The sequence below is a fragment of the Mycolicibacterium vulneris genome (assembly GCF_002104765.1).
GTDB lineage: Bacteria > Actinomycetota > Actinomycetes > Mycobacteriales > Mycobacteriaceae > Mycobacterium > Mycobacterium vulneris.
The window spans coordinates 1-50,622 of record NZ_NCXM01000036.1; the positions used below are offsets into that span (position 1 = coordinate 1).

Here is a 50,622-nt window from a genome sequence, read left to right on the forward strand (position 1 = left end):
CACTGGAACTCACACCCCGAAACTAGCCGCACCCACCGACAAAAATCGGCGGTCAGGGGCCACTGAAACACAAGTGACACAAGTGGTTTCGGGTGCCTCGGACTGAGTTGGCTGTGGCGCCGAGTCAGTTGCTGAGGACCAACTTCCAGTTGCCGTTGACGTTACGGTCTGGAACGCACCAGAAGTTGTTCCAGCTTCCCGGCGTCGTGGCCTTCACGCCCGGGCCGGCGTTCTGACACGCCTCCCGCGTCGGGTAATTGCCCTCCGTCTGAATCGTGTCGGCGCCGCTGACGCCCACGCCGATCGTCAATAGCCCAGCCATTGCCAGCAGACCTGCGGCGGCAAAACGCTTGATGTCCATCGGTCGACGGTATGCGGAATCGACGGGCCGAGGAGTGCTTTTCGCCGGAAACTCAACTTCGCTGGGCCGTGAGCGCGACCGCGGTGGCCACCGCTTCCAGCAGGCGGCCGAGTTGCTCGGCGTCCCCGACGTCGCTTTCACCGACGGCCAGCCGGGTGAAGACACCGGCGATGAACGTGGTGACGGCCGTGGTCTGCGCGGCCAGCAGAACCGGGTCGCGGGTGTCGGGCTGCAGGTGCGCGATGGCGTCGCGGGCCATGACGTTGATCCGGGCGACGAACACCTGCGACGTTTCGGCCAGACCGGGATCGCGGGCGGCGCCCAGCAGCAGCTCGTGCCGCGCTCTGTTGAGCATGAGGCCGGACCCGTCGGCCTGGATCATGGTGAGCCGCGCCAGTTGTGCGAAGGGGGAGCGCGGATCGACCGGCTCGTCGATCACCGACTGCAGGTTGGCCACATCGATCTCCGCGACCCGCTTGCCGACGCCGCGCAGCAGGGCGGCCCGGGTGCGGTAGTAATACGACGTGGTGCCCTCGGGCACGCCGGCGACGCGGTCGACCTGCCCGTGCGTCAGCCCGCGCGAGCCGTGCTCGGCCAGCACCCGGATCGCCGCATCGCACAGGTCGCGGCGGCGTTCGTCGCCGTTGCGTCTGCGGGATCTGTCGGTGGCCATGGTCCTCAGCGCAGCACCGTGCCGCCGTCGACGTTGACGACCTGACCGTTGATCCATTCGCCCTCGGCCGAGAGCAGGAAGGCGACCAGCGCGGCGACGTCGCCGGGATCGCCGACGCGGGGCCCCCGGATGCGCTTGAGCGCGGCGGCCTGAAGGTCCGGCCATTGCGGCACCGAACGGATGGTCTCGGTGGCGGTGAAGCCGGGCGCGACGGCGTTGCACCGGATGTTGTCCTTGCCCCACCGCGACGCGACGTGTCGGGTGAGCGCGCCGATGCCGGCCTTCGCGGTGGCATAGGCCGGACGCGCGGGCTCGCCCTGGAACGCCGCCGCCGAGGACATGTTGACGATCGCCCCGCCGCCGCGTTTGAGCATTTCCGGGATGGCGTATTTCATCGCCGCCACATACCCGCGCAGGTTCACCGCCATTACCCGGTCCCAGACGTCGAAGTCGATGTCGACCACGTCGGTGTCGGCGCGGATGGTGCTCATGTCGGCGCCCACGTTGAACAGCAGGTCCACCCCGCCGTAAGTGGTTGCGGCGGAATCGATCAGGCCGGCGACCGACGCCGGGTCGGACAGGTCGAAAGCCGCCTCGGTCGCGGTGCCGCCGGCCGCGACGATCCGCGCGACCGTCTGCCGCGCGGCGTCGACGGCGACGTCGCCGATGACCACCCGGCAGCCCTCCTCGCCCAGCCGGACGGCGGTCGCCGCACCGAGGCCGGTGGCGCCGCCGGCGACGATCGCCACCTTGTCGGCCAGACCGCGCAGTCCCATCGGGGCCCCTTCCCGCGTCGAAGATATTGACTTTACCTCTAGAACTGTAGAGGATCGCCAGTCATGGCAGGGATTCATCGGGAGCGCCCCGGGGCCGGCGACCTCTCGGCGGCGACGGACACCCCCGCGCGGTCCCTGGGCGACGGCGTCTGGATGTCGCCGGGCGTCTCCAACTCCTATGCGGTGGCCACCGGCGAGGGCCGGGTCATCGTCAACAGCGGGCTGGTCTTCGAAGGCCCGTTGCACCGCAAGGCTTTTTCCGACGTGGCGGGCCCGACGCGCGCCGTCATCGTCACCCAGGGGCACGCCGACCACTGGGGCGGAGTGAACTCGCTGCGCGACAAGAGCGACGAGGAAACCCAGGTGGTGATGCACCGCAACTACCGGTACTGGCGCGACGACAACACCCTGCTCATGGGCTACCGGGTGCCCAAGACGTCGTTCGCCTTCCAGAAGTTCTCCGACGCCGTGCTCGAGCACTTCAAGACCATCGACCCCGCAACCATCGACTTCTCGTTCCCCGAGCCGACCACGACGTTCGACCAGCGCATGAGCATCACGGTCGGCGGAATTTCTGGGAAAAGGCCTGGCTCACCAAGTCAAGCAACGAATTGAGGACCTTAGAAAGGGCAACGGAATGAACTCCGTCAACTTCGATTTCACCGGCGCACACGTGCTGGTGACCGGCGGCACCAGCGGGATCGGCAACGCGATCGCCGCCGCGTTCGCGGGCGCCGGGGCAGCCGTCACAGTGACCGGCACCCGCGGCTCGGCAGCCGACTATCCCGAGACGGAACTGGACGCGTTCACCTACCGCCAATGCCAGATCCAGGATCCCGAATCCGTTGACGCCCTTACTGATTCGCTGGGCGACCTGGACATCCTGGTCAACAACGCCGGCGGCCCCTATCCGGCCGGAGACGAATACGATCCCGACGGCTACGTCGCATCGGTGACGCAGAACATGCTGGGCCCGATGCGGCTGACCATGCGCTGCCACGAGCGCCTCAAGGCCAGCCGGGCCCCGGGCGGCGCGAGCGTCGTCAGCGTCGTCTCGATGTCCGCGTTCCGGTCGGCGGTGTTCGTCCCGGGCTACGCCTCGTCGAAGATGGGCCTGATCGCCCTGACGATGAACCTGTCCCGCCGGTGGGCCAACGACGGGATCCGGGTCAACGCCATCGCGCCCGGGTTCATCGACACGCGAATGACGCACCCGGCCATGGGGATTCCCGAGGTGATGGACGTCGAGATCGGCTTCCACACGCCGCTGGGCAGGCCCGGGACACCCCAGGACTGCGCCGGCGCGGCGCTGTTCTTGTGTACCGACGCCGCCTCGTACATCACCGGCAGTACCATCGCCGTCGATGGCGGATACCTGACGGTCTAGGCCATGAGCGACTTCGACAACATCGCGACCGCCGACGATGTCTTCGAGCTGGCGGCCCGGCTGCACGCCATGTACAGGATGCCGAGGCCGACAACGGCCACGGACATCAGCGCGATGATGTAGTCGTCATACCAGGGCTGGTGGGAGTCACGCGGCCAGGACAGATTGACGATGGCCGCGACTCCGTAGATCAGCGCGCCGATGTTCACGGGCACGCCCCACCGGCCGAGCCGGTACGGCGGTGCCGTGTTCGCCTGCCGCGGATGAAACGTCGCCCTGCAGCGCCGTCGGTCCGAGCTCGGGTCAACAGCTCAATTTCCGGACACCGAACCTAAGCGCGCAGATCTGCGGTGATCGCACCGGTGAGGCGGATCAGATCCTGCGGCGCCACCGCGACCTCCCAGCCCCGCCGGCCGGCGCTGCAGAACACCCGCTCCCAGGCCAGCGCACCGGAATCGACGACCGTCGGCAGCCTCCTGCGCTGACCGAACGGCGACACCGCACCGACGACGTAACCGGTGGTCTTTTCGGCGACCGAGGCTTCGGCCATGGACGCCCTGGCAACCCCCAGCGCCGCGGCGGCCGCCTTCAGCGAGAGCCGCGCGGTGGCCGGCACGATGGCGACCGCCAATCCGTTGGGCACCGCGATGATCAGCGTCTTGTAGATCTGCCCGGGTTCGATGCCGGCGGCCTCGGTGAGCGCCCTGACCGCCTCCGCACCGAACGATTGCTCGCGCCGATCGTGATCGAAGGTCAGGACTTCGTGGGGCACACCGGCTTTCGCCAACGCGGCAATGCCCGGTGTGGCCGCCACTGTAATGCCTTGGGGCGGTTAGGGACCCGTGTACCCCGGCGGGTTGACGCCGTCCACCCAGAAGTCGACGCCCAGCTTGGAGCCGGGGATGCAGTCGTAGGTCGACAGGTCGGTGACGCCGGAGTCCACCAGCACGTCCTCGCACAGCAGCATGTTGCCGGTGAACTCCTTGGCCGGCTTATTGAGGATGACGTAGGCGGCGTCGGAGTAGATCTCGGGCTTGCGGGCGCGTCCCATCGCCTCGTCACCGCCGAGCAGGTTCTGCACCGCGGCGGTGGCCACCAGCGTGCGCGGCCACAACGTGTTGGACGCTATGCCCTCCTCGCGCATCTCCTGGGCAATGCCCAACGCGCACAACGTCATACCGAACTTGGCCATCATGTACGCCGTCGGCTTCAGCCACTCCTGGCCCAGCAGCACCGGCGGGGACAGCGTCAGGACGTGGGGATTCTCCCGGCCCTTCATGTGCGGCAGACACGCCTGGGACACCGCGTACGTGCCGCGCACCTGAATGCCGTTCATCAAGTCGAAGCGCTTCATCGGCACCTCGGAGATGGACCCCAGGTTGATCGCCGACGCGTTGTTGACGCAGATGTCGATGCCGCCGAACTGCTCGACGGTCTTGGCCACGGCTGCCTCGACCGAATCCGGGTCGCGGACGTCCCCGACGATCGGCAGCGCCTGCCCACCGGCCTCCTCGAGCTCTTTGGCCGCGGTGAACACCGTGCCCGGCAGCTTCGGGTGCGGTTCGGCGGTCTTGGCTATCAAAGCGATGTTGGCCCCGTCCTGCGCGGCGCGCTTGGCGATCGCCAAGCCGATACCGCGGCTGGCGCCGGAGATGAACATGGTCTTGCCTTTAAGGGACATGGCGTCACACTAACGCCATGCCCGGATCGGCCGGATCGGGGTCCGATCGCGGCGGGCGGGGCCGGCATACGGGCGGATCGCGCGGCGGAAATAGCGCGGTCACCCGCGGTGTTGATCCAATCGGTTTCACATGCGGTGGAGCGGACCCGGACGAACGGTGTCGGGGTCAGCCTTTAGATTGGGAGGAGCAGCGTGGTGTCAACGGCGACGAGCCTGTTAGGCGAGGAGCGGTTGGCTGGCTTCCTTGCGAGTCCGGTGGCGCTTTCGATGCTCTCCGGTAACACCGCCGCAGAAGGGACCGGGTTGATCGACATGGCCGACTCTGAAGATGGCCGCCCTGGCGCGACGGGGCCCGAGATTCCGGAGCCCGCAGCGCACGAAGAGACGGACGCGGAATTAACGGCGCGATTTGAACGCGACGCGATTCCCCTGCTGGACCAGCTTTACGGCGGCGCGCTGCGCATGACGCGCAATCCCGCGGACGCCGAGGACCTGCTGCAAGAAACCATGGTGAAGGCCTACGCGGGATTCCGCTCGTTTCGGGCCGGTACCAATCTCAAGGCGTGGCTGTACCGGATCCTGACCAACACCTACATCAACAGCTACCGCAAGAAGCAGCGCCAACCCGCGGAGTATCCGACCGAGGAGATCACCGACTGGCAGCTGGCCGCCAACGCCGAGCATTCGTCCACCGGGCTGCGATCGGCCGAGGTGGAGGCCCTGGAGGCGCTGCCGGACTCGGAGATCAAAGAGGCGCTGGCGGCGTTGCCGGAGGAATTCCGGATGGCGGTCTATTACGCGGACGTCGAAGGCTTTCCGTACAAGGAAATCGCCGAGATCATGGATACGCCGATCGGAACGGTAATGTCACGGCTGCACCGCGGCCGACGGCAGCTGCGCGGCCTGCTGGCCGACGTTGCCAAGGAGCGCGGCTTCAACCGCGGTCAACAGACGCACGAGGAGGTGTCGTCATGAGCGAGCTCTCCGGCCAGGGCGGTGCCGCGCCCGGCGCCTGCCCCAACGACGAATCCCACGGCAGCGTCGGCTGCGCGGAGGTCATCCGCCAGGTCTGGCTGCTGCTCGACGGAGAATGCGGCCCGGACACCCGCGAGCAGCTGCGCCAGCACCTCGAGGCGTGCCCCGGCTGCTTCAAGCACTACGGGCTCGAAGAGCGGATCAAGGCGTTGATCGCCACCAAATGCCGGGGCGAGAAGGCCCCGGAGGGATTGCGCGAGCGGCTACGGCTCGAGATCCGGCGCACCACGATCATCCGGGGTACGCAGTAGCGTCCGTCAGGCGTTGGGGCGCTTGCCGTGGTTGGCCTTGCTGTGCTTGCGGTCGCGCTTCTTACGGCCTCGTTTGGCCATGATGTAAACCTCCGTGATTGCTTGTCGAACGAGGCGCCCAGCGCCCGTCGGCTTGACCGCCATTCTCTCACGAAACGTCCTATGCAGTGTCTTCGCCCTCGTGCGGACCACTCGGGGCACGTGCGCCGCGGCCCCGAGCGGTCCTGTGGTTCGATATATCCGAGCCTGATGGGCCTGATAGAACCGTGATGACCAGCAGCCAGCCTGCGCGAAGGCCGAGACGAGTGGGGTGAAGATGGCGGAGGATGTGCGTGCCGAGATCGTGGCCAGCGTGCTCGAAGTCGTTGTGAACGAGGGTGACCAGATCGGCAAAGGCGACATCGTGGTGCTGCTGGAGTCGATGAAGATGGAGATCCCCGTACTGGCCGAAGTCGGCGGCACCGTCAGCAAGGTCAGCGTGTCGGTGGGCGACGTCATTCAGGCGGGCGACCTCATCGCGGTGATCAGCTAGCCGTCGGGCCGTCTCGATCAGCCGCCGGGGAACGACCCGGGGAGTAAGCGATGTCAACTCTCGGTGATCTGCTCGCCGAACACACCATGCTGCCGGGCAACGCGGTGGACCACCTGCACGCCGTGGTCGGGGAGTGGCAGCTGCTGGCGGACCTGTCGTTCGCCGACTACCTGATGTGGGTGCGCCGTGACGACGGCGTGCTGGTCTGCGTGGCGCAGTGCCGGCCGAACACGGCGCCCACGGCGCTGCAGACCGACGCGGTGGGCACCGCCGTCGGGTCCGACCGGTTGGCGCTCGTCGCCGAGACGTTCGCGTCGGGCACCGCCAAGCGGAATAACGTTGCGGGACCTGAAGATTCGTGGTTGCCCGGGACCCACGTCGAGGCGTCTCCGGTTCGCTACGGCGGCAAGGTGGTGGCCGTGCTCACCCATCATCAGACCGCGTTGGCCGCCGACCGTGCGTCCGGTCAGCTGGAGATCGCCTACCGGGAGTGCGCCACCGATCTGGTCCACATGCTCGCCGAGGGCACCTTCCCTGACGTGGGCGACGTGGTCATGTCGCGCTCGACCCCGCGGGCCGGCGATGGCTTCATCCGCCTCGACGTGCACGGTGTGGTCGACTACGCCAGTCCCAACGCGCTGTCGGCCTACCACCGGATGGGCCTGACCACCGAGCTGGAGGGGCACAACCTGATCGAGGTCACCCGCCCGCTGATCTCCGACCCTTTCGAGGCGCAGGAAGTGGCCGAGCACGTGCGCGACCTGGTGGCCGGTGGGCGCAGCATGCGCATGGAGGTCGACGCCGGTGGAGCCACCGTGCTGCTGCGTACGCTGCCCCTGATGGTCGACGGCGTCAGCGCCGGCGCGGCGGTGCTGATCCGCGACGTCACCGAGGTCAAGCGCCGCGACCGGGCCCTGATCTCCAAGGACGCCACCATCCGGGAGATCCACCACCGGGTGAAGAACAACCTGCAAACCGTGGCGGCGCTGTTGCGCCTGCAGGCCCGCCGGACCGTCAACGCGGAGGGACGGGAGGCCCTCATCGAGTCGGTGCGCCGGGTGTCGTCGATCGCGCTGGTGCACGACGCGCTGTCGATGTCGGTGGACGAGCAGGTCAACCTCGACGAGGTGATCGACCGGATCCTGCCGATCATGAACGACGTGGCGTCGGTGGACCGGCCGATCCGCATCAACCGGGTCGGCGACCTGGGTGTGCTGGACTCCGACCGGGCCACCGCGCTGATCATGGTGATCACCGAACTGGTGCAGAACGCGATCGAACACGCCTTTGACCCGGCGGCCGCGGAAGGTTCGGTGACGATTCGCGCCGAACGCTCCGCGCGCTGGCTCGACGTGGTGGTGCACGACGACGGTCGCGGGCTGCCGGAAGGATTCAGCCTGGAGACCTCGGACAGCCTCGGTCTGCAGATCGTGCGGACCCTGGTGTCGGCCGAGTTGGACGGCACCCTGGGCATGCGTCAGGCGCCGGTCACCGGCACCGATGTGGTGCTACGGGTGCCGATCGGCCGGCGAACCCGTTTGCTGCTGTAGGCGCGCGTCGTGCTGAACCCCACACGCAAAAGTGCGACCTCGACTTTTGTCGAGGCCGCACCGTTTGCGCAATGTGGGTTAGACCCCGCTGCGGGCCTTCGTCCGGGCGTTGCGACGCTTCAGTGCACGCCGCTCGTCTTCGCTCATGCCGCCCCAGACGCCCGAGTCCTGGCCCGTGTTCAGCGCCCAACCGAGGCACTCTGTGGTCACCGGGCACCGATTACAGACCAGTTTCGCGTCAGCGATCTGCGCGAGAGCCGGGCCGCTGTTCCCTACCGGGAAGAACAGCTCCGGGTCTTCGTCACGACAGACCGCCTTGTGGCGCCAATCCATAAGTCTTTACTCCTCACTAAGTGCGCAGCAAAGCGCACGGCCATTTTCTCCGGCTGTTAAACGCGTGCAGAAGAAAAGGAGTCCGCACCCCTACGTAGTTTCTGCATGCAACCTTTTGATCGTTTCACAGGCTCAACAGATGTCAATAGCGTGAGTTCGCTCGTGGGCTATCTCACTTTGATCATCTCGTAGCCCAGCCCTTACTCCGTTGTACTACACTCCATGGGCCGTCTCCCGAAATATTTTCCCGGCACGCGCCCGTGGCGCATCATCGCCGCAGCTCAGCGCCATTTCTGCTGAGGGGGAGCGACCACAGCGAGCGCATCCGGGACCGCCCGGAACGTCATGGTTTCGCGCACGCCGAGGTAATCGCCGTCGAACTGGCAAGCGACGGCGCCTCCCGTGGAGGTAACTCGCAGGCATGGCAGGTCGTCCTCGGTGATGAGGTGCTTGAAGTCGAATGTTGGCCGTTTTGCGAACATCTGCCGCACGATTCGCAGGGTGGGGATCGGCTTCATGGTGGTGGGCGCGAACACCCCGAGGCCCGACTCGAAGCTGCAGCCGGGGTTGGTCCACACCGGTCGTTCGTTGGCGAACGTCCACGGGCTGGAGTTCGACACGAACACGAAGCTGACCCCGGTAACGGGTTCGCGGCCGGGAAGTTCGAGCGTCAGCATCGGCTCGCGGCGGGTGTAGGCCCAGACGGCGGGCACCGCCGCGCGGATGTAGCGCCACGCCGAAACTTTGCCGCCCTTGTCGCGTTCGGCCTCGACCGCGGCCACCACCTCGGCGTCGACGCCCATGCCGGTGTTGAACACGGCCCAGCGCTCGCCGCAGTCGATCAGCCCGATCCGCCGCCAGGTGCGGTGCCGCTGGTAGTCGTCGAGCAACTGGATGAGCTGATTGGTCGCCGCGACCGGGTCGGCGGAGATGCCCAGGGACCGCGCCAGCACGTTCGCCGAACCGCCGGGCACCACGGCCACCGCCGGTACCGGACCGTTCGGCAGCAGTCCCGGCCGGCCGAGCAGGCCGTTGACCACCCCGCTCACCGTGCCGTCGCCGCCGTGCACCACCACCAGATCGATACCGTCGGCGACGGCCTTCTCCGCCAGCTCGGTGCCATGACCGCGGTGGTTGGTGTGTTCGACAGTGAGCTGCAGGCGGCTCTTGAGCGCGTGAGCCAGCAGGTCGCGGCCGGCAGGGGTGGTGGAAGTAGCTGTGGGGTTGACGATCAGCACGGCCCGCATGAGGCACGAGCTTATGCGGGCCGCCTAAGCCCCCGCTGTGGGGGAACCGCCAGGGGACGGGCGGCCGCCGTGACTACGCTGACGCTGTGACACCGCCAGGCACCCCGACCCCCGTTCGCCGCGCCGGCCAGATCGTTGTGCTGCAGGGGATTGCGGCGCTGATCGTGGCGGTGGTGTTGGTGGTGCGGGGCGTCGCCGGGGCCGACCAGCAGGTGGTCAACGGCCTGGCGACAGCGGCCTGGTTCGTCCTGGTCGGTGCCGGGGTGATCGCCGCGGGGCGCGCGTTGATCCTTGGCAGGCGCTGGGGTCGCGGTCTGGCCGTCATCACCCAGCTGTTGTTGCTGCCGGTGGCCTGGTACCTCGCGGTCGGATCGCATCAGCCGGGCTTCGGGATTCCGGTGGGCGCGGTGGCGCTGATCGTGCTCGGATTGCTGTTCAGTCCCGCCGCGGTGCGCTGGGCCGCCGGCGATCAGGGCGATTCCGCCAGGCCCGCCAACGGCGCGCCGGACAACCGGTAGGTCGTCCATTCGTTCTGCGGCTCACCGCCGATGCTGTCGTAGAGAGTGATGGCGTCGGCGTTCCAGTTCAGCACCGCCCAGGACAGCCGGGTGTAGCCGCGCTGCAGGCACTCGGACGCCAGCGCGGCCAGCAGCGCCCGGGCCAGCCCGCGTCGGCGGAACTCCGGACGCACGAACAGGTCTTCCAGATAGATGCCCGCCACGCCGTCCCAGGTGGAGAAGTTGACGAACCACAGTGCCATCGCCGCGATCTCGCCGTCCACCTCGGCGACGTGCCCGTACACCGTCGGCGCCTCACCGAAAAGCGCTGCCGAGATCTGTGTTTCGGCCACCGTGCACTGATCGACGGCGTGCTCGAATTCGGCCAGCGCGTAGATCATTTCGGTGATCGCGGCGGCGTCCCGGGGCGCGGCGCGACGGATGTGCCGGCTCATTGCCCTACTCCCAGGGCGTTGAGGATCGTGCCGAATTTCGTTGTCGTTTCGGCGACTTCCTCGTCGGGGTCGGACTCGGCGACGATGCCGCCGCCGGCCCGCGCCAGCGCGCTGCGCCGGTCGGCCGACAGCTGGGCGCAGCGCAGCGACACCACCCAGCGGCCGTCGCCGCGGGCGTCGCACCAGCCGACCGCCCCGGCGTAGAACCCGCGGTCGCCTTCCAGTTCGGCGATCAGCCCCATCGCGGCCTTGGTCGGCACCCCGCCGACCGCCGGGGTGGGGTGCAGCGCCAGCGCCAAATCGATTGCGGTGCTTGATGTGTCACGCAGGCGGCCGGTGATCGGCGTGCACAGATGCCAGACGGTGGCGGTGCTGCTCAGCTGCGGTTCGGCGGCGATGGACAGGTCGTCGCACAGGGGCTCCAGAGCGGCCCTGATGGTCTCGATGACCAGCTGGTGCTCGTGCCGGTTCTTGGCCGAGGCGGCCAGCGTGGTGCCGTTGGTGGCGTCGGTCTCCGGGTCGGCGGCCCGCGGCGCCGAGCCGGCGAACGGCTGGCACTCCACGCGGTCGCCGCTGCGCGCCACCAGAAGCTCGGGGCTGGCGCCCACCAGCGCGGTACCGGCGTACTCGTCGCCGGCGGCGGTCAGATCGACGAGGTAGCCGTAGGCCGCCGGGTCCGCGGCGATGAGCCGGCGCAGGATCACACGCGCATCCAGCGGGACGTCGGCGACCAGCCGCAGCGCGCGGGCCAAAACCACCTTGTCCAGCGGGTTGTCGGCCGCGGCGAGCTGCGCGCACGCCCGGCGGATCCGGTCCCGGTAGTCCGCCGGAGGCGGCACGGCTTCGGCCACCCGCACCGACGGCAGCCCGTCGGCCGGCCAGTCCGGCGGCCCATCCGTGGTGTTCACCGCCTCCGGCGTCAGCAGCGCGGCCGGCCGGGTGATGTCAAAAGGCAACGCGCCCAACACAATCGGCGCCTCACCCGAGCGCAGTGCGGCCTGCGCGGCACCCACGTCGGCGTAGCGCTCCCGCACCCCGTCGGCGATGAGGGTTCCGGTCGGCCCGCACAGCGCGAACGGCGGTTCGCCGTTCACTGACCGGTCAATCCGAGCGCGCGCAGCTGCCGCACCCCGTGCTCGAACCCGCAGACCGCGATCGACGCGGTGATCATGGCGAACCGGCTGCCCTCGACCAGCGGCAGCTCGACCCAGCGCGTGATCACCGCGCGGGAAAAGTGGCCGTGGCTGACGAAGACCACGTCGCGCGACTCCATGTGCTGCAGTGCCGTCGCGACGGCCGCGTCCGCGCGCTCACTGACCTGGGCGACGGTCTCACCGCCCGGGCAGCCGTGCGTCCACACCAGCCAATCGGGCACTTTCTCCCGAATCTGCGCCGTGGTCAGACCCTCGTAGGAGCCGTAGTCCCACTCCGCCAGCAGCTCGGACACCTCGTCGACGGACAACCCGGCCAGCTCCGCCGTGGTCAGGGAACGCTGCCGCGGGCTGCTGATCACCAGCGGGTCAACGAGTTTGAGTTCACCGAGCACCCGGCCGGCCAGCTTGGCCTGCGTTCGGCCGGCGTCGGTCAGCTCGACCTCGGTGCGGCCGGTGTGCTGGCCCGACTTCGACCACTCGGTCTCGCCGTGGCGCAGCAGCACCAGACGGTGATTGTCCAAGCCCATATCGACTGATTCTGCCGGACGACTCGCGGTGGTTGCTCAGGCCGAAGCGCACGGCGGGCGAACATGCCAGGATGGCACTGTAAACCGCACGCGACGATGCAGTGGGGAGGCAGCGATGAGGTGGCGGCGCCGGTGAGTAAGACACGGGTATTGGCGGTGGCCAACCAAAAGGGTGGTGTCGCCAAGACGACCACGGTCGCGTCGCTGGGGGCGGCGTTGGTGGACGAGAAGAAACGGGTGCTGCTGGTCGACCTCGACCCGCAGGGCTGCCTGACCTTCTCGCTGGGCCAAGACCCCGACAAGCTACCGGTGTCCGTGCACGAGGTGCTGCTCGGCGAGGTCGAGCCCAACGCCGCGCTGGTCGAGACGGCGGAGGGAATGACGCTGCTGCCGGCCAACATTGACCTGGCCGGCGCCGAAGCGATGCTGTTGATGCGGGCCGGGCGCGAATACGCGCTCAAGCGCGCCCTGGCCAAGCTCGGCGACCAGTTCGACGTGGTGATCATCGACTGCCCGCCGTCGCTGGGCGTGCTCACCCTCAACGGGCTGACGGCCGCCGACGAGGTCATCGTGCCGCTGCAGTGCGAGACGCTTGCGCATCGCGGGGTCGGCCAGTTCCTGCGCACGGTCGCCGATGTCCAGCAGATCACCAACCCGGAGTTGCGCATGCTCGGCGCCCTGCCGACGCTGTACGACTCGCGCACCACGCACACGCGCGACGTCCTGCTCGACGTCGCCGACCGCTACAACCTGCCGGTGCTGGCCCCGCCGATCCCGCGAACCGTGCGATTCGCCGAGGCCAGCGCCTCGGGCTCGTCGGTGATGGCCGGTCGCAAGAACAAGGGCGCGGTGGCCTACGGCGATCTGGCGGCGGCGCTGCTCAAGCACTGGAAGAGCGGCAAGCCGCTGCCGACGTTCGCCGTCGAGGTCTAGTGGCGATCGCAAGCGCGGCGGAGCCGGGCGCGGCGGGTCGCCACCGTCAGGTTTAGTGGCGATCGCAAGCGCGGCGGAGCCGGGCGCAGCGGGTCGCCACCATCAGGTTTAGCCCAGCGCGACCAGGGTGTCGCCGCGCTGCTCGAGCACCCGCGACCCGATCACCGCGGGGAACACCGGTTTGCCGGCCGGCGGGGCGCTCGTCGAGCGGTCCACCGGAATGTAGCGTTCGTTGGCGCCGCTGAGCGGGTCGTAGACCCCAATCGCGCCGGTGACCGGCACCAGCAACCGGCCCGCCATCATCACCCCGGGCCCCAACGGCGCCGTCTTGTCGCCCGCGGCGATGGTGTAGCGCAGCGCCAGCGTGTTCGCGTCGAAGACCATCAGCGAATCGCCCGTCCACCAGGTGAACTGGCTGCCCGGATGGGAGACCACCGCCGAGCGCGACGGCGGCTTGGGCAGCGGGGTGCTCGACACGGTCGCCCCGGTTTGGTCGATGACGTCGACTCGGGGCTGCGGCGCGGGCAGGTACACCGCGGTGGTGTTCTCGGCAACGGTCAGCACCCGGGCGCCCGAATCCGGCGCGATCCCCGGTTCGGCCACGATGCGTTGCTGGGGTTCGTCGTCGTCCTTGCCCGGACGCAGCAGCACCAGCCGCAGGTCGGCCTGGTTCGCGCAGCTCTCCAGCACCGACACCGCCTGCGAGCTGGCCGCGGCCGAGATCAGCTTGCATCCGGAGTGCAGTCCGCGCGTCGACGGCTTCACCCGCGCGTCGGTCTCGCCGTAGGCCAGCATCCGGACCATGTCCGAACGCCATAACTCCAGCCGGGTGTCGCCGACCGACAGCACCGTCATGCCGTCGGAAGAAAGCCGCACCCGCGGATCGGCGTAGCCGCTGCGGGCGGGCCCCCGGCGACCGGTGGAACCGTCCAGGGTGCTCACCTGCCCGCAGCCGCGGTCGTCGCGGTAGACCCCGACGGCGTAGCGGTACAGCCAGGTGACACCGCACAGGTCGAGGTCGCGGGCGTAGCTCCAACGGGACTGGCCGGTGTCGGGATCGCGCCCGTCGATCCGGCGGCCTGCCGCGGTGACGACCTCCCCGCCGGCGACCACCGGGGCGGTGGTGGCCGGACTCGCGGCGGTCCAGAGCTGCTTCAGCCCTGTCGGCACCTGCTTGGCCGGCGTCGGGTTGGGTGCGGGCACGGCCGCGGGCCGGCTGCTGGTGGCCCGGGCATCGCTGCTCCACCAGATCAGCGCCGCGACCGCGGCGACGGCGACCGCGATGGCCGCGGCGGCTAGCATGTCGCCCTTGGTGCGACGCTCGGGTCTGACCATGCGGCGGCGTGGGCCGTCAGTTGCTCTGCGTGGCGGCGGCGCTGGCCGTGGCGGTCTGCCCTTCGGTGGGCTTGCGACGCCGACGTCGGCGCCGGGTGGAGCCGGCGTTGCCCGGGGGCGAGGCGGCCGGGGTTTCCGGGGTCGCCTCGCCGTTGGTGCTCGCGGCCCCGTTGCTTGACGGGTGCGCGGTGACCGGCTGGCCGCCGCGGGTGCGCCGCCGGGTGCCGGAGCGGCGCGCGGGCCTCTCCGACTTCTGCTCCGGGCTCTTGCCGTTCCGGTCGCCGCTGCGGCGCTGGCCTTGCGACTTGCGGGCCGCACCCACCGTGCCGCCGGCCTCGGCGGGGATGCCCAGCTCGGTGCGGAGGTGCGGGGAGTTGGAATAGGTCTCGGCGGGCTCGGGGCAGGCCAGCCCCAGCGCCTTATCGATCAGCGACCAGCGGGCCATTTCGTCCCAGTCCACCAGGGTGACTGCGACACCCGTCTTGCCGGCGCGGCCGGTGCGGCCGATGCGGTGCACGTAGGCCTGCTCGTCCTCGGGGATCTGGTAGTTGATGACGTGGGTGACGTCGTCGATGTCGATGCCCCGGGCGGCCACATCGGTGGCGACCAGCACGTCGATCTCGCCGGTCCGGAAGGCCTTGAGCGCCTTCTCGCGGGCCGCCTGCCCGAGGTCCCCGTGCACGGCGCCCACCGCGAAACCGCGCTCGGCCAGCTCGTCGGCGACCTTCTGGGCGGTGCGCTTGGTGCGGGTGAAGATCATCGTGGCGCCGCGGCCCTCGGCCTGCAGCACGCGGCTGACCAGCTCCACTTTGTCGAGCGCGTGCGCCCGGTAGGCGTACTGGACGGTGGTGTCGTGGGTGGCCGCCGAGTGCGGCGCTTCCGCCCGGATGTGGGTGGGCTGGTTCATGAAGGTGCGGGCCAGCGTGATGATCGGGTCCGGCATGGTCGCCGAGAACAGCATCGACTGCCGGTCGGTCGGAATCTGGCGCAGGATGCGCTCGATGTCGGGCAGGAAGCCCAGGTCGAGCATCTCGTCGGCCTCGTCGAGCACCAGCACCGACAGCCCACCCAGTTGCAGGTGGTTCTGCTGGCTCAGGTCGAGCAGCCGGCCCGGCGTGCCCACCACGACGTCGGCGCCGGCGCGCAGCGCCTCGATCTGCGGCTCGTAGGGGCGCCCGCCGTAGATGGGAACCACCGACAGCGGCCGGCCGCCCTCGGCGGTCAGGTGCTTGGCCGCCAGCGTCAGGTCATCGGTGACCTGCAGGCACAGCTCGCGGGTGGGAACCACGATCAGGGCCCGCGGCGTGCCGTTGAGTGGACGCGCGGCGGTGCCGGCGGTGATGCGCTGGAGCAGCGGCACACCGAAGGCGAAGGTCTTGCCCATACCGGTGCGGGCCTGGCCGATCAGATCGTCGCCGGCGAGCGCCATCGGCAGGGTCAGTTCTTGGATGGCAAAGGGGCTTTCGATCCCTTTTTCGGCGAGCGCGCGCACGATTTCGTCGCGGACGCCGAGTTGCGCAAAGGTCAATTCAGTTGTGCTGGTGAGTGTGGTCATGCGTGGGTAAGTAGCCTCTCGGTGACGTATCGGTTTGTGTCGGTATTTCTCTGTCGCGGTCACGCGCGCACGAGTTCCGACTCCGAATACGTCGCCGAGTCGCCGGCCCTGGCTCAGTCTGGGAGGGCCCAGTCAGGGCGGGCCAGCTGTGCACGCACATTTCGCCGATAGCGGCTTTGAAAAAACAATTACGGCATAAATACAGCCGCCATCGACCTCCATGATAGCTGGTCGACAGCTGGGTCCCATTTTGCGCTAAGTCAGCCGACTACAGTGTTGCCATGACCCGGCCTTCCTGCGAGCCCGCTGCCGCCGACCAAATCGACGATTCGCCCGCCCCGCGATTGTCGGCCGATCACCCGGGCGTCAACGAGTTGTTCGCGGTTCTGGCCTACGGCGAGATCGCCGCGTTCTACCGGCTCACCGACGAGGCGCGGATGGCCCCCGACCTGCGCGGACGGATCTCCATGGCCAGCATGGCCGCCGCGGAGATGCAGCACTACGAGCAGCTGCGCGACGCGCTGGAAAGCCGCGGCGTCGACGTGGTGTCGGCCATGTCCAAGTACGTCTCGGCACTGGAGAACTACCACCGGCTGACGATGCCCAGCACGTGGCTGGAGGCCTTGGTGAAGACCTATGTTGGCGACGCGCTGGCGGCCGATCTGTACCTGGAGATCGCCCACGGTCTGCCCGATGAGGTCGCCGACGTGGTCCGCGCCGCGCTGTCGGAGACCGGGCACTCGCAGTTCGTCGTCGCAGAGGTGCGCGCCGCGGTGACGTCCAGCGGGAAGCAGCGCAGCCGGCTGGCGCTGTGGTCACGCCGCCTGTTCGGCGAAGCGATCACGCAGGCCCAGTACCTGCTGGCCGACCACGACGAGCTGGTCGATCTGGTGATGTCGGGCGCCGGTGGGCTGGGCCAGCTCAACGCGTTCTTCGACCGGATGCAGCAGACGCACGACCGGCGGATGCACGAACTGGGCCTGAGCTGAGGCTCGCCGTGATCGCAAGCGCGGTGCAGCCGGGCGCAGCGGGTCACGGCCGTCGGCTTCAGCCGTGATCGCAAGCGCGGTGCAGCCGGGCGCAGCGGGTCACGGCCATCGGCTTCAGCCGTGATCGCAAGCGCGGTGCAGCCGGGCGCAGCGGGTCACGGCCATCGGCTTCAGCGCGCGCAGGTCGCCATGTTCGAGGCGTTGGTCGACGCGATGACCCGCTGACCGGCGGCGTTGAAGATCGAGCAGCTGAGCTGACCGTAGAAGCTGGTCGCGACGACCGATTCGGTCTGCACGCCCGGGTTCAGCACCACGACCTTCGACCACGGCAGCGACACGTTGAACTCGGTCTGCGGCACGCCGCGCGCGTCGGTGTAGACGATGTTCACCAGGTCCAGCAGCTGCTTGGTCCCGTTCACGCTGTAGAGCACGGTGCGCGGGTTCAGCGCGGCTGTCGGCGGCGCCGCGGCGAGCGGCGGCGCGACGGTGGGCGCGGCCACCGCCGGCGGTGCGACGGGCGCGGCGCTGGGTGTGGTGACGGTCGTGAAGGTCTCGGCCGGCAGCTGGGAGGGACCGGGGGCGGCCTTGGGCGGCGCGGAGGCCTTGGTGGTCGCGGGTGCCGAGGTCACCGGGTGGGGAGCGGGTGCGCCCAGCGTGGCCTTGGTCGACGCGCTGTCGCCGCTGTTGATGATGACGGCGGTGGCGATGGCGCCCAGGGCCACCACCGCGCCCACCACCGCCGTGGCGGGACGCCAGCGCGAGTCGGTGGGCCAGCCCGTCCAGTTGTAGTCGGCGTTCAGGTAGGGATCGGTATCGCAGGCGTCGTCAACGTCGTCGTCGGGGTGGTCCCGGATCCTGTCGTCAAGGTGCGGCAGTGTGGTACCCATGGTGCCGAAGTTAGCCATGTGAAAACACGGATCGGGTATCGCGCGGGGGTGTGAGACAACCTGCAAGCGAATCGTTACCGCGCTGCGACCGGGGTTTCGCTGACCGCGAAGTGGGGGGACGCGGGGAGGTGGGAGTCAGCCGCGTCAACTAGCCTGCTGCTGACAGGGCCGGGACTTCAAATACCTGCGCAAGACTGCAAAGCCCATGGAAGGGGTGACCGTGGAGGTCAAGATCGGTATCACGGATAGTCCGCGCGAGCTGGTCCTTGCCAGCACCCAGACGCCCGCAGAGATCGAAGAACTGGTCAGCGCCGCGCTGAGCGACGCGTCGGGCCTGCTGCGCCTGAGCGACGAGCGGGGCCGCCGCTTCCTGATTCACACCACCAAGATCGCCTACGTCGAGATCGGCGTCGCCGACGCACGCCGGGTGGGTTTCGGGATCAACGCCGAATCCGGCAAGCACGCCGGCAAGGGGCATTAAGAGCGGGTCAGCGGCACGTGTGACAGTCCGCCCCAGGCGAACTGGACGGTGCCGTCGACGGCGTCCGCCTTGGAGATCGGGCGGTCCGAGTCCAGCCAGTACCTGGCGCAGTCGACGCTGATGCCGACCAGCCCGACCGCGATCATCCGGGCCCGGTGCGGGTCCAGCCCGGAATCCTCACTGATCAACGCGAAGACCGCGTCGATGCAGGCTTCGGTGGCGACGCGCACCTGGGCGGCCACCTCGGGTTCGGTGACGTAGTCGTTCTCGAAGATCAGCCGGTAACCCTGGCTGTCGTGCTCGATGAAATCGAAGAACGCCTGCACCGCGGAGTGCAACCGGCGCCGGTTGTCGGTCGTGGTGCTCAACGCATTCTGAACACCCGAGACCAGGTTCTCCACGTGCCGCGCCAGCACCGCCAGATATAGCTCGAGTTTGCTCGAAAAGTGTTGATACAGAACGGGTTTGCTGACGCCGGCGCGGTCGGCGATCTCGTCCATGCCGGCCGCGTGGTAGCCGCGGTCGACGAACACGTCGCTGGCCACGATGAGCAATTGACCGCGCCGCTCGTCGCGGGGCAACCGGTTGCCCCGCCGGTTGGAAACCGCGGATCCGTCCGCCGGCCGACCGCGGTCAGCCGATCTGACGGCGCGGCGCGCCGGCACCTTGGCGAGTTCGCTCATCGATTCCTCATCTGATTATCGGCGGCCGGCCGTCGGTAAACCGGGGTCAGCCGCTCGCAGCCCGTGGAAAAGACCTTACTACCCGCCCGCTCGAAGCGACCGTCATCGCGGTCGTCGCCGCAGGCAGAAGCGGTGTCGGACGGCGCATTCGGGCGCGCCACGGACGGCGCGGGTGACGGGCTGTGTAATCCTGGGGAAATGACGTCCCCGCGGCCCCCGCGCAGCACAGGTCGCGTGCCGGTGCTGCGCGACGAGTGGCGCGAGCCCCTGCGGGCGCTGCGCGACCCCCTGGCGCGGGAAGCCGGACGGGCCCGGGCCGACCGTGAGCGGCCGCGCCAATGGCGCAAACAGACCTGGTTGGGGCGGTTCGTGTCCACTTACGGGTGGCGCGCATACGCCCTGCCCGTCCTGGTCGTCCTCACCGCGGTGGTGATGTACCAGACGGTGACCGGCACCGGCGCGCCGAAGCCCACGGCCAGCCAGCCCATCCAGAGTCCGCCCGCGATCGGCGCGGTGGGCACCACGATCATCGACGCCCCGCCGCGCGGGCTCGCCGCGTTCGACGCCAACCTGCCGGCGGGGACCCTGCCCGACGGCGGACCGTTCACCGAAGCGGGCGACAAGACTTGGCACGTCGTGCCGGGTACCACGCCGCAGATCGGCCAGGGCACCGCAAAAGTGTTCAGGTACACCGTCGAAGTGGAGAACGGCATCGACCCGACCATGTTCGGCGGTGACGACGCCTTCGCCCAGATGGTCGACCAGACGCTGGGCAATCCGAAGGGCTGGACGCACAACCCGCAGTTCGCGTTCATCCGGATCGACAACGGCAAACCCGACTTTCGCATCTCGCTGGTGTCGCCGGTGACCGTGCGCGAGGGGTGCGGCTACGAATTCCGGCTCGAGACCTCTTGCTACAACCCGGTGTTCGGCGCCAACCGCGAGGCGCGGGTCTTCATCAACGAGGCGCGCTGGATACGGGGAGCCGTGCCGTTCGAAGGCGACATCGGCTCCTACCGGCAGTACGTGATCAACCACGAGGTCGGCCACGCCATCGGATACCTGCACCACGAGCCGTGCGAGCAGCAGGGCGCCCTGGCGCCGGTGATGATGCAGCAGACGTTCTCCACCTCGAACAACGACGCCGCCCAGTTCGACCCTGACGTCGTCAAGGCCGACGGGAAGACCTGCCGGTTCAATCCCTGGCCGTACCCGATCGCTTAGGCCGGCTCCCACTTGCTACCGCTGCGTACGGTTGGCATTGATCTCGTCGCGGTGCTCCATCGCCCACTGGGCGAGGGAGATCACCAGCGGTAGCAGTGTCCGCCCGAGCTCGGTCAGCTCGTATTCCACTCGCGGCGGCACTTCGGCGTAGGCCGTGCGCTTGACCAGGCCATCTTCGACTAGGTGTTTGAGCGTCACGGTGAGCATCCGCTGCGAAATGCCCGCCACGGCCTCCGCCAACCCGCCGAACCGCATCGGCCCGCCGCGCAGCGTGCCGATCACCAGCAGACTCCACTTGTCGCCGATGCGATCGAGCACCTCCCGGACCGCGCCGCCCTCGGATATCCGAGTCGTCTTTGTGATGTGCGTCATAGCAAAGTCTGCTTCCTGGATACATACATCGATGTGCCTTTTGTGGGCGTCCCAGCGCTGACACACGATGTGGTTACACACAAATGGTAAGGATTGGGGACTGTCTTGAACATCGCACTGTGGACGGCGCAGGGCCTGCTCGCATTCGTCTATCTCGCCGCGGGCGCGCTCAAGATCATTCGATCGCGCAAGCAACTCGTGGCAACGGGCCGGCTCGACTGGATGAAGGACAACTCGGACGCGGCCGTGAAAGCTGTTGGCGCGGTCGAGATCCTCGGCGCGCTCGGCGTGATCCTGCCCGAGGCGACCGGCGTCGCCCGCATCCTGACCCCGATCGCTGCGGTCGGCCTGGTCATCGTGCAGATCGGCGCACTGCGCGTCCACCTGACCCGTAACGAGCGGCAACCTTTACCGATCAACGTAATTCTCCTGCTGCTTGCGGCCGTCGTCGCGATCGGCCGATTCGAGGGCTGAGCCAACCAGGCCCGCGCACCGCCTGATTGCCGCCGTTTCGTCCGGCTGCTGTGATGGTGGGAGAAGCCCGACCGAGGAGATGTTCGCAAGTGTCGACACCGCTGCCGCCTCTGGTGGCACCCGCAGACCACCTCAGTGGCGACGAGGTGGCCCGCTACAGCCGGCACCTGATCATTCCCGGTCTGGGCCCCGACGGGCAGAAGCGGCTCAAGAACGCCCGGGTGCTGGTGATCGGCGCGGGCGGGCTGGGCGCGCCGACGCTGCTCTACCTGGCGGCCGCCGGCGTCGGCACCATCGGCATCGTCGATTTCGACGTGGTCGACGAGTCGAACCTGCAGCGCCAGATCATCCACGGGGTCGCCGACGTCGGCCGGTCCAAGGCCCAGTCGGCGCGCGACTCCATCGCCGCGATCAACCCCCTGGTCGACGTGCGCCTGCACGAGTTCCGCCTGGACTCCACCAACGCCGTCGAGTTGTTCGGCCACTACGACCTGATCGTCGACGGCACCGACAACTTCGCGACGCGGTATCTGGTCAACGACTCGGCGGTGTTGGCGAAGAAGCCCTACGTGTGGGGGTCGATCTACCGTTTCGAGGGCCAGGTCTCGGTGTGCTGGGAGGACGCCCCGGCCGGACGCGGACTCAATTACCGCGACCTCTACCCCGAGCCGCCGCCGGCCGGCTCCGTCCCGTCCTGCGCCGAGGGCGGCGTGCTGGGCGTCGTCTGCGCCTCGATCGCCTCGGTGATGAGCACCGAAGTGATCAAACTCATTACCGGGATCGGCGACTCGCTGCTGGGCCGGCTGATGATCTACGACGCGCTGGAGATGACCTACCGCACCATCGCGATCCGCCGCGATCCGTCCGACGCGTCGAGGCCGAAGATCACCGAGCTCGTCGACTACGAGCAGTTGTGCGGCGTGGCGCCCGCGCCCGCGGTCCACGACGACGTGTCTGCCATCACCCCGCGGGAATTGCGCGACTGGCTGGATTCCGGCAAGAAGCTGGCCCTGATCGACGTGCGTGAGCCGGTGGAGTTCGACATCGTGCACATCGACGGGGCCCAGCTGATCCCGCAGTCGTTGATCAACTCCGGAGAGGGTCTGGCAAAGCTGCCGCAGGACCGCCTGCCGGTGCTGTACTGCAAAACCGGAGTGCGCTCGGCCCAGGCGCTGGCGGTGCTGCGCAAGGCCGGATTCGCCGACGCGGTGCATTTGCAGGGCGGGATCGTGGCATGGGCGCAACAGATGCAGCCCGACATGATCATGTACTGACCGGAACGCTTGTTGGACTGCGGCGACCCGCCGCGCCCGGCTTCACCGCGCTTGCGATCGCCGCTTGTTGGACTGCGGCGACCCGCCGCGCCCGGCTTCACCGCGCTTGCGATCGCCGCTTGTTGGACTCGTTTAGAGTACCGGTGTGACAGTCGAGCCACCGCCGGATCATGTGCTGTCGGCGTTTGGTTTGGCCGCCGTTAAACCCGTCTATCTGGGGGCCTCCTGGGAGGGCGGCTGGCGGTGCGGCGAAGTCGTCTTGTCGCTGGTGGCCGACAACGCCCGCGCGGCCTGGTCCGCGCGGGTCCGCGAGACCCTGTTCGTCGACGGCGTTCGCCTGGCCCGGCCGGTCCGTTCCACCGATGGGCGTTACGTTGTTTCCGGCTGGCGGGCGGACACCTTCGTCGCCGGGACACCGGAGCCCCGCCATGACGAAGTCGTCTCCGCGGCGGTGCGGCTGCACGAGGCGACGGGCAAACTCGACCGGCCCCGCTTCCTGACCCAGGGGCCCACGGCGCCGTGGGGCGACGTCGACATTTTCATCGCCGCCGATCGGGCGGCCTGGGAGGAACGGCCGCTGGCCTCGGTGCCGCCGGGCGCGCGGGTGGCCCCGCCGACGGCGGACGCCGAGCGGTCGGTGGAGCTGCTGCACCAGCTCGCCACCCTGCGTAAGCCGACCAAGAGCCCCAACCAGCTGGTACACGGAGACCTTTACGGCACAGTGCTTTTCGTCGGCACCGCGGCGCCGGGAATCACCGACATCACCCCGTACTGGCGGCCGGCCTCGTGGGCGGCCGGCGTGGTCGTCATCGACGCGCTGTCCTGGGGCGAGGCCGACGACGGCCTGATCGAACGCTGGAACGCCCTGCCTGAGTGGCCGCAGATGTTGTTGCGGGCGTTGATGTTCCGCCTCGCGGTGCACGCGCTGCACCCGCGGTCCACGGCCGAGGCGTTCCCCGGCCTGGCCCGCACCGCGGCCCTGGTCCGGCTGGTGCTCTAGCGTTCGTCGGGAAACTCGTAGCGAACCTCGCGCAGCGCAATCCTGCCGTCGGTTGCCAGCACGCCTTCGGCGCGCAACAACTCCAGCTGCCGGGTCGTCAGGTGCCGCGCCGGGCGCCCGGAGGCGGTGATCACTCGGTGCCAGGGCAGGTCGGAGGAATCGGTCCGCATGATCCAGCCGACGATACGCGGGCTGGAAAGCCCTGCGACAGTGGCGATGTCACCGTAGGTGGCTACCCTGCCGGATGGGATCGCGGCGACCAGCGCACGCACCCGCTCGACCTGCTCGTCGGTCACCGGCGCCATCCGCAGCGCGCTTCCAGCAGCTCGCGGGTCAGCGCGGCGACCTCGTCGGGCTTGGCGTACGGCACCATGTGGTTGCAGTCGAAGTCCAGCAGCCGGAAATCCGATCCCAACCGCCGCGCGAAGCCGTCGATGAGTTTGTCGGTGACGTAGGGCGGGGTGGTGCGCTTGGCGCGCACCAGGACCGTCGGGGTCTTCGCCGGCGGCAGCACGGTGTCGCGGGCCAACTCGCTCCAGTACGCCATCATCGCCGGCAGGCTGACCCGCCAGCCGTAGCGCCCGCCCGGCAGCGCGATCAGGTGCTCGTCGACCTCGGCGTCCAGCAGGGCGGGCTCGACATCGGACCACGAGCCGTGCACCTTCTCCTGGCGCGCCTCCTCGGCGTCCGGATAGTCGGGCGAGGACAGCATCGCCTCGGCGATCTCGCGCATCCAGTCGCCGTCCAGCCCGACCGCCGGGTCGAGCAGCAGCAGCCCGGCCACCAGGTCGGGGCGGGCCGCAGCGAGGTGCATCGCCAGCCCGCCGCCGAACGAGTGGCCCACGATCACCACCGGGGTGCCGGGCTGCTCGTCGAGTAGTGCGGCCAGGGCCGCGACGTTGGCGTCGATGGTCCACGGCGCAGCCCACGAGGACCGGCCGTGGCCGACCAGATCCGGTGCGGCGATGCCGATTCCGGGCAGAAAGCCGGACAGATGCTGCCAGCGCTGGCCGTGGCCGGTCAACCCGTGCAGCGCCAGGACCTGCGCCGGTCCGGACGGGCCGTAGCGGTGCACATGCAACTTCGCGGTCACCCGTCGATGGTGCCAGCCGCCACGATCACCACGCGCGGGCGGTCCTCACCGGTCGTCATCCCGATCGTCCTCGGTGGAGACGATGTAGGCCTGCTCGATCACGTCGGCCTCGTTGGCTTCCCGGTCCCCGGAGGTTACGTAGTCGATGTCCAGGCCTGTCTCGTCGTCGGAATCGATGGGCTGCGATTGTTCCACCGCGTCGCCTTCGGGCGCCTCGTCGACGGGAAAGCCGCGTTCGTCGTCCTGCATGGTTTGCACCCCTCCTTCCGGTCTGCTCCTCGTTCCGGCCTCCAGGGTAAGAGTTCGCGGCGGTGCCGGCCGGGTTCGACCACCAGCTGCTGCAGGCCGCGTTTCGTCGCGCCCTAGCGAATCTGTCGGACCCTCGTGATGTCATGCCGTCATGGCCTACACGTGGGACGCCGAAGCGCGCACAGTTTTAGACCCGGGTGCGCGCGGTCAGCTGCGTGTTCTCGGTGGGCCCGGCACCGGCAAGAGCAGCCTGCTGATCGACGCCGCGGTCGCCCAGATCGACGCCGGGGTCAACCCGGAATCGGTTCTGCTGCTTACCGGTTCCGGCCGAATGGGAATGGCCGAGCGCAGCGCGCTCACGACGGCGTTGCTGCGCTCGCGATCCACCGGCGGAGGGCGGGCCGCCGTGAGCGAGCCGCTGGTGCGGACCGTGCACGGGTACGCGTACGCGGTCTTGCGGCGCGCGGCCGAGCGCGCCGGCGAGGCGCCCCCGCGGCTGGTCACCAGCGCCGAGCAGGACGCTATCATCCGGGAGCTGCTGGCCGGAGACCTCGAAGACGGACCGCGCGCCGCGACGGCCTGGCCGGCACAGCTGCGGCCCGCGCTGGGCACCGCCGGCTTCGCCACCGAACTGCGAAACCTGTTGGCCCGCTGCGCCGAACGCGGCGTGGATCCCCAGGAATTGGAGCGGCTGGGCCGTCGCTGCCGGCGGCCTGAGTGGACCGCCGCCGGCCAATTCGCGCGCCAGTACGAGCAGGTGATGCTGCTGCGCGCCGCGGTGGGCACGGCCGCACCGGAGGCCACCACACCCGCGCTGGGCGCCGCCGAATTGGTGGGCGCCGCACTGGAAGCGTTCGCCGTCGACCCCGAATTGCTGTCCGCTGCACGCGGCCGGATCCGCGTCCTGCTGGTCGACGACGCCCAACAGCTCGACCCGCAGGCCGCCCGCCTGGTTCGGGTGCTCGCGGCGGGCGCCGAGTTGGCGCTGATCGCCGGGGATCCCAACCAGGCGGTCTTCGGCTTCCGGGGTGGCGAACCCGCCGGGTTGCTCGGCGGTGACGCGCCCTCGGTGACGCTGACGACGTCGCACCGCTGCGCCCCCGCCGTGGCGCGCGCGGTCAGCGGTATCGCCGCCCGGTTACCGGGTGGGAGCCGCGGGCGGCAGATCGACGGTGCCGGGGCAGGGGAGGGGTCGGTCACGGTGCGGCTGGCCGCGTCGGCGCACGCCGAGGCGGCGACCATCGCCGACGCGCTGCGGCGCGCACACCTGGTCGACGGCGTGCCCTGGTCGCAGATGGCGGTCATCGTCCGGTCGGTGCCGCGGACGGGTGCGCGGTTGCCGCGAGCGTTGGCCGCCGCCGGGGTGCCGGTGGCCGCACCGGCCGTCCCCGGGCCGTTGTCCGAGGAGCCGGCCGCGCGCGCCCTGCTCACCGTGCTGCTGGCCACCGCCGACGGGCTCGACGGGCAGCAGGCGCTGACACTGCTGACCGGCCCCATCGGTCGTGTGGATCCGGTTTCGCTGCGCCAGCTGCGCCGAACACTGCAGCGCGCCAAACCCGATCGCGCACCGGCGGATTTCGCCGACCTGTTGGTCGGGGCGCTGTCCGGTGACGCGACGCCGCCGGGACCGCAGTTCGCCCCGCTGCGCAGGGTCCGCGCGGTGCTGGACGCGGCCGCGCGCTCGCACCGCGCCGGTGACGACCCGCGCTACACCCTGTGGGCCGCCTGGCGCCGGTCCGGGTTGCAGCGCCGCTGGCTGTCGGTGAGCGAGCGCGGCGGTCCCGCGGCGGCCCAGGCCACCCGGGACCTCGAGTCGGTGACCGCGTTGTTCGGCGTCACCGACGACTACGTGTCTCGCACCTCGGGTGCGTCGCTGCGCGGTCTGGTCGAGCACATCGCCGCGCTGGCGCTGCCGAGCGCCACCCCCGAGCCCGTCGCCGCGGCCGAGCAGGTCAGGGTGCTCAGCGCGCACGCCGCGCTGGGGCACGAATGGGATTTCGTGGTGATCGCCGGATTGCAGGATGGCTTGTGGCCCAACACCGTTCCGCGCGGTGGTGTGCTGGCCACCCAGCGGCTCCTGGACGTGCTGGACGGGGTCGGCGCGGACGCCTCGGTGCGCGCGCCGCTGCTGGCCGAGGAGCGCAGGCTGCTGGTGGCGGCGATGGGCCGGGCCACGCGCCGGTTGCTGGTGACGGCGGTCGACAGCGACACCGGTGGGGCCGGCCTGGAGGCCGCGCTGCCGTCGGTGTTCTTCGCCGAAATCGCGCAGTGGGCCGACGACGACGCCGCTAGCGCCGGCGCGGAACCGGTCTCGGCGCCGCGGGTGTTGTCCGCGGCCGCGCTGGTGGGCCGGCTGCGTGGCGTGGTGTGCGCGCCCGACGGCGCGGTGGACGAGCTCGCCCGCGATTGCGCGGCAACGCAATTGGCGCGGTTGGCCAAAGCCGGCGTGCCCGGCGCCGACCCGGCCGGGTGGCACGGTCTGACCCCGGTCAGCACCAGCGAGCCGCTGCGCGACAGCGGCGACGTGGTCACCCTGACGCCGTCGACCCTGCAGACCCTCAGCGAGTGCCCGCTGCGCTGGCTCGCTGAGCGACACGGAGGATCCGGCCCGCGCGACGTGCGCTCGGCGATCGGGTCGGTGGTGCACGCCCTGATCGCCGAACCGCACCGGAGCGAATCGGAATTGCTGGCCGAGCTGGACCGCGTCTGGAAGCACCTTCCCATTGCGGCGCAATGGTATTCGGACAACGAGCTGGCCCGGCACCGCGCCATGCTGGAGGCGTTCATCGAGTGGCGGGCGCAGACCCGGGGCGCACTGACCGAGGTCGGCGTCGAGGTCGAGATCGAGGGGACGGTGGCCACCGGCGACGGCGGCCAGGTGCGGCTGCGGGGCCGGGTCGACCGGCTGGAGCGCGATGCCGCCGGCCGGCTGGTGATCGTCGACATCAAAACTGGCAAGACGCCGGTCAGCAAGGACGATGCGCAACAACACGCCCAGCTTGCCATGTATCAGCTGGCGGTGGCAGAGGGATTGGTGGGCAACGGGACCGACAATGTGGAGCCCGGCGGCGCGCGGCTGGTCTACGTCGGCAAGACCGGGGCGTCGGGAGTGGCCGAACGCGAACAGGATCCGCTGACGGCCGCCGCCGGAGAGGAATGGCGCGAGGTCATCGGGCGCGCGGCCGGCGCGACATCCGGCCCGCAGTTCATCGCCCGGCGCAACGACGGCTGCACCCATTGCCCCATCCGGCCGAACTGCCCGGCCCACACCGACGGCGCGCAGCGATGACCCCGGCGCGGCCGCGCTACAGCCCCGCCGAATTAGCCGTCGCGCTAGGGCTTTTCCCGCCGACCGATGAGCAGGCCGCAGTCATCGCCGCGCCGCCGGAACCGCTGGTGGTGATCGCCGGCGCTGGCGCCGGCAAGACCGAAACCATGGCGGCGCGGGTGGTGTGGCTGATCGCCAACGGCTACGCCGAACCCGGTCAGGTGCTGGGCTTGACGTTCACCCGCAAGGCCGCCGGCCAGCTGCTGCGCCGGGTGCGGTCACGACTGGCCCGGCTGGCCGGCGTCGGCCTGGGCGCGCCGGGCGCGACCGTCGACACCGAGGGTGCTCCGACGGTCAGCACCTACCACGCCTTCGCGGGCTCGCTGCTGCGCGACTACGGGCTGCTGCTGCCCGTCGAGCCCGACACCCGGCTCCTCAGCGAAACCGAGTTGTGGCAGCTGGCTTTCGACGTGGTAAACGGTTATCCCGGCGAACTGCGGACCGACAAGACCCCGGCGGCCGTCACCTCGATGGTGCTGCGGCTGTGGGGGCAGCTGGCCGAACACCTGGTGGACACGGGCCAGCTGCGCGACACCCATGTCGAGTTGGAACGGCTGATCCACTGCCTGCCCGCGGGCCCCTACCAACGGGACCGCGGCCCCAGCCAATGGCTGCTACGGCTGCTGGCCACCCAGACCGAACGCACCGAGCTGGTGCCGCTGCTCGACGCGCTCAACGACCGCATGCGCGCCGCGAAGGTGATGGACTTCGGGATGCAGATGGCCTCGGCGGCCAGGCTCGCAGCGACGTTCCCGCAAGTCGGCGAGGACCTGCGCGCCCGCTATCGGGTGGTGCTGCTCGACGAGTACCAGGACACCGGCCACGCCCAACGCATCACGCTCTCAGCGCTATTCGGCGGCGGGGTCGACGACGGGCTGGCGCTCACCGCCGTCGGCGACCCCATTCAGTCGATCTACGGCTGGCGCGGCGCGTCGGCGACCAACCTGCCGCGGTTCACCACCGACTTCCCCCGATCCGACGGCACCCCCGCCCCGGTCCTCGAGTTGCGGACCAGTTGGCGTAATCCGCCCCGCGCGCTGCGGGTGGCCAACGCGGTATCGGCGGAGGCGCGGCGGAGATCGGTGGCCGTGCACTCGCTGCGCCCGCGCCCGGACGCCCCGCCCGGCACCGTCCGCTGCGCATTGCTGTCCGATGTGACGGCCGAGCGCGAGTGGATCGCCGATCACCTCGACAGGCGTTACCGGCAGGCCCGCGACCAGGGCGTCGGTCCGCCGACGGCCGCGGTTCTGGTGCGCCGCAACGCCGATGCGGCGCCCATCGCCGACGCGCTGCGCGCTCGCGGCATCCCCGTCGAGGTTGTCGGGCTGGCCGGGCTGCTGGCCATCCCGGAGGTGGCCGAGGTGGTGGCCATGCTGCGCCTGGTCGCCGATCCGACGGCCGGGGCGGCGGCGATGCGGGTGCTCACCGGTTCACGCTGGCGCCTGGGCGCGCGCGACCTCGCGGCGCTGTGGCAGCGGGCGCGTGCGCTCAGCGGGGTGGTGCAGCCCGCCGAAGCGTCCTCGCCCGAATCGATCGCGAGCGCGGCCGGCCCCGACGCGGACACCGTGTGCCTGGCCGACGCGATCGCCGATCCCGGTGCGACCGGGGCATATTCGGCTGCGGGATACCAGCGCATCAGCGCGCTGGCCGGCGAACTGAACGCGTTGCGCGCCCACCTGGGACATCCACTCCCGGATTTGGTCGCCGAGGTGCGCCGGGTGCTGGGCATCGACTGCGAAGTCCGGGCCGCGGCGGGGGTCGGGGCCGGCTGGGCCGGCACCGAGAACCTGGATGCGTTCGCCGACGTGGTCGCCGGGTACGCCGAACGCACCGACGCCGCGACTCGTCCGGCGGACGGATCGGCGGCCACCTCGGTGACCGGCCTGCTGGCATTCCTGGACGTCGCCGAGTCGGTCGAGAACGGTTTGGCGTCTGCACCATTGGCGGTCGCCCGCGATCGCGTCCAGGTGCTCACCGTGCACTCCGCGAAGGGGCTGGAATGGCAGGTCGTCGCCGTGGCCCACCTGTCCGGCGGCACCTTCCCGTCGACGGCGTCGAAGAGCACCTGGCTCACCGACGCCGCCGAGCTGCCGCCGCTCTTGCGCGGCGACCGCGCCGCCGCCGGCGCGCTGGGCATCCCGGTGATGGACACCTCGGACGTCACCAATCGAAAGCAGCTGTCGGACAAGATCTCCGAGCATCGACGCCAGCTCGAGCAGCGGCGCATCGACGAGGAGCGCCGGTTGCTCTATGTCGCCATCACCCGAGCCGAGGACACGCTGCTGGTATCCGGGCACCACTGGGCGGCCACCGGCATCAAGCCGCGCGGTCCGTCGGACTTCCTGTGCGAAATCAAGGCCCTCATCGACGATTCGGCCGTGGCCGGCGACCCCTGCGGTACGGTGGAGCACTGGGCCCCGGCGCCCGCTGATGGCGAGCGAAACCCGCTGCGCGACACCGTCGTCGAGGCGGTATGGCCGCCCGACCCGCTGGCGACGCGGCGGGACGCCGTCGAGCACGGCGCCGCTCTGGTGGCGCGGGCGTTGCGGGCCGATGCGACCGAGGCTTGCGTCGACGTGGACGGCTGGGCCGCCGACGTCGACGCACTGCTGGCCGAACGCGCCCGGCTGGTGCAGCCGCCGGCCGCCGTCCTGCCGGGCCAGTTGTCGGTCAGCTCGCTGGTCGGCCTGGCGCGCGACCCGGCGGGCACCGCGCAGCGGTTGAGGCACCGGCTGCCGTCGCGGCCAGAGCCGCATGCGTTGTTGGGCAATGCCTTTCACTCGTGGGTGCAGAAATTCTACGGCGCCGAGTGTCTGTTCGAGCTTGGCGATCTGCCGGGCGCGGCGGACTCCGACGTCGGCGACACCGCGGAACTGATCGCGTTGCAAGACGCCTTCACCGAGTCCCCCTGGGCCGCAAGAACTCCCGTGGCCATCGAGGTGCCGTTCGAGATGGTCATCGGCGAGACGCTGGTGCGCGGGCGCATCGACGCGGTCTTCGCCGATCCCGACGGCGGGGCCACCGTGGTGGACTGGAAAACTGGCGAACCGCCGCACGGTCCGGAAGCGATGCGGCAGGCCGCCGTCCAGCTCGCCGTGTACCGCGTGGCCTGGGCGGCGTTGGCCGGCATCCCGGAATCGTCGGTGCGTACCGCCTTCCATTACGTGCGCGCCCGCACCACCGTGATCCCCGAGGACCTGCCGAGCGCCGCGGAAGTCGTGGGGCTGCTGACGGAGCCGGCCGGCGACCATCGCGCCCGGGTGTGACCTGCGCCGCCCGTGTATTGGGGAGGCTGTGGCCGTGGTTACATAAGACGGTGCGTGTCGCGTGCGCAGAAGGTAAGCCGATGACGGGCCGCCGTGGGCAACGGTAGGTCCCGCAAGCTGCGCGGTCTGGACGAAACCCTGACGGCTCAGCGCGGTCACCAGCTGATCGGCGTGGTGCGCATCCCCGAGGAGCACGCGAGTCCCATCCGCGTCATCACCCGGCGCCTGGCCATCGCGCTGGTGGTGCTGTTCGCCGCGGCCGTCATCGTCTACCTGGATCGCAACGGTTACCGCGACGTGCGCAACCAACCGCTGACCTTTTTGGACTGCGTGTACTTCTCCGCGGTGTCCCTGTCGACCACCGGCTACGGCGACATCACGCCGTACACCGAAACCGCGCGTCTGATGCACACCCTGATCTTCACCGCGCTGCGGATCGCGTTCCTGGCCGTGTTGGTCGGCACCACGCTCGAAGTGCTCTCCGAGCGGTCTCGCCAAGGGTGGAAGATTCAGCGTTGGAGGAGCAGAGTGCGCAACCACACCATCGTGATCGGCTATGGCACCAAAGGGAAGACGGCCGTCGCCGCCATCCTCGGTGACGAGGATGCCCACGGTGACGTCGTCGTCGTCGACATCGACCGCAGCACGCTCGAGCACGCCGATAGCGCGGGCCTGGTTACCGTGCATGGCGATGCCACTCGAGCCGATGTGTTGCGGCTGGCCGGGGCGCAGCATGCGGCGTCTGTCATCGTCGCCACCAACCGCGATGACACCGCGGTGCTGGTGACGCTGACGGCGCGCGAGCTCGCACCCCACGCCAAGATCGTCGCGTCGATCCGGGAAACGGAGAATCAGCACCTACTGCAGCAGTCGGGTGCGGACTCGGTGGTGGTGTCCTCGGCCACCGCCGGCCGGCTCCTCGGGCTGGCCACCACCATGCCCAGCGTCGTGGAGATGATCGAGGACCTGCTGACTCCCGACGTCGGGCTGGCCATCGCCGAGCGTGAAGTGGAGCAGACCGAGGTCGGCGGATCGCCGCGGCACCTGCGCGACATCGTGCTCGGTGTGGTGCGCGACGGCCACCTGCTGCGCATCGGCGCCCCGGAAGTGGATGCCATCGAGGCCAACGACCGGCTGCTCTACATCCGAAACGCCGACCACTGATGGCGATCGCGGACTTTCAGCTGCGCAGCGTCCCGCTGCTGTCGCGGGTGGGCGCCGACCGCGCCGATCAGCTGCGCACCGACGTCGAGGCGGCCGCCGCCGGCTGGGCGGATGCGGCGCTGCTGCGGGTGGATTCGCGCAACCAGGTGCTGGTCGCCAACGGCCGGGTGGTGCTCGGCGCCGCCGCCGAAGTGGGCGACAAGCCGCCGTCGGAGGCGGTGTTTCTGGGGCGCATCGAGGACGGCCGCCACGTCTGGGGCATCCGCGGCGCGCTGCAGGCTCCGGACGATCCGACCGCGCACGCCGAGGTGGTGAACCTGCGCAGTCTCGGCCCAATTTTCGACGACACCAGCAGCCAGCTGGTGTCCGCGGCCGTCGCGCTGCTCAATTGGCATGAGAAGGCGCGCTTCAGCTCCGTGGACGGTTCGCCGACAAGGCCCGCCCGGGCGGGCTGGTCGCGCATCAACCCGGTAACCGGTCACGAGGAGTTCCCGCGAATCGACCCGGCGGTGATCTGCCTGGTCCACGACGGCGGTGACCGCGCGGTGCTGGCCCGCCAGGCGGTGTGGCCGGAGCGGATGTTCTCACTGCTGGCCGGATTCGTCGAGGCCGGTGAGTCTTTCGAGGTGTGCGTCGCCAGGGAGATTCGCGAGGAGATCGGGCTGACCGTCCGCGACGTGCGATACCTGGGCAGTCAGCCGTGGCCGTTCCCGCGCTCGCTGATGGTCGGCTTCCACGCCGTCGCCGACCCGGCCGAAGAATTCTCGTTCAACGACGGCGAGATCGCCGAGGCGGCGTGGTTCACGCGCGACGAGGTGCGCACCGCACTCGCGGCCGGGGACTGGTCCAGCTCGTCGGAGTCGAATCTTCTTCTGCCCGGGTCGATCTCGATCGCCCGCGTGATCATCGAATCCTGGGCCGCGATCGACTGACCGGTGCCTAGTTGCCGGCCTCGGCCAGCTTCGCCTTCACCTGGGCGGCGCTCGGATTGGTCAGCGTCGACCCGTCGGCGAATTTCACCGTCGGAACCGTCCTGTTGCCGCCGTTGACCGAGCTGACGAAATCAGCGGCCGCCGCGTCGTGCTCGATGTCGACCGCCTCGTAGGGAATGCCGTTGGACTTGAGCACGGTCATGAGCCGATGGCAGTAGCCACACCAGGAGGTGGTGTAGACGGTGAGCGGGGCAGAGGTCATAGCCCGTTAACGTAGCCCGGCGACGATGCATTCCGCGCAGCGGGATGCGGAGGAGTGGGCGATCGGGTGTAGCCCGGCGACGATGCATTCCGCGCCGGGGGTAGGGCCAAGCCACGCACCGGCGAGGGGAGCGGGATCCGCCGACTCGCCGGGGCGACACGCCCAGCCTGCCGATTAAGGCGTGGCGATGCCCCGGGTTTGTCGGCGACCGCTGCCAAGATGGACGCCATGCCGACGGTCGCCGATCCTTTGACAGCCGGGCTGGACGACGAGCAGCGCGAAGCCGTGCTGGCTCCCCGCGGCCCGGTCTGTGTGCTCGCCGGCGCCGGAACGGGAAAGACCCGCACCATCACGCACCGGATCGCCCAGCTGGTCGCCAGCGGTCACGTCGCGGCCGGTCAGGTGCTGGCCGTCACGTTCACCCAGCGGGCAGCGGGGGAGATGCGCTCGAGGTTGCGGATGATCGACTCCGCCGCGGGCGCGGACACCACCGTCGGCGCGGTCTCGGCCCTGACGTTCCACGCGGCCGCCCACCGGCAGCTGCGGTACTTCTGGCCGCGGGTGGTCGGCGACACCGGGTGGCAGCTGCTGGACAGCAAGTTCGCCGTCGTCGCCCGGGCCGCCGGCCGCGCCCGGATTAACGCCAGCACCGACGACGTGCGCGACCTGGCCGGCGAGATCGAGTGGGCCAAAGCGTCGCTGATCGGGCCCGAGGAATACCCGGCCGCGGTCGCCGCCGCCGCGCGGGACATCCCCTTGGACGCCGCCCGGGTCGCCACCGTCTACACCGCCTACGAGGCGCTCAAGGCCCGCGGAGACAACGTGACCCTGCTCGACTTCGACGACCTGCTGCTGCACACCGCGGCCGCGATCGAGAACGATCCCGCGGTGGCCGAGGAGTTCCGGGACCGCTACCGCTGCTTCGTCGTCGACGAATACCAGGACGTCACGCCGTTGCAGCAGCGGGTGCTCGCGGCGTGGCTCGGCGATCGCGATGACCTGACCGTGGTGGGCGACGCCAACCAGACCATCTATTCGTTCACCGGGGCCTCGCCGCGTTTCCTGCTCGACTTCTCCCGCCGGTTCCCCGACGCCACCGTGGTGCGCCTGGAACGCGACTACCGCTCCACCCCGCAGGTGGTGTCGCTGGCCAACCAGGTGATCGCCGCGGCCCGCGGCCGGGTCGCCGGCAGCAAGCTGCACCTGGTGGGTCAGCGGGCGCCCGGTCCGGCGCCGACGTTCCACGAGCACCCAGACGAACCGGCCGAGGCCGGCGCGGTCGCGGCGTCGATCAAACGGCTCATCGAATCCGGCACCCCGCCGTCGGAGATCGCAGTGCTGTACCGGGTCAACGCGCAATCGGAGATCTACGAGGAGGCGTTGACCGAGGCCGGCATCGCCTATCAGGTTCGCGGTGGCGAGGGCTTCTTCAACCGCCAGGAGATCAAGCAGGCCCTGCTGGCGCTGCATCGGGCCGCCGAGCGCGGTGCCGAAGGGCCGTTACCCGACGTGGTTCGGGCGATCCTGGAACCGCTGGGGCTGACGGCCGAGGAACCCGTCGGCACCCGCGCCCGGGAGCGATGGGAGGCGCTGACCGCGCTGGCCGAGCTGGTCGACGACGAGGTGGCGCAGCGTCCGCAACTGGAACTCCCGGGGCTGGTGGCCGAGCTGCGGACGCGCGCCGACTCGCGGCACCCACCGGTGGTGCAGGGCGTTGCGCTGGCGTCGCTGCACGCCGCCAAGGGACTCGAGTGGGACGCGGTGTTTCTGGTCGGCCTAGCCGACGGCACGCTGCCCATCTCGCACGCGTTGGCGCACGGCGCCGAGAGCGAGGCGGTCGAAGAGGAGCGGCGGCTGCTCTACGTCGGAATCACTAGGGCCCGAATACATTTGGGGCTCAGTTGGGCGCTGGCCCGCAGCCCGGGTGGGCGCCAGAGCCGCAAGCCGTCGCGCTTCCTCAACGGCATCGCGCCCCAGGCGCGGGCCGACGCGGCGCCGAACAAGTCCCGACGCAACCGGGGCACCGCGACCCGCTGCCGAATCTGCAACAACAACCTGACCACCCCGGCCGCCGTCATGCTGCGCCGCTGCGAGACCTGCGCCGGCGACGTCGACGAGGACCTGTTGCTGCGGCTCAAGGCCTGGCGGCTGGACATTGCCAAGGAGCAGAAGGTGCCCGCCTACGTGGTCTTCACCGACAACACGCTGATCGCCATCGCCGAGTTGCGTCCCGGCGACGAGGACGCGCTGATCGCGATTCCGGGCATCGGCGCCCGCAAGCTGGAGCAGTACGGCTCCGACGTGTTGGAACTGGTCCGCGGGCGCTGACGGATAAACCCGCTGGTCAGAAAACCGGTTGTGGTCACCGGCGGTGACCGTTTACCCTCGAAACCGCAACTCGGCACTACGGAGAAGGAGGGTGGCCACGATGCTCAGCGACGCGTTCGGTGTAGGCGTGGTCTGCGCGGCGCTGGCCGCGGGTACCTCCCATGCCGCACACGCCGCCTCGGCGGCCGCGCGTAAGCATCGCGCCGCCGCCGCGACCGACGCGTCCGTAGATGTCGGAGGCCCACCGAAGGCAAGGTAAGCACCAGCCCGGTTTTCTCCCAAATGGCCACGGACCCGAAGTCGCAAGGATCCGTGGCCATAGTTGTAGGGTCGGCACCTCTTCGACCTGGTCCGGATCACTGCCAAAGGACAGCAACCAGACCAGGAAGTAGGTGGTAGGACATGTCCGCACCGACAGTCCCCAGACAAGCCCTGCCGTGCCACGTCGGCGATCCCGACCTGTGGTTCGCTGACACCCCGGCCGATCTCGAGCGGGCCAAGACGCTCTGCACCAGCTGCCCGGTCCGGCGCCAGTGCCTGGCGGCCGCGTTGGAACGCGCCGAACCGTGGGGTGTGTGGGGCGGCGAGATCATCGACCGCGGTTCGGTACTGAGCTTCAAACGGCCCCGCGGGCGTCCCCGCAAGGACGGCAGACAAGCCGGGGCCGCCGCCTAGAACGCCGGAGCTAGATGACGGCGTTGTCGGGTTCGGCGAACCCGGGCACCAGCTCTTCCGAGAGCGCCTTGATCGCCACGTGCGCATCCAGCTGGCACAGGATCGCGGCCACTGACATGATCACCCGCATCGGGATGACCAGTTTGGGGGGCAGGTCCATCTGCCGCGCGGTCCGGATCTGCGACACCGACCGATCGATCTCGATGGCTGACATCTTCTGCAGCCACTTACGGGTGTAGTGGAAGACCTCGACCTCGATCGGTTCGACGTACTGGCGCAGCATGTCGTCGATGTCGCGCACCGACACCTGCTGGCCCTTCTGGATGAACCCGGCCTTCTCCATCGTCGGCAGCAGTAGGTCGTAGTTCTTGTCGCGGGCCAGCCGGATGCTCATACCGAGCTCGATCGGCAAGCCGCCGGGCAGTGCGGCCACGGCGCCGAAGTCGATCACACCCATGCGGCCATCGGGAAGCAGCATGAAGTTGCCCGGGTGGGCGTCGCCGTGCAGCATGCCCAGCCGGCGCGGCGCGTCGAAGGTGAGCTCGAGCAGCCGGGTGCCGACCAGATCGCGCTGCTCGACGGTGCCGTGCCGGATGATCTCGGCCATCGGGGTGCCCTGCATCCACTCCTGGATCACCACTTTCGGCGCACTGGCCACGATGCGCGGCACCGCGAAGTGCGGGTGGTCCTGATACGCCTTGGCGAAGGCGCGCTGGTTCTCGGCCTCCAGCCGGTAGTCCAGCTCCATCTCGGTGCGCTCGATCAGCTCGTCGACGACGCCCTGGACGTCGGCGCCCGGCGCGAGCTGCTTGAACACACCGACCAGCCGCTGCATGGTCTTGAGGTCGGCCCGCAGCGCCTCGTCGGCGCCGGGGTACTGGATCTTGACCGCCACCTCGCGGCCGTCGGCCCAGACGCCCTTGTGGACCTGGCCGATGCTGGCCGAGGCCACCGGGGTGTCGTCAAAGGAGCTGAACCGGTCGCGCCACTTGGTGCCCAGCTGGGCGTCGAGCACCCGGTGCACCTTGGCGGCGGGCAGCGGCGGGGCGTCCTTTTGCAGCTTGGTCAGCGCTTCGCGGTACGGCTCGCCGAACTCTTCGGGAATGGCGGCTTCGAGCACCGAGAGGGCCTGGCCCACCTTCATCGCACCGCCCTTCAGCTCGCCCAAGACGGTGAACAGTTGGTGGGCGGCCTTTTCCAGAAGCTCGGCCTGGACCTCGTCCCTGGACTTTCCGGTTAGCCGTTTACCGAATCCGATCGCCGCCCGGCCGGCGAATCCGACCGGAATGCTGGCCAGCTTCGCGTTCCGCGCAGCACGGCCCCGTTTGATGTCAGACACGTACCCATCATCCATGATGACCAGCGCGATGTGGAGCGATGTCGACAACGCACGTTGTCACGCTAATTAACGGGCTGGTCAACGGGACTCGATCGCGAATGTGGCCTTCACTACAGCACGTCGACTCGTGCACCGGGGTCAGCACGAGCACAGCGGGTGTTTGGCCCATGGCCGCGTGACGAGCGCGCCGGTGTGCAGGTCGAATTCCAGGGTCGCGTTCAGCGTCGGGGGCGGTGCCGGTTCGGCCGCCGCTTCCTGCCCGTGCACGGCCGCGATCACCCGGTTCACCTGGCTGAGCGCGAGCGCCGCCGTCGCCAGCACGGTGGCCCGATCGGCGACGCCGACGGTCTCGCGCAGCTGCGCGCAGATGGCCGGCCACGCCGCGTCGCGGTCGCGGCGATGCAGGTCCGCGCAGCCCAGGCAGCTGGTCACGCCGGGAATCACCAGTGGGCCCACCAGCCCGATGCCGTCGCGCACCCGCACCGGCAGATGCGCGACGCCCTGGTGGTGCAGGTCGCGCACCATGCGCGGGTCGGCGACCAGGAAGTCCGACAACACCACCAGATCAACGTCGTCGGCCGACACCGCGGCGTGCGGTTGGCTGCTGTGCGCGATCCGGGCGCCCGAGCAGCGCAACGTCTCCACCAGAAGCTCGGACAGCGGCCCGCGGCCGTGGATCCGCACCGAGGCCGCGCGGGCGCGCGGCCTACCGCATTCGGTGGCTACCCTGGCATCGACCAATTGCGCGACCAGGGTCCGCAGGCCATCGGCGTCGGTCAGGCCGCAATCGAGCGCGCGGCGCTGCAACTCGGAGAGCGGGGTCGGCGACCACATGGTCCGCAGCAGCGCGGCCAGCTCGGCCGCGCCCAGGCCGCCGGGCGGGCGGACCAGCACCGCGCGGCGCGGATCCCAGCCCACCTGGACCGCGCCGTCGGGACGCAGCAGTACCGGCAGCGCCGGGTCCAGCGCGTAGAGAGCAGGGGCCGTCTGCGGCATAAGTTCCGACAGTGCCACGCCGCGGGTGACGGCCGACTCGGTTGCTAACAGGACAGGCCGTCAGAGCCGTGGCCCTTGGTGTCGCAGCTGTCGCCGTCCATCATGGATGCATTGGCGTCGGCGACAACTGAACGGGGCGTACCCGGCGACGATGTCGAGGGCTCAAGCACCTCCAAGCGCACCGACTATGCGTTGTTCAGCGGCAATCGAGTGTGAGCTTTCATCGAGATTGTGGACCAGTGCTAATCCCTCGTCACGAGCGGCAGCTCCGGCAGCCACAACGAGTTCTGAGTGTTGGGGAACCCGGCCACTGGCCGGAAACCGGGAACCGGCCCAACGCGCCCGGCCCGGTCGACCCACTCCTCAACCAGCACGCGCAACACCTGCCGGACGATGTGCCCGCCACGGCAACGCATAGACCCCGCACCCAAACTCCAGTGCCGGTGCGCCCCAACGCCAATCACAAGATCATCAGTGGACATGGCGTCGCTGCCGTCCCGCTGCACCGCACCGATACACAACATCACCACCACGCCGGCCGGCAACTCTACCCCCCCGACAGTCGTTGGCTGGGTAGTAAAACGTTGGCAACCCGGCACCATCGGCTCCAACCGTAGGACCTCTTCAACGAACCCGCGTATCAGCTCAGGCTGACGTCGAAGCATGTCGCACAATTCGGCGCGCCGTGCCAACTCGAACAAGTGCCAGCCGGCGTGTTTGAACAAGTTGCGGCACGCCTCGGACAAGACGTGGCCGGACCGCCCATACAGGTGCTCGGCAGGCAATAGCTGCAGGCGCGACACGATGTCGAAAAGGGCGCTGGCCATCGGCGTGGTCACGTCGGCCACCGCGTCACCGCCACCAGTGGCTGCGAAACGATCGATCAGCGCGGCGGCGGTTGGACGGAAGGCTGCCGCAATCTGGTGAGCCGACTTTGGTGCGAATAGCTGCTGGTGAACCTGGAGCTCGCTCTCGGAGAGAGCACGGGCGGCATCCAATCTTGGGTCGTCCAGATTTGCTAAGACCTCATCCCGTCCGATGACAAACACCCAGTTTGCCGGTGGATTGCGCAAAACCGGGCCGGCCTGTCGCGCCAATCGCCAACCCAGGCCACGGTCGGTGCTTAGGGCGGTTCCCGACTCGGCGGGAATGACTGGACAGTCAGTGAGCTTCACATGCCCCCTCATTCACCCGTGTGGCGCTCGAAGTCAGACGTGCTGCGCGTCCGACTCCCAAGGGCGTCGAGGTGGGCGTTCCCGGTTGGGGATGGCCTCGTCGATGCCGCTGGTGTCGCCGCCGATCACCCGGTCGATGAAGCGGGGACGGCCGTCAACGTTGAACCGGCCCCTAACCGTCAGTGTTGTTCAGCCGGTGCGGGCGGCGGGGGGCACGGCTTGCCGCCGCGTATTCCGATGATCGTTCCCGACTGCGTGGTTACCGGTCCGACCGTCACGCCGCAGGGCCAGTTGGCCTGGACGCCGGGATCATTCGGGTCGGGATCAGCTTGCGCGACCCCGGCGCTGGACGCCAGGGTGACTAGCGCCAGCCCCGCAGCAATGATGGTTTGTTTCCGCATTTCCCTCACCTCTAGCTATCGTCCGTAGCCAGCATCGCGTTCGTAGCCTAATGCATCGGGCCGATGCCGCACTATGCGCGAATTACGTTGTGCGCGAGTGTTTCGTTCTATGACAGCGGCAGCCTGCTGGGCCGCGGTGACCGGTGACGGTGTAACCGCGGTGAGATTCCCGATTGCGGTCCCCCGGTCGGTTGGCTGCTTCATGCTGTCCGCCGGATGCGGCAGTAGCCGACACCGGCTCGATGATGCCGGGTCCGACAGCCCCGTCCCGGCCTCGTCGAACAGCAAAACCCGACGAAACGTGGCGTGCTGCTGATCGGACCGCTCGGCGGGTGTCAGCGAATCCGGGTTAGCCCCGGCAGCTGGTCACGCCGGCGGGTGACGGCCGAGTTCAGTTATCCGCAGAGCCGGGGCCGCCAGGATCTTGGCCCTCGCGCTCGAGTTTGGCGATGGCCTCGTCGATTCCGCTGGTGTCACCGCCGATGACCCGGTCGATGAAGCCCGCCGGTTCGTCGAGGTCCTCGGCGTCGGGCAGCAGGTCGGGGTGTTGCCAGATGCCGTCGCGGGCGTCCACCCCGGCGGCCTCCGTCAGGCGCTCCCAGAATGCCGCGGCCTCACGCATCTTGCGGGGCCGCAGCTCCAGCCCGACCAGTGTCGCGAAGGTCTGCTCGGCGGGGCCGCTGCTGGCCCGGCGGCGGCGCATCGTCTCGCCCAGCGCGGCCGCGCCGGGAATCCGGTCGCCCAGCGCGCTGGCCACCACCACCTGCACCCAGCCCTCGATCAGGGCGAGCAGCGTCTCCAGGCGCTCCAGCGCCTGCATCTGCGCGGGCGTCGCCTTGGGCTCGAAAACGCCCTGCCCGAGCAGGTTTTCGATGGCCGCGGGGTCCGACAGCGACGCCGGATTGAAGTCGCGCGCCAGCTCCTCGATCCCGGACATGTCGATCTGCATGCCCATCGCGTACGCCTCGACGGCGCCCAGCAGCTGACTCGACAGCCACGGCACGTGACTGAACAGCCGGTGGTGGGCTGCCTCGCGCGCGGCCAGGAACGTCAGGACCTCGCTGCGCGGCCGCTCCAGCCCGGCGGCGAAAGGTTCGACGGCCTCGGGCATGATCGCCGCAATTCCCTTGGGCCCCAACGGCAGACCGATGTCCGTCGATGTCAGCACCTCGCGGGACAGTCGGCCCAGCGCCTGCCCGAGCTGCGAGCCGAACGCCATTCCGCCCATCTGCGACATCATCTGCAGCAGCGGGCCGGCCATGCTCTTTGCCTCTTCGGGCAGCGACGCCGCCCACACCGTCGAAATCTGTTGTGCCATAGGGTCACACAGCCGCTTCCACGTCTCCAGCGTGTTGTCGACCCAATCGCCGGGTGTCCAGCCCACCGCCTTGGTGGTGCCCGCGGGCAGGGCGGTCGCCCCGTCCAGCCAGGTTTCCGCCAGGTGTACCGCGTCGGCGATCGCCGAGTTGGTGGTGTCCGGAACCGGCGCCACGAAGCCGATCGAATTCGTCGCGACCCGCCGTGCCAATTCGTAATTGACCGGTCCCGAGGCCGTTCCGCCGGGCCCGACAGTGCCCGCGCTGCTGAACATCTGACCCAGTTGGGTGAAGATCTGGCCCAAATCACCCATGCCGAATTCACCGCTCATGCCGAAGGCGGCGAACGGGTCGGACGGGTTCGAGCCCGAATCGGGATCTTTTTTCCCGTGCTTGTCGGGGTCGTCTCCAGAGGAGAAGCCGAAAGGCAGGTCAGCCATACCCTCAACGGTACTCACCACAAGGTCAGACGGCGCGACCTCGGGTCAGCTTGTAGCTGAACCCTCCTAACCGAACGTTGTGGCTGAACACCGCGCCGCGGCCGCCGTCTAGTGTGTTCGGCGTGAACAGGCGCATCCTGACCCTGATGGTCGCGCTGGTGCCGATCGTCGTGTTCGGCGTGTTGCTGGCGGTGGTGACGGTGCCGTTCGTGTCGTTGGGGCCCGGCCCGACCTTCGACACGCTCGGTGAGGTCGACGGCAAGCAGGTGGTGGCGATCGAGGGCACCCAGACGCACCCGACGACCGGCCACCTCAACATGACGACGGTGTCCCAGCGCGACGACTTGACCCTGGGCGAGGCGCTGACGCTGTGGCTTTCGGACCAGGAACAGCTGGTGCCGCGCGACCTGATCTACCCGCCCGGTAAGTCGCGGGAGGACGTCGACAAAGCCAACAATGCGGACTTCAAGCAATCCGAGGACAGCGCGGCCTACGCGGCCCTGGGTTACCTTAAGTACCCGGCGGCGGTGACGGTCGCCAAGGTTCCCGAGCCGGGTCCGTCGGTGGGCAAGCTGAAGGTTGGCGACGCAATCGACGCGGTCAACGGCGTCCCGGTGGCCACCGTCGACGAGTTCACCGGATTGCTGAAGAACACCAAGCCGGGCCAGGTGGTGACGATCGACTATCGCCGCAAGAATGAGCCGGCCGGAGTGGCGCAGGTCACGCTGGGCACCAACAAAGACCGCGACTACGGCTTCCTCGGCGTCGCCGTGCTCGACGCGCCGTGGGCGCCGTTTACCGTGGATTTCAACCTGGCTAACGTGGGCGGGCCGTCCGCCGGATTGATGTTCAGCCTGGCGGTGGTCGACAAATTGACCACCGGCGACCTGGCCAAGTCGAACTTCATCGCGGGCACCGGAACCATCTCGTCCGACGGCAAGGTCGGCCAGATCGGCGGCATCACCCACAAGATGGTCGCCGCGCACGCGGCCGGCGCCACGGTCTTTCTGGTGCCGGCGAAAAACTGCTACGAGGCCAGCTCGGACAATCCGTCCGGCCTGCGGTTGGTCAAGGTCGAGACGCTCGGTCAGGCAGTGGATGCGCTGCACGCGATCGGTTCGGGCGGGCAGCCGCCAAGCTGCTAGCGAACCCCGGCGATCACGCGTAGCGCCATGCGTAGAGTTGTCACCGTCTAGCAATCGATCAGGGAGCGTAGCCAGTGGGGATGCGGCCCACCGCACGGATGCCGAAGCTGACTCGGCGTAGCCGGATTCTGATCCTGATCGCACTGGGTGTGATCGTTCTGCTGCTCGCGGGTCCGCGGCTGATCGACGCCTACGTCGACTGGTTGTGGTTCGGCGAGGTGGGCTATCGCTCGGTGTTTTCCACCGTGCTGGTCACGCGGTTCGTCGTCTTCGTGATCGCCGGGCTGCTGGTGGGCGGCATCGTGTTCGCCGGGCTCGCGGTGGCCTACCGCACCCGCCCGGTGTTCGTGCCGAGCAACGACAACGATCCGGTGGCGCGCTACCGCGCCCTGGTGCTGTCCCGGTTGCGATTGGTGAGCGCCGGGATCCCGGTGGCCATCGGCCTGCTGGCCGGCATCATCGCCCAAAGCTATTGGGTGCGCATCCAACTGTTCCTGCACGGCGGCGACTTCGGCATCAAAGACCCGCAGTTCGGCAAGGACCTCGGCTTCTACGCGTTCGAGCTGCCGTTCTACCGGCTGTTGCTCAGCTACCTGTTCGTCGCGGTCTTCCTCGCGTTCGTGGCCAACCTCTTATCCCACTACATCTTTGGCGGCATCCGGCTGTCCGGTCGCACGGGCACGCTGAGCCGTTCAGCACGGATCCAGCTGGTCACCCTGGTCGGGCTGCTAGTCGTACTCAAGGCGATTGCGTACTGGGTGGACCGTTATGAGTTGTTGTCGCACACCCGCGGCGGCAAGCCCTTCACCGGGGCCGGGTACACCGACATCAACGCGGTGCTGCCGGCGAAGCTGATCCTGATGGCGATCGCGCTCATCTGCGCGGCCGCCGTGTTCTCCGCGGTCGTGCTCAGGGACTTGAGGATTCCGGCGATCGGGCTGGTCCTGTTGCTGCTGTCGTCGCTGATCGTGGGCGCCGGGTGGCCGTTGATCGTCGAGCAGATCAGCGTGAAACCCAATGCCGCGCAAAAGGAAAGCGAATACATCAGCCGCAGCATCGCCGCGACCCGGCAGGCCTACGGCCTGACCTCGGACCAGGTCACCTATCGCAACTACACCGGCGATGCGCAGGCCACCGCCCAGCAGGTCGCCGACGACCGGGCGACCACGTCGAACATCCGGCTGCTCGACCCGACGATCGTCAGCCCGGCGTTCACCCAGTTCCAGCAGGGCAAGAACTTCTACTATTTCCCCGACCAGCTCTCCATCGACCGGTACCAGGACCGCAACGGGGCGTTGCGCGACTACGTCGTGGCGGCGCGTGAGCTCAACCCGGACCGGCTGATCGACAACCAGCGCGACTGGATCAACCGGCACACCGTCTACACCCACGGCAACGGCTTCATCGCGTCGCCGGCCAACACGGTGCGCGGAATCGCCAACGACCCTAACCAGAACGGCGGCTACCCCGAGTTTCTGGTCAACGTCGTCGGCGCCAACGGCGGCGTGGTGTCCGACGGGCCGGCGCCACTCGACCAGCCGCGCGTCTACTTCGGGCCGGTCATCTCCAACACGTCGGCCGACTACGCGATCGTCGGGCGCAACGGCACCGACCGCGAATACGACTACGAGACCAACAACGAGACCAAGAACTACACCTATACCGGCCTGGGTGGCGTCCCGCTCGGCAACTGGTTGTCGCGCAGCGTGTTCGCCGCGAAATTCGCCGAGCGAAACTTCTTGTTCTCCAACGTGATCGGCTCGAACAGCAAGATCCTGTTCAACCGTGACCCGGCCCGGCGGGTGGAGGCGGTGGCGCCGTGGCTGACCACAGACAGCTCGGTGTACCCCGCGATCGTCAACAAGCGACTGGTGTGGATCATCGACGGCTACACCACGCTGGACAACTACCCGTATTCCGAACTCACATCGCTGGAGTCGGCCACTGCGGACTCCAACGAGGTGGCATTCAACAAGCTGGCGCCCGATAAGCGGGTCTCCTACATCCGCAACTCGGTGAAGGCGACCGTCGACGCGTACGACGGCACCGTCACGCTGTATCAGCAGGACGAACAGGACCCGGTGCTCAAGGCCTGGATGCAGGTCTTCCCGGGCACCGTGAAGCCCAAGAGCGACATCAGCCCGGAGCTGGCCGAGCACCTGCGCTATCCCGAGGACCTGTTCAAGGTGCAGCGGATGCTGCTGGCCAAATACCACGTCAACGATCCGGTGACGTTCTTCTCCACGTCGGATTTCTGGGACGTGCCGCTCGATCCCAACCCGACGGCCAGCAGCTACCAGCCGCCGTACTACATCGTCGCGAAAAACATTGCGAAGAACGACAATACGGCCTCATACCAGCTGACCAGCGCGATGAACCGGTTCAAGCGTGACTATCTGGCCGCCTACATCAGCGCCAGCTCCGATCCGGCGACGTACGGCAGGATCACCGTGCTGACCATCCCGGGCCAGGTCAACGGGCCGAAGCTGGCCAACAACGCGATTACCACCGATCCGGCGGTGTCGCAGGACCTCGGCGTGATCGGGCGTGACAACCAGAACCGGATCCGGTGGGGCAACCTGCTCACCCTGCCGGTGGGGCAGGGCGGGCTGCTCTATGTAGAACCCGTGTATGCCTCCCCGGGGGCCAGCGATGCGGCGTCGTCCTACCCGCGGCTGATCCGGGTGGCGATGATGTACAACGACAAGATCGGGTACGGCCCCACCGTCCGTGACGCGCTGACCGGGCTGTTCGGGCCGGGCGCGGGCGCGGCGGCGACGAGCATCCAGCCCACCGAGTCCGGGACACCCGCGGCGAGTCCGCCGGCCAGCGCGCCGGCGCCCGCCGTGACGCCCGGGTCGGCCCCGCCGGTGGCCGCACCGTCGGCGCCCGATGGGGCCGTGACGCTATCACCCGCCAAATCCGCTGCCCTGCAAGAGATTCAGGCGGCACTCGGCGCGGCGAAAGACGCGCAGAAGAAGGGCGATTTCGCCGGCTACGGTGCCGCGTTGCAGCGCCTGGACGACGCGATCACCAAGTACAACAACACCAAGTAGCTTTCACGGGTAGGCCGTTCGGAACCTGTCCCGATAGGCCTTCGGGCTGATGCCCAGGTGATTGACGAATACTCGTCGCAGCGTTTCGATGCTGCCGAAGCCGGCCATGCCCGCGGTCTCGGTGACCGACCGGCCGGATTCCAGCGCATTGCGGGCGAAATCGATCCGAACCAATTCGACGTAGCGCGCCGGGGTCATCCCCAGCTCGGATTGAAACAGCCGGGTCAGCTGACGGGTGCTCAAAGATGCCAGGGCCGCAAGCTTTTTCACGCTGTAGTCGGCGCCGGGATCGGCCGCGATCGCATCGGTGACCGGGCGCAGCGGCGACTGCGGCGGCGGATCGGCCTCGAGCAGCACCGAGAACTGCGATTGGCCGCCGGCACGTTTGAGGTAGACGACCAGCCACCGGGCCACGTCGCGGACCAGTTCTGTCCCGTAATCCATTTCAACCAGCGCCAGCGCCAGGTCGATGCCCGACGAGATGCCCGCGGACGTGAAGATGTCGCCGTCGCGGACGAAGATCGCGTCCGGCTCGACGGTGACGTCCGGGAATGCCCGGCCCAGCAACCGGGTGTCGTGCCAGTGCGTGGTGGCGCGCCGGCCGCTGAGCACGCCGGCCTGCGCGAGGACGAACGACCCCGTGCAGATGGATGCCAGACGGCGGGTCCGTGTTGACGCCGATCGGACGGCCTCGACCAGGGCGGGGTCGATGGGCCGCCGCGGCAGCTCGTCGCTTCCGGCGACCATGACGGTATCGGCGGACTCGATCGCCGAAATGCTGTCGGTCACGCCCAATCGGGCCCCGATCGAGCTGGTCACGTCGCACCCGTCCACCGACGCGATCTTGACCCGGTAGTCGGCGCCGAAGCGGTTGGCCTCGACGAACACCTCACCCGCCCCCGCGACGTCCAACAACGTCACCCCGTCGAAAACGACGATCACCACCACCCGCGAACGCGCTCCGGCTGTAGCCACGCAAGCCATTCTGTCGTTTTCTGAGGACTTGACGGCCCGAACGGCCAGGGTCGATTCGTCCGCGCCGGCGCACACTCATACCAACAGTCACTTAGGAGACGAGAACATGACCACAGGCTCAATCGACACCGTCGCCGGCATCCACGTACCCGACACGGCGCTGGCGCGTGAGACCACCGAGTTCATCCGGGACACCGAGGACGAGTTGCTCTTCAACCATTCCCGTCGGGTGTTCTTCTTCGGCGCGTTGCAGGGCCTGCGCCGCGGGCTGAAGCCGGATGCGGAGCTGCTCTACGTCGGCGCGATGTTCCACGACCTCGGCCTGACCGAGCGCTACCGCGATTCGCAAATCCGTTTCGAGGTCGACGGCGCCGACGCGGCGCGAGACTTCCTGACGGCCCACGGAGTCGACGATGCCGACGCGGCCAAGGTGTGGCTGGGCATCGCCCTGCACACCACGCCCGGCGTGCCCGAGTTTTTGGCGCCCGAGGTCGCCCTGCTGCAGGCCGGTGTGGAAGTCGACGTGCTCGGCGTCGGGCGCGAGCAGTTGGCCCCCAAGGCGCTGGCCGCGGTGACGGCCGCGCACCCGCGCCCGCAGTTCAAGCAGCGCATTGTGGCGGCGTTCAACGACGGCATGAAGCACCGCCCGCAGACCACCTTCGGCACCATGAACGACGACGTGCTGGCGCATTTCGATCCAACATTCGAGCGCGTCGACTTCGTCGAGCAGATCCTGCACAACAGCTGGCCGGAGTAGCGACATGGACATCTACGAAGCGCTGTACACCACCAGGATGATGCGGCGGTTCGCGCTCCCCACGGGGGCAACACCCAGCGCTGGCACTTCGTGGCCGTCGACGATCCGGGACTCATCCGCGAGTTCGCTCAATTGTTCCGCAAGTCTCGTGCCGTCGAATACGAGAACTTCAGGACCGGAAGGATGGTCGCCCCGGCGCCCGCACTGACCCGGAGGGTGTTCGACAACGCGCCGAGATTGCGGTGGCGGCTGTGATCGCGGCGTGAAGAACGACCGTGGAGGCGATCTCGGCGCTTGACGGCCGCTGACAGGGCGATTTGGTCGCGGTGAGACCGGTTCGGTAATCTGGCACTTACCAACGCGGGGTGGAGCAGCTCGGTAGCTCGCTGGGCTCATAACCCAGAGGTCGCAGGTTCGAATCCTGTCCCCGCTACCAGGTAAAGCGGCCCCCGGAGAATCTCCGGGGGCCGCTTTCATGCCTAGCGGGGCAGCACGCCCTCGATGGCGCTGATGACCTCGGGGGCATCGGGCTCGGTGCGGGGCCGGAACCGCTGCACCACCTCACCGCCGGGGGCGAGGAGGAACTTCTCGAAGTTCCACTGGATGTCTCCGGCCTGGCCGTCGGCATCGGCGGTCTTGGTCAGCTCGGCGTACAGCGGGTGGCGGCCGTCACCGTTGACGTCGGTCTTCGCCAACAGCGGGAACGTCACCCCGTAGGTCGTCGAGCAGAACTCCTGGATCTCGTCGGCCGTGCCCGGCTCCTGGCCCATGAACTGGTTGCAGGGGACGCCGACGACGGTCAGCCCGCGGTCGCCGTAATCCTTGGCCAGCTTCTCCAGCGCGGTGTACTGCGGCGTCAGCCCGCATTTGGAGGCGACGTTGACGACCAGTGTTGCGCCATCGGACAATTCGGCCAGCGTGGTCGGCCGGCCGTCGAGGGTGGTCAGGGCGATGTTTTTGAGGGTCACGCCCACGACGCTAACGCAACTCAGAGCCAGCCGGTGCGGGCGGCGGCGACCGGCTCGGCGGGCGCCGGGGCCAATTCGCCGTTGCGCACGCCCTCGAGCAACCGTTTCACCGCGGCGACGATCTCCGGGGCCGCCGCTGCGAGTCCGGCGGTGTCGGCTTCGCTGACCTCATCGACATCGACGCCGGCGCGGGCCAGGATCGCGGCCGGGTCGGCCAGTTGCTCGGTCAGCCAGGCCAGCGGGTCGGCGGACAGCTCGGGGACGAAGTGCCGGCAGCTGGGTTCCCAGCCGTTGAACCGCGGGTGGTGGTGGGCCCGGTCCAGCGTCCCGGGCGGGCTCTCCGTGGAGCCGAACAGATCCACCCGCCACACCGGGCGGGTGAAGGCGATCGGGACGCCGGCGTAGATCGAGCCTTCGGGCGCAGCCCGGTCGACGAGGCGCAGTTCCAGCCTTACCCCCCGCTCCGGGGTTTCCTGACCCTCGAGCGGGGATGGGTCGATGAAGTACATGTCCCCGACGACCACGCCCAGGGATTCGAATCCGAACGCTGCGAGCATCGCGCACCTTTCCTCGTCCTTCACGAGCGTAGACGGGGCAACGGAATCGGGGATCGTCATCACCGATACGCCGGCGACTCCGCCATGATTGTGAATTGCCTCTCTCCAGGCGAGGTGTCCGTCGATTTTGTGAACGGTGTTTTCGCACAAGCGAGGCGGTCACGGTACATTTCACTGGACTTTAGTTAGTGCATGAGTGCGAAGCCCCTGGCCAACGCAGGGGGTGATTCGCCGCGGTTCCCGGGAGGCCGCGGCGCGGACGTGAGGGGCAGCGGCGGGCGTGTCGACACAATCAGGTCCGGGCTCACCCGTACAGATCAACTCGCAACGACCCCCGCCGTTCAAGTTGATCGCCGTCGCCGTGCTGGTTGTGTGCGCCCTGGTTTTGGCGTTGGTGTACGGGCAATTCCGGGGTGCCTTCACCGAAAAGACGCGGCTGACCATGATCGCGGCCCGCGCCGGGTTGGTGATGGATCCGGGTTCGAAGGTGACTTATAACGGGGTGGAGATCGGCCGGGTGGGGTCGATTGCGGA

The 50,622-nt window shown here is 69.0% G+C and carries 53 protein-coding genes, 1 tRNA gene and 3 pseudogenes; 27 read left to right on the plus strand and 30 right to left on the minus strand.

The features are described 5' to 3' along the window. Positions 1-124 precede the first annotated feature (124 nt). The 3 genes from B8W69_RS25665 to B8W69_RS25675 are packed head-to-tail and all read right to left on the minus strand — an operon-like array spanning position 125 to position 1,810. A complete protein-coding gene (locus tag B8W69_RS25665) occupies positions 125-361 on the minus strand; it encodes a hypothetical protein (protein ID WP_064877139.1) in 237 nt (78 codons plus the stop codon). 52 nt (positions 362-413) lie between these two features. Continuing rightward, on the minus strand, positions 414-1,034 hold the full coding sequence (locus tag B8W69_RS25670) for a TetR/AcrR family transcriptional regulator (RefSeq protein WP_085292524.1): 621 nt from the start codon (positions 1,032-1,034) through the stop codon (positions 414-416). Positions 1,035-1,039: 5 nt separating this feature from the next. Further along, positions 1,040-1,810 carry an SDR family NAD(P)-dependent oxidoreductase gene (locus tag B8W69_RS25675; protein ID WP_085292525.1) on the minus strand — a complete coding sequence of 257 codons (771 nt, stop codon included), beginning with the start codon at positions 1,808-1,810 and terminating at the stop codon, positions 1,040-1,042. A gap of 63 nt (positions 1,811-1,873) precedes the next feature. Between B8W69_RS25675 and B8W69_RS25680 the strand changes: the two are divergent. Both B8W69_RS25680 and B8W69_RS25685 read left to right on the plus strand, forming a co-directional pair. Next, a pseudogene (locus tag B8W69_RS25680) lies at positions 1,874-2,419 on the plus strand (MBL fold metallo-hydrolase); the annotation flags it as partial. 28 nt (positions 2,420-2,447) lie between these two features. Further along, positions 2,448-3,197, plus strand: a complete 750-nt coding sequence (locus B8W69_RS25685; RefSeq protein WP_085292526.1) for an SDR family NAD(P)-dependent oxidoreductase — start codon at positions 2,448-2,450, stop codon at positions 3,195-3,197. Here B8W69_RS25685 and B8W69_RS25690 read toward each other — a convergent pair. The 3 genes from B8W69_RS25690 to B8W69_RS25700 all read right to left on the minus strand — a co-directional run bounded on the left by B8W69_RS25690 (position 3,194) and on the right by B8W69_RS25700 (position 4,878). Next, positions 3,194-3,412 carry a hypothetical protein gene (locus B8W69_RS25690; protein WP_181447480.1) on the minus strand — a complete coding sequence of 73 codons (219 nt, stop codon included), beginning with the start codon at positions 3,410-3,412 and terminating at the stop codon, positions 3,194-3,196. The two genes, B8W69_RS25685 and B8W69_RS25690, sit on opposite strands and share 4 nt — an antisense overlap. A 116-nt stretch (positions 3,413-3,528) precedes the next feature. Continuing rightward, on the minus strand, positions 3,529-4,017 hold the full coding sequence (locus B8W69_RS25695; protein ID WP_165762693.1) for a YbaK/EbsC family protein: 489 nt from the start codon (positions 4,015-4,017) through the stop codon (positions 3,529-3,531). 12 nt (positions 4,018-4,029) lie between these two features. Continuing rightward, the gene (locus B8W69_RS25700) at positions 4,030-4,878 is read right to left on the minus strand and encodes an SDR family oxidoreductase (RefSeq protein ID WP_085292528.1); all 849 of its coding nucleotides are present in this window, start codon (positions 4,876-4,878) and stop codon (positions 4,030-4,032) included. Between the two features lie 312 nt (positions 4,879-5,190). Here B8W69_RS25700 and B8W69_RS25705 point away from each other — a divergent pair, with 312 nt between their 5' ends. Next, complete coding sequence (locus B8W69_RS25705; protein ID WP_085292562.1) at positions 5,191-5,853, plus strand: sigma-70 family RNA polymerase sigma factor; 663 nt, start codon at positions 5,191-5,193, stop codon at positions 5,851-5,853. Continuing rightward, positions 5,850-6,164 (plus strand): mycothiol system anti-sigma-R factor, encoded by a 315-nt coding sequence (gene rsrA / locus B8W69_RS25710; RefSeq protein WP_085292529.1) that lies wholly within the window; start codon positions 5,850-5,852, stop codon positions 6,162-6,164. Before B8W69_RS25705 ends, rsrA begins: the two co-directional genes overlap by 4 nt. A 6-nt stretch (positions 6,165-6,170) precedes the next feature. On the opposite strand, the gene B8W69_RS32345 is transcribed toward rsrA, so the two are convergent. Beyond that, the gene (locus tag B8W69_RS32345) at positions 6,171-6,245 is read right to left on the minus strand and encodes a 50S ribosomal protein bL37 (protein WP_011728008.1); all 75 of its coding nucleotides are present in this window, start codon (positions 6,243-6,245) and stop codon (positions 6,171-6,173) included. Between the two features lie 235 nt (positions 6,246-6,480). Between B8W69_RS32345 and B8W69_RS25715 the strand changes: the two genes are divergently transcribed. Both B8W69_RS25715 and B8W69_RS25720 read left to right on the plus strand, forming a co-directional pair. Next, positions 6,481-6,696 (plus strand): biotin/lipoyl-binding carrier protein, encoded by a 216-nt coding sequence (locus B8W69_RS25715; RefSeq protein ID WP_007773063.1) that lies wholly within the window; start codon positions 6,481-6,483, stop codon positions 6,694-6,696. A gap of 50 nt (positions 6,697-6,746) precedes the next feature. Further along, positions 6,747-8,246 carry a two-component system sensor histidine kinase PdtaS gene (locus B8W69_RS25720; RefSeq protein ID WP_085292530.1) on the plus strand — a complete coding sequence of 500 codons (1,500 nt, stop codon included), beginning with the start codon at positions 6,747-6,749 and terminating at the stop codon, positions 8,244-8,246. 78 nt (positions 8,247-8,324) lie between these two features. On the opposite strand, the gene whiB1 is transcribed toward B8W69_RS25720, so the two are convergent. Both whiB1 and B8W69_RS25730 read right to left on the minus strand, forming a co-directional pair. Continuing rightward, on the minus strand, positions 8,325-8,579 hold the full coding sequence (gene whiB1, locus B8W69_RS25725; RefSeq protein WP_003874607.1) for a transcriptional regulator WhiB1: 255 nt from the start codon (positions 8,577-8,579) through the stop codon (positions 8,325-8,327). 281 nt (positions 8,580-8,860) lie between these two features. Further along, positions 8,861-9,826: a diacylglycerol/lipid kinase family protein gene (locus B8W69_RS25730; protein WP_085292531.1), complete on the minus strand. Its 966-nt coding sequence runs from the start codon at positions 9,824-9,826 to the stop codon at positions 8,861-8,863. Positions 9,827-9,912: 86 nt separating this feature from the next. On the opposite strand from B8W69_RS25730, the gene B8W69_RS25735 reads away from it, so the two are divergent. After that, positions 9,913-10,344, plus strand: coding sequence for a hypothetical protein (locus B8W69_RS25735; protein WP_085292532.1), 432 nt, complete (start codon positions 9,913-9,915; stop codon positions 10,342-10,344). On the opposite strand, the gene B8W69_RS25740 is transcribed toward B8W69_RS25735, so the two are convergent. The 3 genes from B8W69_RS25740 to B8W69_RS25750 are packed head-to-tail and all read right to left on the minus strand — an operon-like array spanning position 10,296 to position 12,459. Next, a complete protein-coding gene (locus tag B8W69_RS25740; protein WP_085292533.1) occupies positions 10,296-10,778 on the minus strand; it encodes a GNAT family N-acetyltransferase in 483 nt (160 codons plus the stop codon). The two genes, B8W69_RS25735 and B8W69_RS25740, sit on opposite strands and share 49 nt — an antisense overlap. Further along, a complete protein-coding gene (locus tag B8W69_RS25745) occupies positions 10,775-11,884 on the minus strand; it encodes an isochorismate synthase (protein ID WP_181447483.1) in 1,110 nt (369 codons plus the stop codon). The genes B8W69_RS25740 and B8W69_RS25745 overlap by 4 nt, the downstream gene beginning before the upstream one ends. Next, positions 11,869-12,459: an acid phosphatase gene (locus B8W69_RS25750; RefSeq protein ID WP_085292535.1), complete on the minus strand. Its 591-nt coding sequence runs from the start codon at positions 12,457-12,459 to the stop codon at positions 11,869-11,871. The genes B8W69_RS25745 and B8W69_RS25750 overlap by 16 nt, the downstream gene beginning before the upstream one ends. Before the next feature lie 132 nt (positions 12,460-12,591). Here B8W69_RS25750 and B8W69_RS25755 point away from each other — a divergent pair, with 132 nt between their 5' ends. Then, entirely contained in the window at positions 12,592-13,392 is an 801-nt protein-coding gene (locus tag B8W69_RS25755; RefSeq protein ID WP_085292563.1) for a ParA family protein, read from the plus strand. Here the strand turns inward: B8W69_RS25755 and B8W69_RS32350 are convergent. The 3 genes and pseudogenes from B8W69_RS32350 to B8W69_RS25765 all read right to left on the minus strand — a co-directional run. Then, positions 13,330-13,481 (minus strand): annotated as a pseudogene (locus B8W69_RS32350) (gamma-glutamyl-gamma-aminobutyrate hydrolase family protein); the annotation flags it as partial. The gene B8W69_RS25755 and the pseudogene B8W69_RS32350 overlap by 63 nt on opposite strands. A 19-nt stretch (positions 13,482-13,500) precedes the next feature. Then, positions 13,501-14,727: an Rv3212 family protein gene (locus B8W69_RS25760; RefSeq protein ID WP_085292536.1), complete on the minus strand. Its 1,227-nt coding sequence runs from the start codon at positions 14,725-14,727 to the stop codon at positions 13,501-13,503. 16 nt (positions 14,728-14,743) lie between these two features. Further along, positions 14,744-16,282 (minus strand): DEAD/DEAH box helicase, encoded by a 1,539-nt coding sequence (locus B8W69_RS25765; protein ID WP_085292537.1) that lies wholly within the window; start codon positions 16,280-16,282, stop codon positions 14,744-14,746. Positions 16,283-16,563: 281 nt separating this feature from the next. Between B8W69_RS25765 and B8W69_RS25770 the strand changes: the two genes are divergently transcribed. Next, positions 16,564-17,271: a ferritin-like fold-containing protein gene (locus B8W69_RS25770; RefSeq protein WP_085292538.1), complete on the plus strand. Its 708-nt coding sequence runs from the start codon at positions 16,564-16,566 to the stop codon at positions 17,269-17,271. Between the two features lie 170 nt (positions 17,272-17,441). Here B8W69_RS25770 and B8W69_RS25780 read toward each other — a convergent pair whose 3' ends face one another. After that, on the minus strand, positions 17,442-18,158 hold the full coding sequence (locus B8W69_RS25780; RefSeq protein WP_085292539.1) for an MmpS family transport accessory protein: 717 nt from the start codon (positions 18,156-18,158) through the stop codon (positions 17,442-17,444). A 220-nt stretch (positions 18,159-18,378) separates the two neighbouring features. On the opposite strand from B8W69_RS25780, the gene B8W69_RS25785 reads away from it, so the two are divergent. Next, positions 18,379-18,639, plus strand: a complete 261-nt coding sequence (locus B8W69_RS25785; RefSeq protein ID WP_110882061.1) for a DUF3107 domain-containing protein — start codon at positions 18,379-18,381, stop codon at positions 18,637-18,639. Here the strand turns inward: B8W69_RS25785 and fasR are convergent. Further along, positions 18,636-19,322, minus strand: a complete 687-nt coding sequence (fasR, locus tag B8W69_RS25790) for an HTH-type transcriptional activator FasR (protein WP_065028342.1) — start codon at positions 19,320-19,322, stop codon at positions 18,636-18,638. The two genes, B8W69_RS25785 and fasR, sit on opposite strands and share 4 nt — an antisense overlap. Positions 19,323-19,520: 198 nt before the next feature. Between fasR and B8W69_RS25795 the strand changes: the two genes are divergently transcribed. Next, on the plus strand, positions 19,521-20,546 hold the full coding sequence (locus B8W69_RS25795) for a DUF3152 domain-containing protein (protein WP_245843368.1): 1,026 nt from the start codon (positions 19,521-19,523) through the stop codon (positions 20,544-20,546). A 15-nt stretch (positions 20,547-20,561) separates the two neighbouring features. Here B8W69_RS25795 and B8W69_RS25800 read toward each other — a convergent pair whose 3' ends face one another. Next, positions 20,562-20,918, minus strand: coding sequence for a winged helix-turn-helix transcriptional regulator (locus B8W69_RS25800; protein ID WP_085292542.1), 357 nt, complete (start codon positions 20,916-20,918; stop codon positions 20,562-20,564). Positions 20,919-21,023: 105 nt separating this feature from the next. On the opposite strand from B8W69_RS25800, the gene B8W69_RS25805 reads away from it, so the two are divergent. From B8W69_RS25805 to B8W69_RS25815, 3 genes are all read left to right on the plus strand, one after another. After that, the gene (locus B8W69_RS25805) at positions 21,024-21,392 is read left to right on the plus strand and encodes a DoxX family protein (protein WP_085292543.1); all 369 of its coding nucleotides are present in this window, start codon (positions 21,024-21,026) and stop codon (positions 21,390-21,392) included. Between the two features lie 89 nt (positions 21,393-21,481). Next, positions 21,482-22,666 (plus strand): adenylyltransferase/sulfurtransferase MoeZ, encoded by a 1,185-nt coding sequence (moeZ, locus tag B8W69_RS25810; protein ID WP_085292544.1) that lies wholly within the window; start codon positions 21,482-21,484, stop codon positions 22,664-22,666. A 145-nt stretch (positions 22,667-22,811) separates the two neighbouring features. Continuing rightward, the gene (locus tag B8W69_RS25815) at positions 22,812-23,666 is read left to right on the plus strand and encodes a TIGR02569 family protein (protein ID WP_085292545.1); all 855 of its coding nucleotides are present in this window, start codon (positions 22,812-22,814) and stop codon (positions 23,664-23,666) included. Here B8W69_RS25815 and B8W69_RS25820 read toward each other — a convergent pair. From B8W69_RS25820 to B8W69_RS25830, 3 genes are read right to left on the minus strand one after another with little or no spacing between them, the layout of a single operon-like run. Next, positions 23,663-23,971, minus strand: a complete 309-nt coding sequence (locus B8W69_RS25820) for an MGMT family protein (RefSeq protein ID WP_085292546.1) — start codon at positions 23,969-23,971, stop codon at positions 23,663-23,665. The two genes, B8W69_RS25815 and B8W69_RS25820, sit on opposite strands and share 4 nt — an antisense overlap. Then, entirely contained in the window at positions 23,959-24,759 is an 801-nt protein-coding gene (locus B8W69_RS25825) for an alpha/beta fold hydrolase (protein ID WP_085292547.1), read from the minus strand. Before B8W69_RS25825 ends, B8W69_RS25820 begins: the two co-directional genes overlap by 13 nt. Positions 24,760-24,804: 45 nt before the next feature. Continuing rightward, a complete protein-coding gene (locus tag B8W69_RS25830) occupies positions 24,805-25,008 on the minus strand; it encodes an Rv3202a family protein (RefSeq protein WP_085292548.1) in 204 nt (67 codons plus the stop codon). Between the two features lie 151 nt (positions 25,009-25,159). Here B8W69_RS25830 and B8W69_RS25835 point away from each other — a divergent pair, with 151 nt between their 5' ends. From B8W69_RS25835 to nudC, 4 genes are all read left to right on the plus strand, one after another. Further along, positions 25,160-28,297, plus strand: coding sequence for an ATP-dependent helicase (locus B8W69_RS25835; RefSeq protein ID WP_085292549.1), 3,138 nt, complete (start codon positions 25,160-25,162; stop codon positions 28,295-28,297). Continuing rightward, on the plus strand, positions 28,294-31,602 hold the full coding sequence (locus B8W69_RS25840) for an ATP-dependent helicase (RefSeq protein WP_110882062.1): 3,309 nt from the start codon (positions 28,294-28,296) through the stop codon (positions 31,600-31,602). The genes B8W69_RS25835 and B8W69_RS25840 overlap by 4 nt, the downstream gene beginning before the upstream one ends. A gap of 93 nt (positions 31,603-31,695) precedes the next feature. Further along, positions 31,696-32,766 carry a potassium channel family protein gene (locus B8W69_RS25845; RefSeq protein ID WP_085292551.1) on the plus strand — a complete coding sequence of 357 codons (1,071 nt, stop codon included), beginning with the start codon at positions 31,696-31,698 and terminating at the stop codon, positions 32,764-32,766. Beyond that, on the plus strand, positions 32,766-33,698 hold the full coding sequence (nudC, locus tag B8W69_RS25850) for an NAD(+) diphosphatase (RefSeq protein WP_085292552.1): 933 nt from the start codon (positions 32,766-32,768) through the stop codon (positions 33,696-33,698). The genes B8W69_RS25845 and nudC overlap by 1 nt, the downstream gene beginning before the upstream one ends. Positions 33,699-33,705: 7 nt before the next feature. Here the strand turns inward: nudC and mrx1 are convergent, their stop codons facing one another. Then, positions 33,706-33,960: a mycoredoxin Mrx1 gene (mrx1, locus tag B8W69_RS25855; protein WP_085292553.1), complete on the minus strand. Its 255-nt coding sequence runs from the start codon at positions 33,958-33,960 to the stop codon at positions 33,706-33,708. Between the two features lie 228 nt (positions 33,961-34,188). Between mrx1 and B8W69_RS25860 the strand changes: the two genes are divergently transcribed. The 3 genes from B8W69_RS25860 to B8W69_RS25865 all read left to right on the plus strand — a co-directional run bounded on the left by B8W69_RS25860 (position 34,189) and on the right by B8W69_RS25865 (position 36,963). Next, positions 34,189-36,288: an ATP-dependent DNA helicase UvrD2 gene (locus B8W69_RS25860; protein ID WP_165762689.1), complete on the plus strand. Its 2,100-nt coding sequence runs from the start codon at positions 34,189-34,191 to the stop codon at positions 36,286-36,288. Positions 36,289-36,379: 91 nt separating this feature from the next. Then, complete coding sequence (locus B8W69_RS30770) at positions 36,380-36,547, plus strand: hypothetical protein (RefSeq protein WP_165762690.1); 168 nt, start codon at positions 36,380-36,382, stop codon at positions 36,545-36,547. A 143-nt stretch (positions 36,548-36,690) separates the two neighbouring features. Next, on the plus strand, positions 36,691-36,963 hold the full coding sequence (locus B8W69_RS25865) for a WhiB family transcriptional regulator (RefSeq protein WP_085292555.1): 273 nt from the start codon (positions 36,691-36,693) through the stop codon (positions 36,961-36,963). Between the two features lie 10 nt (positions 36,964-36,973). Here the strand turns inward: B8W69_RS25865 and B8W69_RS25870 are convergent, their stop codons facing one another. The 5 genes from B8W69_RS25870 to B8W69_RS25885 all read right to left on the minus strand — a co-directional run bounded on the left by B8W69_RS25870 (position 36,974) and on the right by B8W69_RS25885 (position 42,648). Then, positions 36,974-38,317, minus strand: coding sequence for a macrolide-binding ATPase MABP-1 (locus B8W69_RS25870; RefSeq protein ID WP_085292564.1), 1,344 nt, complete (start codon positions 38,315-38,317; stop codon positions 36,974-36,976). Between the two features lie 123 nt (positions 38,318-38,440). Continuing rightward, entirely contained in the window at positions 38,441-39,298 is an 858-nt protein-coding gene (locus tag B8W69_RS25875; RefSeq protein WP_085292556.1) for a bacteriocin biosynthesis cyclodehydratase domain-containing protein, read from the minus strand. Positions 39,299-39,540: 242 nt separating this feature from the next. Beyond that, positions 39,541-40,473 carry a cytochrome P450 gene (locus B8W69_RS25880; protein WP_165762691.1) on the minus strand — a complete coding sequence of 311 codons (933 nt, stop codon included), beginning with the start codon at positions 40,471-40,473 and terminating at the stop codon, positions 39,541-39,543. Between the two features lie 179 nt (positions 40,474-40,652). Next, on the minus strand, positions 40,653-40,874 hold the full coding sequence (locus tag B8W69_RS30375) for a hypothetical protein (RefSeq protein ID WP_133058027.1): 222 nt from the start codon (positions 40,872-40,874) through the stop codon (positions 40,653-40,655). Positions 40,875-41,265: 391 nt separating this feature from the next. Further along, positions 41,266-42,648 (minus strand): zinc-dependent metalloprotease, encoded by a 1,383-nt coding sequence (locus B8W69_RS25885; protein ID WP_165762692.1) that lies wholly within the window; start codon positions 42,646-42,648, stop codon positions 41,266-41,268. A gap of 104 nt (positions 42,649-42,752) precedes the next feature. Here B8W69_RS25885 and B8W69_RS25890 point away from each other — a divergent pair, with 104 nt between their 5' ends. Then, positions 42,753-43,775, plus strand: coding sequence for a YlbL family protein (locus B8W69_RS25890; protein ID WP_085292565.1), 1,023 nt, complete (start codon positions 42,753-42,755; stop codon positions 43,773-43,775). Positions 43,776-43,849: 74 nt separating this feature from the next. Continuing rightward, positions 43,850-46,831 (plus strand): UPF0182 family protein, encoded by a 2,982-nt coding sequence (locus B8W69_RS25895; protein WP_085292559.1) that lies wholly within the window; start codon positions 43,850-43,852, stop codon positions 46,829-46,831. A gap of 3 nt (positions 46,832-46,834) precedes the next feature. Here B8W69_RS25895 and B8W69_RS25900 read toward each other — a convergent pair whose 3' ends face one another. Further along, complete coding sequence (locus B8W69_RS25900; RefSeq protein WP_181447482.1) at positions 46,835-47,815, minus strand: GlxA family transcriptional regulator; 981 nt, start codon at positions 47,813-47,815, stop codon at positions 46,835-46,837. Positions 47,816-47,912: 97 nt separating this feature from the next. Between B8W69_RS25900 and B8W69_RS25905 the strand changes: the two genes are divergently transcribed. The 3 genes and pseudogenes from B8W69_RS25905 (at position 47,913) to B8W69_RS25915 (ending at position 48,999) form a co-directional block, all read left to right on the plus strand. Further along, positions 47,913-48,563 carry an HD domain-containing protein gene (locus tag B8W69_RS25905; RefSeq protein WP_085292561.1) on the plus strand — a complete coding sequence of 217 codons (651 nt, stop codon included), beginning with the start codon at positions 47,913-47,915 and terminating at the stop codon, positions 48,561-48,563. Positions 48,564-48,567: 4 nt separating this feature from the next. Beyond that, a pseudogene (locus tag B8W69_RS31640) lies at positions 48,568-48,764 on the plus strand (nitroreductase family protein); the annotation flags it as partial. 158 nt (positions 48,765-48,922) lie between these two features. Next, positions 48,923-48,999 (plus strand) — tRNA-Met (locus tag B8W69_RS25915). Between the two features lie 43 nt (positions 49,000-49,042). Here the strand turns inward: B8W69_RS25915 and B8W69_RS25920 are convergent. Both B8W69_RS25920 and B8W69_RS25925 read right to left on the minus strand, forming a co-directional pair. After that, the gene (locus B8W69_RS25920; RefSeq protein WP_085292566.1) at positions 49,043-49,531 is read right to left on the minus strand and encodes a glutathione peroxidase; all 489 of its coding nucleotides are present in this window, start codon (positions 49,529-49,531) and stop codon (positions 49,043-49,045) included. A 20-nt stretch (positions 49,532-49,551) separates the two neighbouring features. Continuing rightward, a complete protein-coding gene (locus B8W69_RS25925; protein ID WP_085292567.1) occupies positions 49,552-50,088 on the minus strand; it encodes a hypothetical protein in 537 nt (178 codons plus the stop codon). A 280-nt stretch (positions 50,089-50,368) separates the two neighbouring features. Here B8W69_RS25925 and B8W69_RS25930 point away from each other — a divergent pair. Continuing rightward, positions 50,369-50,622 (plus strand): MlaD family protein (locus B8W69_RS25930; protein WP_133058028.1); only part of this gene is annotated, 254 nt, incomplete at its 3' end.

Excerpts from the sequence above, each read along its gene's own strand:
- B8W69_RS25665 (WP_064877139.1), bottom strand. The coding sequence starts at position 361 with ATGGACATCAAGCGTTTTGCCGCCGCAGGTCTGCTGGCAATGGCTGGG.
- B8W69_RS25670 (WP_085292524.1), bottom strand. The coding sequence starts at position 1,034 with ATGGCCACCGACAGATCCCGCAGACGCAACGGCGACGAACGCCGCCGC.
- B8W69_RS25675 (WP_085292525.1), bottom strand. The coding sequence starts at position 1,810 with ATGGGACTGCGCGGTCTGGCCGACAAGGTGGCGATCGTCGCCGGCGGC.
- B8W69_RS25685 (WP_085292526.1), top strand. The coding sequence starts at position 2,448 with ATGAACTCCGTCAACTTCGATTTCACCGGCGCACACGTGCTGGTGACC.
- B8W69_RS25700 (WP_085292528.1), bottom strand. The coding sequence starts at position 4,878 with ATGTCCCTTAAAGGCAAGACCATGTTCATCTCCGGCGCCAGCCGCGGT.
- B8W69_RS25705 (WP_085292562.1), top strand. The coding sequence starts at position 5,191 with ATGGCCGACTCTGAAGATGGCCGCCCTGGCGCGACGGGGCCCGAGATT.
- rsrA (WP_085292529.1), top strand. The coding sequence starts at position 5,850 with ATGAGCGAGCTCTCCGGCCAGGGCGGTGCCGCGCCCGGCGCCTGCCCC.
- B8W69_RS25715 (WP_007773063.1), top strand. The coding sequence starts at position 6,481 with ATGGCGGAGGATGTGCGTGCCGAGATCGTGGCCAGCGTGCTCGAAGTC.
- B8W69_RS25720 (WP_085292530.1), top strand. The coding sequence starts at position 6,747 with ATGTCAACTCTCGGTGATCTGCTCGCCGAACACACCATGCTGCCGGGC.
- whiB1 (WP_003874607.1), bottom strand. The coding sequence starts at position 8,579 with ATGGATTGGCGCCACAAGGCGGTCTGTCGTGACGAAGACCCGGAGCTG.
- B8W69_RS25730 (WP_085292531.1), bottom strand. The coding sequence starts at position 9,826 with ATGCGGGCCGTGCTGATCGTCAACCCCACAGCTACTTCCACCACCCCT.
- B8W69_RS25740 (WP_085292533.1), bottom strand. The coding sequence starts at position 10,778 with ATGAGCCGGCACATCCGTCGCGCCGCGCCCCGGGACGCCGCCGCGATC.
- B8W69_RS25750 (WP_085292535.1), bottom strand. The coding sequence starts at position 12,459 with ATGGGCTTGGACAATCACCGTCTGGTGCTGCTGCGCCACGGCGAGACC.
- B8W69_RS25760 (WP_085292536.1), bottom strand. The coding sequence starts at position 14,727 with ATGGTCAGACCCGAGCGTCGCACCAAGGGCGACATGCTAGCCGCCGCG.
- B8W69_RS25765 (WP_085292537.1), bottom strand. The coding sequence starts at position 16,282 with ATGACCACACTCACCAGCACAACTGAATTGACCTTTGCGCAACTCGGC.
- B8W69_RS25770 (WP_085292538.1), top strand. The coding sequence starts at position 16,564 with ATGACCCGGCCTTCCTGCGAGCCCGCTGCCGCCGACCAAATCGACGAT.
- B8W69_RS25780 (WP_085292539.1), bottom strand. The coding sequence starts at position 18,158 with ATGGGTACCACACTGCCGCACCTTGACGACAGGATCCGGGACCACCCC.
- fasR (WP_065028342.1), bottom strand. The coding sequence starts at position 19,322 with ATGAGCGAACTCGCCAAGGTGCCGGCGCGCCGCGCCGTCAGATCGGCT.
- B8W69_RS25795 (WP_245843368.1), top strand. The coding sequence starts at position 19,521 with ATGACGTCCCCGCGGCCCCCGCGCAGCACAGGTCGCGTGCCGGTGCTG.
- B8W69_RS25800 (WP_085292542.1), bottom strand. The coding sequence starts at position 20,918 with ATGACGCACATCACAAAGACGACTCGGATATCCGAGGGCGGCGCGGTC.
- B8W69_RS25820 (WP_085292546.1), bottom strand. The coding sequence starts at position 23,971 with ATGGCGCCGGTGACCGACGAGCAGGTCGAGCGGGTGCGTGCGCTGGTC.
- B8W69_RS25830 (WP_085292548.1), bottom strand. The coding sequence starts at position 25,008 with ATGCAGGACGACGAACGCGGCTTTCCCGTCGACGAGGCGCCCGAAGGC.
- B8W69_RS25835 (WP_085292549.1), top strand. The coding sequence starts at position 25,160 with ATGGCCTACACGTGGGACGCCGAAGCGCGCACAGTTTTAGACCCGGGT.
- B8W69_RS25840 (WP_110882062.1), top strand. The coding sequence starts at position 28,294 with ATGACCCCGGCGCGGCCGCGCTACAGCCCCGCCGAATTAGCCGTCGCG.
- nudC (WP_085292552.1), top strand. The coding sequence starts at position 32,766 with ATGGCGATCGCGGACTTTCAGCTGCGCAGCGTCCCGCTGCTGTCGCGG.
- mrx1 (WP_085292553.1), bottom strand. The coding sequence starts at position 33,960 with ATGACCTCTGCCCCGCTCACCGTCTACACCACCTCCTGGTGTGGCTAC.
- B8W69_RS25860 (WP_165762689.1), top strand. The coding sequence starts at position 34,189 with ATGCCGACGGTCGCCGATCCTTTGACAGCCGGGCTGGACGACGAGCAG.
- B8W69_RS25865 (WP_085292555.1), top strand. The coding sequence starts at position 36,691 with ATGTCCGCACCGACAGTCCCCAGACAAGCCCTGCCGTGCCACGTCGGC.
- B8W69_RS25870 (WP_085292564.1), bottom strand. The coding sequence starts at position 38,317 with ATGGATGATGGGTACGTGTCTGACATCAAACGGGGCCGTGCTGCGCGG.
- B8W69_RS25875 (WP_085292556.1), bottom strand. The coding sequence starts at position 39,298 with ATGCCGCAGACGGCCCCTGCTCTCTACGCGCTGGACCCGGCGCTGCCG.
- B8W69_RS30375 (WP_133058027.1), bottom strand. The coding sequence starts at position 40,874 with ATGCGGAAACAAACCATCATTGCTGCGGGGCTGGCGCTAGTCACCCTG.
- B8W69_RS25900 (WP_181447482.1), bottom strand. The coding sequence starts at position 47,815 with ATGGCTTGCGTGGCTACAGCCGGAGCGCGTTCGCGGGTGGTGGTGATC.
- B8W69_RS25905 (WP_085292561.1), top strand. The coding sequence starts at position 47,913 with ATGACCACAGGCTCAATCGACACCGTCGCCGGCATCCACGTACCCGAC.
- B8W69_RS25925 (WP_085292567.1), bottom strand. The coding sequence starts at position 50,088 with ATGCTCGCAGCGTTCGGATTCGAATCCCTGGGCGTGGTCGTCGGGGAC.